Raw genomic sequence first — 55,858 nt, forward strand, 5'->3', positions numbered from 1 at the left:
CTCAAAGAATGGAACCATCACTACAACTGGCACCGGCCGCATCAGGGCATTGCTGGCAAAGCCCCAATGTCACGGCTCAGATCCGGCCAGAATAACCTCTTGCAACTTCACACCTAGCGCGGCAGCTGCAGTCCCACCAGCTTGTGCACGAGTTCGGACGACGTCGAGGCGGCGAATTTTCGCATCAGCTTGGCGCGGTGCATTTCCACCGTGCGGGGGCTGAGGTCGATCTGGCGGGCGATCAGCTTGCTGGTCTTGCCTTCCACCAGCAGCGCGGCGATCTCGCGCTCGCGCGGCGTCAGTTCCGCCGTCACGGGACGCTTCTCGCTGACATCCTCGAACGTCCAGATGCCCGCGCCCAGCGGCTGTGCCGACAGCATGGCATGGCCCGTGACGTGGCACCAGAACAGTTCCCCATTACCGCGGCGCATGATGCGTTCGTCCGAATAGCGCCCCTTGGCGTTCATGATGGGGATGATGCGTTCACCGGTGCGCAGGAATTCATCGTGCGTGGGGTAGAGTACTTCGAACGACTGGCCGTCGAGTTCGCTGCGCGCGTAACCGAACATGCCGGCCAGCGCTTCATTGCAGCTGCGCATGATGCGGTTTTCCGACATGCACATGCCCACGGGCGCGTGCAGGAAGATGCTTTCATAATCGATGGCTGACGCGGCGTTCATCTGATGCGTATCACTCTCACAGGGGGATTGCCGGCACGGCGCCGGTAGTTCTACGGTATTGTACTTTCCACTCGCGTATTTTATGCTGAGTCGCTGCCTGAGTCATGGACTCAAGACCAAAGCTTAACAAAAGATAGAGGGACACCCATGAATAAAGTTTATCCTGACGCCGCTTCGGCGCTGGCCGGTATCGTCCAAGATGGCCAGACCATCGCCGTCGGCGGCTTCGGCCTGTGCGGCATTCCCGAAGCCCTGATCGCTGCCTTGCGCGATTCCGGCGTGACGGGCCTGACGGCCATTTCAAATAATGCCGGCGTGGACGGCTTCGGCCTGGGCCAGCTCTTGACCACGCGCCAGATCAAGAAAATGATCGCCTCCTACGTGGGTGAAAACAAGGAATTCGCGCGCCAGTACCTGGCTGGCGAACTGGAACTGGAATTCACGCCGCAAGGCACCCTGGCCGAAAAACTGCGCGCCGGTGGCGCCGGCATTCCCGCCTTCTTCACCAAGACGGGCGTGGGCACCATCGTTGCCGACGGCAAGGAACTGCGCGAATTCGACGGCGAACAATATGTGATGGAACGCAGCCTGGTGGCCGATGTGTCCCTGGTGAAAGCCTACATGGCTGACCGCGCTGGCAACTTGGTCTACCGCAAGACGGCGCGCAATTTCAACCCGAACGTGGCCATGGCCGGCAAGATCACCATCGTCGAAGTGGAAAAACTGGTCGAAGTGGGCGAAATCGACCCGGACCAGGTCCACACGCCGAGCATTTTCGTGCACCGCATCGTGGTCAACGCGAACCCGGAAAAACGCATCGAGCAGCGCACCGTGCGCACCGACTAATAAATAGAAGATTACGCATGGCAAAACCGTAGCGAGCGGCAGTGATTTGTGGCTAAGAAGCGCAACCGTACTTTAGTACGGTGAGCATCGCAGGCCGCAAAGCGCGCCGCGCAGTAGGTTTGGACAGGCGTTCCACGAAAATTGAAGGAGATGATAATGGCTTGGACGAGAGATGAGATGGCCGCCCGTGCGGCGAAAGAGCTGCAGGATGGCTTTTATGTGAACCTGGGCATCGGCTTGCCGACCCTGGTCGCCAACTATGTGCCGGACAATATCGAGGTATTCCTGCAGTCGGAAAACGGTTTGCTGGGCATCGGCCCGTTCCCGACCGATGACGAAGTCGATGCCGACCTGATCAATGCGGGCAAGCAGACCGTGACGGCCTTGCCCGGTGCTGCGTACTTCAGCTCGGCGGACTCGTTTGGCATGATTCGTGGCGGCAAGATCAACCTGGCCATCCTGGGCGCCATGCAAGTGTCGGAAAAGGGCGACCTGGCGAACTGGATGATTCCAGGCAAGATGGTCAAGGGCATGGGCGGCGCGATGGACCTGGTCGCCGGCGTCAAGCGTGTCGTCGTGCTGATGGAACACGTGGCCACGGCCAAGGATGGCACGACGTCGCACAAGCTGCTCAAGCAGTGCGATCTGCCGTTGACGGGCGTGGGCGTGGTCGATGTCATCATCAGCGACCTGGGCGTGATCGACGTGACGGAAAACGGCCTGAAGCTGGTGGAACTGGCGCCGGGCGTGACCAAGGAGCAGGTGCAGGCGGCCACGGGCGCTGAACTGGATGTTTCCGCCGTGTAAGCACGCGCAGTGTCGTATGCGAGCAGGGCGGACAGCGATGTCCGCCCTTTTTTTATGCGCCGGACTTGCCGCGCAAGCCGTCCAGGCTGTAGGCGCCGGCGCCTGCCGCCGCGAAGTACAGGAAGGTGAAGCAGTACATCACGGCCATTTCGCCGCCGTTCAGGATCGGCAGGAAGCCGGCAGGCGCATGCGCGATGAAGTAGGCGGCCGCCATCTGGCCCGAGAGGATGAAGGCGACGGGGCGGGTGAACAGTCCGAGCAGCAGCAGGGTGCCGCCCACCAGTTCGATGACGCCGGCCGCGCCCATCAGGGAAAACAGTTGCAGGCCGTCAAACATGGCCACGTGCGGCGCGCCGAACAGCTTGGCCGTGCCGTGTTGCAGGAAGAGGAAGCCGAGGATGATGCGCAGCACGCCCAGCAGGCGTGGGCTCCAGGTGGCGTAGACGGCGGGCGAGAGGGACATGACGTACTCCATTCAAAAAGTGGATGGTTCGGTGTCAGGCTTGCATTAACGCAATGTCATTATGCGGGAGCCTGGCGGTGAACAGTAGGGCGTACTGTAATGGTTTTCGATTAATTGATCATCGTGCTAAATATTGATGGATGATTTACTGTTTGTTGATGATGTCAACAGCAGTCTGCGCGCATGAAAAAAGCCCCGCAGAGTGATCTGCGGGGCTTTCAGGAGGATGCCAGCTGTAAGGTATCGCTTACTTGACGATATTTACGGCTGGTGCAACAAACGCGTCATCGGCGGGATGGGTAGGATTGGCCAGCTCGCTGTGCAGCTTGTCCATGTCCAGTTCTTTTTCCCATTTCGACACGACGATGGTGGCCACGCCGTTGCCGACAAAATTGGTCAGCGCGCGGCATTCGCTCATGAAGCGGTCAATACCCAGGATCAGCGCCATGCCGGCCACGGGGATCGTCGGTACCACGGCCAGGGTGGCGGCCAGGGTGATGAAGCCGGCGCCGGTGATGCCGGAGGCGCCTTTCGAGGTCAGCATCGCCACGCCCAGAATGGTCAGTTCCTGCCAGATCGTCAGTTCCGTGTTGGTGGCCTGTGCCACGAACAGGGCGGCCATGGTCATGTAGATGTTGGTGCCGTCCAGGTTGAACGAGTAGCCGGTAGGCACGACCAGGCCGACGACCGGCTTGGAGCAGCCCAGGCGCTCGAGTTTTTTCATCAGGGCCGGCAGGGCCGATTCCGACGAGCTCGTGCCCAGCACGATCAGCAGTTCTTCCTTGATGTACAGCAGGAAGCGGCCAATGGAAAAGCCCGTGTACTTGGCGATCAGGCCCAGCACGACGAAGACGAACAGGAAGCAGGTCAGGTAGAACGAGCCCATCAGTTTGGCCAGCGGGATCAGCGATGCCAGGCCGTATTTGCCGATGGTGAAGGCCATGGCGCCGAACGCGCCGATCGGGGCGACTTTCATGATGATGTTGACCATGCCGAAGATGGCATGCGACAGCTCGTCGATCAGCTTGGTGACGGGACGGCCGCGCTCACCCAGCAGGGACAGCGAGAAGCCGAACAGGATGGCGATCAGGAGCACTTGCAGGATGTCGCCCTTGGCGAACGCATCGACGAAGGTCTTCGGGATGATGTTCATCACGAAGTCCACCGTCGACATGCCTTCGGCGTGCGTGTATTGCGCGATCGACTTGGCATCCAGGTGGGCCGGATCGGCGTTGAAGCCGGCGCCCGGTTTCAGGATGTTGGCAACCAGCAAACCGATGGCCAGCGCGAAGGTGGAGACCACTTCAAAGTACAGCAGCGCCTTGCCGCCCACGCGGCCGATTTTCTTCACGTCCTGCATGCCGGCGATGCCGGAGACCACGGTACAGAAGATGACCGGGGCGATGATCATCTTGATGAGTTTGATAAAGCCGTCGCCCAGCGGTTTCATGTCGACGGCGTTCGAAGGGTAGAACACCCCCAGCAGCACGCCAGCCACGATGGCGAACAGCACCTGCACGTACAGGATTTTATAGAATGGTTTTTTCACGAGTGGTCTCCTCTTGCGGGTTGATGCTGCGATCATCCGCCCATCGGCAGGCCGGCTCAATTGTGGATAACCGCAGATATGCATTTTCGCTATATCGGGTATTGCGCCATGCGCGACGTGGCACTGGCGTGCTGCGGCGCAGCATTTCAGCCGCGCGCTTGGAGCATTGCCCGCGCTGCGCTACACTGCCGAAGAGTCACGCGCGGGGCATCCGGCAAATTGCCGGTTTCTTTGTTTTTTACTACCAAATACAAGGCCTGACAAAACCGGCGCGCAGCAGGTTTTGTCAGGCGTGCTAAGGAATCGCATGATCGAAGCCAGCATCAAGTCAGTGCAATGCATCTCGCCGGCGGGCCTGCACCGCATGTCGTACAAGGAGTGGGGCGCAGCCGATAATCCGAACGTGCTGGTCTGCGCCCATGGCGTGACGCGCGTGGCCGACGACTTCGACAACCTGGCGCGCGCCATGGCCAGCGATTACCGCGTCATCTGCCCGGATGTGGTGGGGCGCGGGCGCTCGGGCTGGCTGGCCAATCCGCAGTTTTACCGCGTGCCGCAATACGTGAGCGACATGGTGACCCTGCTGGCCCGCGTGCTGGCCAATGGCGAACGCCAGACGGTGGACTGGTTCGGCACCTCGATGGGCGGCTTGATCGGCCTGGGCCTGGCATCCTTGCCGGACAGCCCGATCAGCAAGCTGGTCTTGAACGACATCGGCCCGACCCTGGCGCCGGAAGCCTTGCAGCGCATCGGCGACTACATCGGCCAGGACCTGCGTTTCGAGACGTTCGAGCAGGGTGCCAGGTTTGTGCGCGACGTGTCCGCCAGCTTCGGCCCGCACACGGACGCCGAATGGCATAAACTGGCGGTGGATGTGCTGCGCCAGGATAAGGATGGCCACTGGCGCCGCCACTATGATATGGGACTGGCCATGCCATTCCGCTCGGCCACGCCGGAATCGGCGGCCAGCGACGAAGCCATGCTGTGGGCCGCGTATGATGCCGTGCGCTGCCCCACCTTGCTGGTGCGCGGGTCGGAATCCGATCTGCTGTCGCACGAGACGGCCACGCTGATGCTGGGCCGTGGGCCGAAGGCGCAGCTGGTGGAAATCGAAGGCGTGGGCCACGCGCCCACCTTCGTCCACGACGACCAGATCGCCATCGCGCGCAAGTTTTTGCTGGGCAAGTAATCAGAAATACCGCTGTACAGATTTTGAAACAACCGAAAGTAAAAGCATGGAAATTACACGACTGCACGTAGGCAAACGCCTCTCCGAAGTAGCCATCCACAACAACACCATCTACCTGGCTGGCCAGATCGCGGAAGACACCACGCAGGGCATCGTCGGCCAGACGCGCGAAGTGCTGGGCCACGTCGACCGTTTGCTGATGGAAGCGGGCAGCGACAAGACTTGCATCCTGTCCTGCCAGATCTACATCGCCGACATGAAGGATTTTGCCGGCATGAATGAAGTGTGGGATGACTGGGTCGCCTCCGGCCATACGCCGCCGCGCGCCACGGTGGAAGCCAAGCTGGCCAATCCGGCTTGCCTGGTTGAAATCGTCATCATCGCTGCAGAGCGTTAAGCAGTTAAGTTTTCTAGTTGATAAGGTAATACATGGTTTCCATCTCGGCCCCGAACAGCGCCACCTCGGAACAACTGGTAGAGGGGCTGAGTGCGCCGGACAGCGCGCGCGTGCTGGACGCGCTTGCGTATGCCACCGAAGCCTATGGCGACAAGCTGACCTTTGCCGGACGCTCCGCGCTGGACTTCGCCATCGGCGTGGCCACCACCCTGGCATTCCTGCGCAGCGATGCGGAAACGCGCATCGCCGGCCTGATGTTCGAGCTGACCCTGCTCGAGCCGGACACCGCGGCCGATATCGAGCCGCGCTTCGGCAAGCAGGTGTGCGACCTGGCCACCGGCGTGCGCCAGCTGATCCGTTTGCGCGCGCTGACCCAGGCGCAGCACGGCAGCGCTGGCGGACGCGGCAAGAATGCGGCGCAGCAAGCCGTGGCCCAGGTGGAAACCTTGCGCAAGATGCTGCTGGCGATGGCATCCGACATGCGTGTCGTGCTGGTGCGCCTGGCAGCCTGCGTGACGACCTTGCGTTATTTCGCTGAATTAAAACTTTTCAATGAAATGACGCGTGAATATGGCAAGGAAACGCTCGACCTGTACGCGCCGCTGGCCAACCGCCTCGGCATCTGGCAGCTGAAATGGGAACTGGAGGATTTGTCGTTCCGCTTCATCGAGCCGGAAGCGTATAAACGCATCGCCAAGATGCTGGAAGAAAAGCGCATGATGCGCGAGGGCTTCGTGTCCTCGGCGATTTTGCGCCTGCAGACGGAACTGGCTTCGGCCGGTATCCAGGCGGAAGTGTTTGGCCGCCCGAAACACATTTACAGCATCTGGAACAAGATGCGCGGTAAGGAGCTGGACTTTACTGCCCTGTACGACGTGCGCGCCTTCCGCGTCATCGTTGCCGATGTGAAAACCTGCTACACGGTGCTGGGCGTGGTCCACAATATCTGGACCCCCATCCCGAAAGAATTCGACGATTACATTTCGCGGCCGAAACCCAACGGTTATCAGTCGCTGCACACGGTGGTGACGGCCGAGGATGGTCGGCCGCTGGAAGTGCAAATCCGCACGAATGAAATGCACAGCTTTGCCGAATACGGCGTGGCCGCGCACTGGCGCTACAAGGAAGAGGGCGGCTCGAACTTTGCCGGCCAGAAGTACGACGAAAAGATCGCCTGGCTGCGCCAGTTGCTGGCCTGGAAAACCGAGGTGGCCGACGCCGTCGTGGGCCAGGAAGAAATCCAGCGCGAATGGGTGGAAAAGCTCAAATCCGCCACCCTGGACGACCGCATCTTCGTCATGACGCCGCAAGCGCGCGTGCTGGAGTTGCCCGTCGGCGCCACACCCGTCGATTTTGCCTACCACCTGCATACGGACGTGGGCCACCGCTGCCGCGGCGCCAAGGTCGACGGCATCATGGTGCCCCTGAATACGCAACTGAAGAACGGCCAGACCTGCGAAATCATCACGGCCAAGGGCGCGCCTGGCACGGCCGGGCCGTCGCGCGACTGGCTCAGCGCCGGTTACGCCGTCAGCACGCGCACGCGCTCGAAGATCCGCGCCTGGTTCCACGCCATCGACATGCAGGAAACCCTGGCCCACGGCCGCGCGCTGGTGGAGAAATCCCTGCAGCGCGAAGGCAAGACGGCCGTCAACCTCGAAGCGCTGGCGCAAAAGCTGGGCTTTGCCAAAGTAGACGAGCTGTTCCTGTCGGTGGGCAAGGATGAATTCAGCCTGCGCCACGTGGAGCAGGCGCTGCATGACAATGGCGAAGTGGTGGTGCCGGAAGACGCCGTGCTGGTGGGCAAGAGCCGCGCCTCCAGCGTGGAGCAGGGCGCCAAGTCCGGCGTGCTGGTGGTGGGGACCGAAGGCCTGATGACGGTGCTGGCCAAGTGCTGCAAGCCGGCGCCGCCGGACAGCATCGTCGGCTTCGTCACGCGCGGCAAGGGCGTCTCCATTCACCGCGCCACCTGCAAGAACTTCGAGGAAATGCGCGCCAAGGCGCCCGAACGCGTGATCTTCACGGAGTGGGGCAGCACGGGCGGCCACGACACGGTGTATCCGGTCGACATCTTCATTCTCGCCGGCGACCGCCAGGGCTTGCTGCGTGACATCTCCGAAATCTTTTCGCGCGAGAAAATCAACGTTATCGGCGTCAACACCCAAAGCGCCAAGGGCCAGGCCCGCATGACGTTTACGGCCGAGATCAGCTCGACGGCGCAGCTGTTGAAGGCGCTGAATGTAATTAAAGACGTGAGCGGGGTGCTTGAGGCCCGTCGCAGCTAGCGCTTTTGGGGTTGTCCAGAGTAACAACACCTGATAAAACCGTAGCGAGCGTCAGTGATTTGTGGCCGAGAAGCGCAACCGTGCTGAAGCACGGTGAGCATCGCCGGCCGCAAAGCGCGACGCGCAGTAGGTTTGATCAGGTGTTTTCGTGCAAGCCCGCCATCGTGGCCGTCTCCGGCTGCAAGGTAATGTGGTCGATGCCATGCTTGCTCAGTAACATCTTCTTGATCGCCCGCAAGACCTTCGGCCAATGGTCGAGGTGTTCGATTTCCACGTGGCCGATCAGGGCCGGCTGGCCTGGCGACATGTCCCACACATGCAGGTCGTGCACGGCAATCACGCCGTCCACTTGCTCCACGTCCGCGCCCACCTGGAGGTAGTCGATGTGCATCGGCACGCCTTCCATCAGGAAGTGGTACGACTCTTTCAATACCCCGAAGGTGGATTTCAGGATCAGCAGGGACACCAGCACCGACAACAGCGGGTCGATCTGCATCCAGCCCGTGAAGTAAATCACGGCGCCGGCGACAATGGCGGCGACGGAACCGAGCAAGTCGCCCATCACGTGGACGAGGGCGGCGCGCGTGTTGACGCTCTGCTTGTCCTTCGACAGGACCCACGCCACCACCAGGTTGATGGCCAGGCCGATGAAGGCGACGACGAAGACTATGCCGCCTTGCACGGTTTGCGGCGTGGAAAAACGCTGCACGGCTTCATAGCAGATCCAGCCCACCACGCACAGCATGGCCAGGCCGTTGACAAAGGCGGCCAGCGCTTCGGCGCGGCCAAAGCCGAACGAGTGGCGCGGCGAGGGCGGGCGGCGCGCGATGAGCTGCGCCAGCAGGGCCAGGCCCAGGGCGGCCGCGTCCGTGACCATGTGGCCCGCGTCGGAAATCAGCGCCAGCGAATTGGACATGAAGCCGGCGATGACTTCGATGCCGGCGAATGACAGGGTCAGGCCCAGCGCCCACGCGAGGATGCTCTGGCTGCGCCCCTCGAACGAGTGGGTATGCTTGGCGTCGCCTTTCAAATGCGCGTGCAAATGGGCGGCGTCGTGTTCGGTACTGTCGTGCGTCGGCTGCATGGCATGCTTCGTGAAATGAACTTGCCGTCAGTGTAATTGAAAAGCAACAAAACAGCCTGCGCATAAAAAAACCTGCAGGCCTTGCGGCGCTGCAGGTTTTTCTTGAAGCACATGGTGTTACTGTGCGGCCGTTTCACCAAACTTGCCTTCACGGAAGTCCTGCACGGCCTGGAACACTTCCGCCTGGGTATTCATGACAAACGGACCGTACTGCGCGATCGGCTCGTTCAGCGGCTTGCCGGCGATGAGTATCACGCGGCCGCCTGCGGGCGCTTCGATGCGCACGCCGTCGGCCCCTGGCGTATTGCTGAAAATGACCATGCGCAGGGCGGGCACGGCCTTGCCGTCGACCTGCACTTCGCCACGGAAGGTGTAGATGAAAGCGTTATGCCCTTCCGGCAGCGGCTGCTCGAAGCTGGTGCCTGGCGGCAGGTCGATATCCAGGTACAGCGGTTCCGTCAGCTCGCGCTGCACGGCGCCCGTCACACCATGGCTCTCGCCGGCGATCACTTGCACGGCCACACCCGCGTCCGTCGTGTAGCGGGGAATCTCGCTGCTCGTGAAATCGCGGTACCACGGCGTGCGCATCTTGTCGCGCGCGGGCAGGTTCAGCCACAGCTGGAATCCTTCCATCACGCCTTCTTCCTGTTCCGGCATTTCCGAGTGGATCACGCCGCTGCCGGCCGTCATCCATTGCACGCCGCCCGAAGTCAGCAAGCCTTCGTTGCCCGCGCTGTCCTTGTGGCGCATGCGCCCCGTGATCATGTACGAGACCGTTTCGAAGCCACGGTGCGGATGCTCTGGGAAGCCGGCGATATAGTCGTTCGGCTTGTCGCTGGCGAAATTGTCAAGCATCAGGAACGGGTCGAGCCGGCGCTGCAGCTGCTGCGTCAGCACGCGGTTGATCTTCACGCCGGCGCCATCCATGACGGCTTGGCCGGCGATCACGCGCTCGACGGCGCGTGCCTTGTTGACGGTGATGATATCGCTCATTGTTCTCTCCTGTTTTGGGTCAGACCCGCCGGAACTCGGCGTCTCCGTCTGACCGCAGCTTGGTACGTGCATTACACCAGGATGGCGTTGATCTCGGCGTCCGCCTGTGCTTGCGCCTTGGCCACGGCTTCCGGACCCATGCCCATGCCTTCCGAATACACATATTGCACGTCGGTCATGCCCAGGAAGCCGAACATGGTGTTCAGGTAAGGCACCTGGCTGTCGTTGGCGCTGTCGCGGTGCAAGCCGCCGCGGGACAGGCCCACATAGACTTTCTTGCCGCTCAGCAGGCCAACTGGGCCGTTTTCCGTGTACTTGAAGGTGACGTTGGCGCGGGCGATCGCGTCGAACCAGCTTTTCAGTTGCACGGTGATGCCGAAGTTGTACATCGGCGCGCCGATGACGATCACGTCAGCTGCTTGTACCTGGGCAATCAGGGCGTCGTCCAGGGCGATGCGGGCAGCTTGCTCCGGCGTGCGGTTATCGGCAGGGGTAAACAGCGCTTGCAGGGTCGGCTCGTCGAGCACGGGGTGCGGTGCGGCGGCCAGGTCGCGGCGCACGAGGGCGGCGCCAGGGTTGGCTGCTTGTACGCGGGAGACGATGGCGTCAGCCAGGCGGGTCGAGGCGGAACCGGTGCTGCGGGCGCTGGAATTGATTTGCAGGATGTTCATCTTGTTTTCTCCGTTGTGAGGTGTCTTGCGATGGATGAACTATAGCAATTCCAAAATTGATGCGGAAGCCGTTAAAATGGATAACATTAATCCACTCATGGAACAATCAAAAGTATGGATATCGATCCCGGAGATTTGTTGCTGTTTGCCCGCGTCGTCGAATGCGGCAGTTTCAGTCGCGCCGCCGTGCGCGTGGACTTTCCCAAGTCGACCCTGTCGCGGCGCATTTCGCAGCTGGAAGCCAGATTGGGCGAGCGCCTGCTGCTGCGCACGACGCGCAAGCTGGCGCTGACGGAGTTTGGCGCCAGCCTGCTCGAGCATGCGCGCAAGGTGGTGGAAGAAACGGAGGCGGCCGGCGCACTGGCGCAGCACCGCCAGGCCGGCCCCAGCGGCTTGCTGCGCATTTCCATGCCGGCCGACTTCGGCGACGCGCTGATGCGCCAGGTGCTGGCCGAGTTCGTGCGCCGCTATCCGGCCATTTCGCTGGAACTGGACTTGTCGGCGCGCCGGGTGGATTTGCTGGAAGAGAACTTCGACCTGGCCATCCGCATGGGCAACCTGCCCGACGATGCCAGCCTGTCGGCGCGCCGCGTGGCCTTCAGCACCTTGGCCCTGTACGCCTCGCCGCAATACACGAGCGTGCACGGCTTGCCCGAGCATCCCGATGATCTGTATGGCCACGATCTGCTGAGTTTGCCAAGGGCCGTGCATGGCCTCGTGCACTGGACTTTGATACGTGGCAAGACGACGTGGGAGCGCGACTTGCCTGTGCGCCTGCTGGCCAACTCGCCGGAATTGCTGGTGCGCATGGCGTGCACGGGTGTGGGCATCGCGGCCAGCACGGACCGCTTTGCCAAGGCGTATGTGGCGACGGGGGAATTGGTGCGCGTGTTGCCGGAATGGAGTTTCCCGCTGGTCACGGGCTGGGCCGTGTTTCCCGGCCGGCGCTTGATGCCGGCCAAGACGCGCGCGTTCCTGGACTTGATGGAGGAGATGTACAAAACGGACGCGCCCGTGTAGGCGCGTCGCGTTGGCTTACTTGGGCAGGTTGCCCATGACTTCGCCCAGCTGCACGGGGCCGGCTGGTTGCCAACTGGCGTTGAATTGCACGGTGTCTTTCGGGAACAGCATGACGACGGTGGAACCGAGCAGGAAGCGGCCCAGTTCTTCGCCCTGTTTCAGCACGACATTGTCGTTCGCATAGCTCCAGTCGCGGATCTCACCGGTGCGGGGCGGATTGACGACGCCGTGCCAGACGGTGGCCATGCTGCCGACGATGGTAGCGCCGACCAGGGTCATGACGAATGGGCCGTTGGCCGTGTCGAACACGCAGACGACGCGCTCGTTGCGGGCGAACAGGCCGGGAATGCCGCGCGCCGTCGTCGGGTTGACGGAAAACAGTTCACCGGGCACATAAATCATGCGCGTCAAACGGCCGTCGCACGGCATGTGGATGCGGTGGTAGTCGCGCGGGCTCAGGTACAGGTTGGCGAAGCTGCCGTGCTCGAACTGGGCCGCCAGGGCCGCATCGCCGCCGACCAGGGCCGTGGTGCTGAAGTTGTGGCCCTTGGCCTGGAAGATCTGGTCCTTGTCGATCGTGCCGAACTGGCTGATGCGGCCGTCGACGGGGCAGACGTAGTCGGCCTTGGCCAGCGGACGGGCATCGGGGCGCAGCGCGCGCGTGAAAAAGTCGTTGAAGCTGGTGTAGTGCGTGATGTCCGGGTCCAGCGCCTCATCCATGTTGACGTTGTAGCGGCCGACGAACCAGCGGATCAGCCGCGTGGTCATGGCACCGCCCTTGGCGCCGGCGATGCGGCCGGCGAAGTTGGTCAACGCTCCTTTTGGAAGCAGATATTGGGGCAGGACGGCAAGACGGTCAGACACGATGGGAAGCCTTTGACGGGATGATCGGAATAATGGCGAAAACGCATTATAGCGGCGATGTGGCGCGCAATGATACGAACCGCATGAGACACAGCTTTCCTGTGCTCTTGCCAAATTTAATTTTCCATAAGAAATATTTTCGGGAAGCCATGCCATACGGGCAAAATTGCCGCAAAATACAGCTGCCAGTTTTTTGCTTTTTAGCTATTTTTATTCAGTTCACTTTTCAGCCCAGCCATGATGCCACGCCGTTCGTTCCGTCTCACCGTTGTTGCCTCCGCCGTCCTGTTTGCCTGCCATGTCCATGCCCAGCAGTCCGAAACCTCCGCCGCCGATGGCCTGAGCGCCGCACCAGCCAAGGCCGATAAGGCAGCCGCGCCTGCCATGCAGACGGTGGAAGTGAAGGGCGGCTATGACCCGCGACGTGACGACACGGCCAGCAAGATGATCGTCAGCAGCGAGGAAATCCTCAAGTATGGCGATACGAATGTCACCGACGTGCTCAAGCGCCTGCCCGGCATTACCGTCACGGGCGCGGCGGGGCGCCCGGGCGGGGAAATCCGCATGCGCGGCCTGGGCAGCGGCTACACGCAAATCCTGCTCAATGGCGAACGGGCACCGGCCGGTTTTTCGCTCGACACCCTGTCGCCCGACGTCATCGAGCGCATCGAAATCCTGCATGCTGCCAGCGCCGAGTACAGCACGCAGTCGATCGCCGGCACGATCAATGTGGTGCTGAAGAAAGCCGTGAAGACGGCGCAGCGCGACGTGAAACTGGGCGCGGGCGGCGGCCGCGATGCGTTTTCCAGCAATGGCAATCTGCAATGGTCGGACAAGGACGGCATTTTTTCGTATTCGCTGGCCGCCTCGTTCTACCGCTACGATTATCAGTACGATAATCCCGTCGACAAGCCGGCGCTGGACCTCGGCTATTTGCCCGATGGCCGGCAAAACCTGCTGCGCCGCATTACCGGCACGGGCCATGGCCGTTCCGACGGCATCAATCTGTCGCCCCGCTTGAACTGGGCCTACGCGGACGGCGACAGCCTGACGGCGCAGTTTTTCCTGAATGCCGGACGCAGCGAGAACCGCAGCCATAACCTGACCGAGACGCTGCTGGGCGCGCGGCCCGAATACGACACCAATGATGGCACGTCGGGCAATGACTTTGTTTTTGGCCGGACGGACCTGAGCTGGGTGCACAAGCTTGAAGGCGGCGCCAGGCTGGAACTGGGCGTACGGGCCAGCGCCACCAGCAACACGGCCGACAGCCATCCGCTCGGCTATATCGATGGCATGGGGCTGGCGCTGGACCGCAAGGTGCGCGTCAAGGCGAGCTACAGCAGCCTGTCGTCCACCGGCAAGTATTCCACGCCGTGGATGCCGGGCCACGCGCTGTCCATGGGCTGGGATGGCACCGTCAGCCAGCGCGAGGAAGCGCGCCGCCAGCGCGAGCAAGCGTTGCCGGGCGGCCAGCCACCCGTGAACAGCGATGAGCATTTCGATGCCGATATCAAGCTCCTGGCCGTGTATGCGCAGGATGAATGGGATATCACGCCGCGCTGGTCCATGTATGCGGGCCTGCGCTGGGAAGGCATCGACACGCGCAGCGCGGGCGACACCTTTGACGCCGTGCAGCAGCGCAGCAGCGTCTGGAGTCCGCTGCTGCAAACCCTGTGGAAGCTGCCCGATACCAAGGGCGACCAGGTACGCCTGGCCCTGACGCGCACTTACAAGTCGCCGTCCACGTCCAACCTGATCCCGCGCCGTAGTATTGCCACGAACAATAGCCAGACGGATCCTGACCGGGTCGGCAATCCAAACTTGAAACCGGAGCTGGCGCTGGGCCTCGATGCCTCGTACGAACATTACTGGGCCGAAGGCGCCTTGCTCAGCGCGCGCGCCTCGGCCCGCCGCATTGACGGCTACACGCGCCAAGGCTTGCTGTTCATCGATGAACGCTGGGTCTCCACGCCCATCAACGATGGCCGCGCAAATACTCAGACACTGGAACTGGAGGCGAAGTTCCCCCTGCGCGCCGTGCTGGCCGCACCCGTGCCGGCGCTCGACCTACGGGCCAGCATCAGCCGCAACTGGTCGCAGGTGGAGCATGTGCCGGGGCCGAACAACCGGCTCGACCAGCAGACGCCCCTTAGCGGCAATGTCGGGCTCGACTACAAGACACCCGATGGCGTCCTGAGCACGGGAGGCAGCTTCAACTTCCGTACAGGCGGCCCCGTGCGCATCACGGAGCGCCAAAGCGCCTATACGTCGCCGCGCCGCGACCTCGACCTGTATGCCGTGTGGAAATTCGATGCGAAGAACCAGTTGCGCGTGGCCGTGTCGAATTTGCTGGCGCAAGATTTTGAAAGCAATACCTACTACACGGATGCCAGCGGCACGATTGCCCGCACGGGCGTGTCGCCCACTTCGCCGCAGGCGCGCGCGACCATGGAAATGAAGTTCTGAGCGCCGTGCCTTGCCGATGAAAATCCCGGCCGGCACCCCCGCTGGCCTATAATCTCGGCAATCGCGCGCACGGCCTGTCCGTGCGCGCCGCCTTTTACTTTGCCAAGATTGCTTTCCCCATGACGTTTTCCTCCCTCGGCCTGATCGATCCCCTGGTCCGCAAACTCGATGAGCTTGGCTATGCCAAGCCCACGCCCGTGCAGGCGCAGGCGATTCCCGCCGTGCTGGCCGGGCGCGACCTGATGGCCGCTGCCCAGACGGGCACGGGCAAGACGGCAGGCTTTGCCGTTCCCCTGTTGCAGCGCCTGACCCTGGAAGGCGTGGTGGCGCCCCAGTGCGTGCGCGTGCTGGTGCTCGTGCCCACGCGCGAACTGGCCGAGCAAGTGTATGCCAGCTTCCGCAGCTATGGCGGCAACTTGCCGCTGCGCAGTTTTGTCGCCTACGGCGGCGTGCCCATCGAGCCGCAGATCAGCAAACTGCGCAAGGGCCTCGACGTGCTGGTGGCCACGCCGGGCCGCTTGCTGGACTTGCAGACGCAGGGCGCCGTGAAATTCGAGCAGGTGCAGACCCTGGTGCTGGACGAAGCCGACCGCATGCTCGACCTGGGCTTCGAGCGCGAACTCGATTTGCTGCTGATGACCATGCCCAAGCAGCGCCAGACCCTGCTGTTCTCGGCCACCTTCTCGGACGCCATCCGCGCCATGGCGAAAACCATGCTCAAGGACCCCGTTTCGGTGGAGGTGAGCGCGCGCAACAGCACGGTGAAAGCCGTGAAGCAGTCGGTGATCGTGTGCGACAAGAAACGCAAGCCGGAACTGTTCCTGCACCTGCTGAAGAAGAAGCGCTGGGGCCAGGTACTGGTCTTCGTCAAGACGCGCAAGGGCGTCGAGCAACTGGTGGCGACCTTGCTGGAGCAGGGTCTGCGCGCCGATTCGATCCACGGCGACAAGACCCAGCCCAACCGCCTTCGTGCGCTGGCCCGTTTCAAGGCGGCCGAGGTGCAAGTGCTGGTGGCCACCGACGTGGCCGCCCGCGGCCTGGATATCGACCAGTTGCCGATCGTCGTCAATTTCGACTTGCCCACGGTGGCCGAAGACTATATCCACCGCATCGGCCGCACGGGCCGCGCGGGCGCCTCGGGCGAAGCGGTATCGCTGGTCTGCGCCGACGAGGTGGAATTGCTGTCGGCCGTGGAAGCGCTGACGCGGCAAACCCTCAAGCGCCATGAGGAGCCGGGTTACGAGGCGGAACACCGCGTGCCAGGCACGTCGGCCGGCGGCACCATCCAGAAGAAGGCCGTGAAAGTGCTGGCACCGAAGGCGGCAGAGAGAGCGAAAAAGCGCCGCTTCTACAAATAATCGGCAGGTGCAAGGCGCGCAGCACGGATATGCCATTCGTGCCATCATGCGCCTATGACCTCGATACCTTTGTTCCCGCTCAATACGGTGCTGTATCCCGATGGCTATCTGCCCCTGCAGATCTTCGAGGTGCGCTACCTGGACATGATACGCAAGTGCATCATGGGCGAGCAGCCGTTCGGCGTGGTCCAGCTGCTGGACGGCACGGAAGTGCGCAAGCCGGGCCAGCTGGAAACGCTGGCACCCGTGGGCACCCTGGCGCGCGTCATCGACTGGGCCGCGCCGCTGTCGGGCTTGCTGCAAATCAAATGCATGGGCATGCAGCGCTTCCACATCGTCTCCAGCGCACAGCTGAAGCACGGCCTGTGGACGGCGCAGATTGAAACCTTGGCGCCCGACAAGGCCATTCCCATTCCCCAGGAGCAGCAGAACGTGGCCGATGCGCTCGGCGCGCTGATACGCACCTTGCAGGAGCAAAAGATTCCACCCGAGCAAATGCCGCTGCAGCCGCCGTACCGGCTCGACGAGTGCGGCTGGGTGGCGAACCGCTGGTGCGAACTGCTGTCGCTGAACGCCATGCAAAAGCAGCTTTTGCTGAGCCAGGACAATCCCGTGCTGCGCCTGGAACTGGTGCAGGACATGCTGACGGAAAACGGCTTGCTGGAAGACTGACGCAGCGCATGCCGCATGTTTGCACAATGTCACGTTGTGCAATTGCAATTTCTATTGAGAAATACTTTACGCTTTGCCGCCGCTGGCATAAGATGATGCCCCTGAGCAAGATGGCCCCCGGCAACATTCAAGAGTAGACAACATGGCAAAAGTAAGCGCGGAACAGATCAATGCGGCAATGGAAGCGATGGCGGCCGAAGGCCTGGCCATCACGGTGCGCGCGCTGCGCGAGCGGCTGGGCAATGGCGCCTGCCTGGGCACCATCAGCAAGCTCCTGCAACGCCGCAAGGCCGGTGCGCAGCGCCAGATCGCGGCTGCGGCCCAACTGTCGCCCGTGCTGCAGCAAGCCATCCTCGATTATGTAGGACAGGAATTGAGCGCCAGCCACAGCGCGCATGAAGCCGAGATGAATGACAATCAACAGGAATTGATGGACCTGGCCAGCGAGAACGAGCGCCAGCAAGAGCTGCTCGACCTGCAGGCAGGCGAGCTGGAAACCCTGCGCGAGGAACTCGAGCGCGAGCGTCAAGTGGCAAACCAGGCCCGCACGGACCTGGCCAAGGCGCAGCTGCGCCTGGAAGGCTTGCCACGCCTGGAAGAGGCGGCCGAGCAGGCGCGCATGGACCTGGCCAAGGCGCAATTCAAACTCGAAGGCATTCCTCGCCTGGAAGAAGCTGCCGAAGCGGCGCGTGCCGAATTGATCCAGGCCCAGCTGAAGCTGGAAAGCCTGACGCGCGTGGAAACGGAACTGGCCGCCGCGCGCCTGGAACTGGAAGCGGAGCGCGAAGAGCTGGGCGAAACGCGCGCCGAGCTGGACGAGGAGCGCACCTTGCGCATCAAGGCGCAGCAGTTCATCGTCGATCCCATCTTCAAAACCCCTGTCTGAGGACGCATGGCCTAAGCTGCTGCGCGTCGGTATAGGCGGCCTGCGATGCGCACCGGCGCGGCGCCTCCGTACCAAGTACGGTTGCGCTTCTCGGCCAACTCTGCTTTCCGCTCGCTACGGTGTTGTCAGGTGTCGATACGTTGCCTGTCTGATGCGGCAACATGGTCTCGATAACCGTATGGAACCGGCCGCAACAAGATAAGTGTCGATACGGCGCATGTTTGACGCGGCGCCATAGTGATGCCGTATGTTAAGCGGCGCACGGAAGCGTGCAGCACTGCACCGCAGAATGGTTGCGGGACTTTGCGCGACGGGGGCGGGGATGCAGGCGTTGATAGTGATTGGTGCTTCGGCGGGCGGCATGGATGTTTTGTCCGCCATCTTTGCCAGTCTGCCCGCCAGCTTGCCGGCGCCCGTGCTGGTGGTGACGCATCTGGGGGCGCGCAAGAGCCTGCTGCCCGAGATCCTCGGCAAGACGTCCGCCTTGCCCGTGCGCTTCGCCGAGGAGCGCGAACCCGTGCGTCCCGGGCGCATCCTGCTGGCACCGCCGGACCGGCATATGCTGGTGGCCAACACGGCTGGCCAGCCCAGCATCGAACTGACGCGGGGGCCGAAGGAAAACCATACGCGTCCCGCCATCGATCCCCTGTTTCGCAGTGCCGCCGCCGCTTTCGGCCCGAAGGTGGTGGGCGTGATCCTCAGCGGCTATCTCGACGATGGCACGGCCGGCTTGCAGGCCATCAAGGCCTGCGGCGGCAAGGCACTGGTGCAGGAGCCGCAGGAGGCGCACGCGCCCTCGATGCCGCAAAGTGCGATCGACCATGTGGAGGTGGACTGGCGTTTGCCGGTGGCGGAAATCGCCCCGGCCCTGCTGGCGCTGGCCAGCGGCAAGCCTTTGGCCCTTCAGCAGGCACAGCCGGTACAGCCTGTCCCCCATTGGATCGCCGTGGAAAACCGTTTTGCCAGGGGAGTGGGAAACATGGAACAACTGGAAAAGATCGCCACGCCATCGACCTTCACCTGTCCCGAATGCCAGGGTACCCTGTGGGAGTTGAACGGCCAGCAGCCGCAGCGCTTTCGCTGCCATACGGGCCACAGTTTCACGGCAAAAATTCTTGGGGAACTCCAGCATGACAAGGCGGAAGAGGCCATCTGGGCCGCCGTGCGGGCGCTGCAGGAAAAGGAAAAGCTGTACCTGAGCCTGGCCGCCAAGGCCCAGGCCTGGCTGCATCCGGGCACGGCCAGCGAGTATGGCCTCAAGGCGCGCGAGGCCGCTGACCAGGCCGAGCTGCTCAAGCGGGCCTTGCTGGCTTAAAATAGCGCACTGGCGCGCCATGCCGCGCGACATCTTGTTAGCAAAGAAGGTTTATGCCCGTAGAAAAAAATCTGCCGCCCCAGCTGGCGGCGGCCCCCATGCCGACGCGCGCCTTGCCGCCCCGGCCGCCCGCCGAATTCAGCTCTCCCGAAGCGGCCCTTGCCCGCAAGCAGGCGCGCGAGCACAAGGATGCGCAGGTGCGTGGCGTCACGTCCATCCACGCCATGCGCGAGGCCATCCGCCACGCGGCGCGCGCCTTGCCCGCCATCACCGAAGTGCCGCGCCTGGCCATGCTGGATGCGGCCGCCTTCCGCGCGCGCGCGGCGCTGGGCTTGCCGTTCCTGATGCGCGGCCTGGTGCAGCGCTGGCCTTTGTCAGGCATGGCGCCGGCCGTCTTGCGCGAACGTTACAGCCACGTGCCCGTGCGCGCCAGGGTGGGCGACTACATCAACACGGCGTTCGCGGCTGACCGTGCCATGCAGGACATGTCGATGGGGGCATATCTGGACCTGGTGGAAGAGGGCGCGAGCGCGCTGCCGCCTTATTTGGGCAACCTGGAATTGCGCGAATTGAACAGGCTGTGCCATTGGCCCACGTATTTCGACAAGATGGGGCCTCCGCGCTTCTGGGTGGGGCCGGCCGGCACGGTGACGCCGCTGCATTGCGATTACGACGACAATATCTTCGCGCAAGTATGGGGCCGCAAGCGCATCATGCTGTCACCGCCGCACCATGACGCCTTCCTGTACCCGAGCGAAGCGAACGCCATCCTGTTCGGTTCGCCCTTCGACCCGGAAGCGCCCGATTTCGCGCGTTTTCCCCTGGCGCGCCAGGCCAGCATCATCGAATGCCTGGTCGAACCGGGCGACATGCTGTACGTGCCCGCCGGCTGGTACCACCAGGTGCGCGCGCTGACGTTTTCGCTGTCTTCGAACCGCTGGGCCAGGGCCGTGCCGTTCGCCCTGCATGGCGACGCGGCGCTGCGGCGCGCGGGCGACTGATACATCATTCTGAACCACGACTGGAGCAACTGTCGATACCCTGGCCCGCGCCCTGATACTCGCCACTACCTACATCGAAGGCCGCGACGTAAACGACCCTGATGCCGACATTGCCGCCCTGGAGTCGATCGCGGCCGAGTTGCGGCATGCCAGCGGGGAAGAACAGGCCAGTCTGGCACGGGCCGCCCATGCGCTGGGCGTGCCTGGCTGGCCGGAAGAGATGGGTCTGGCCTGATTGCCCGCCGTGCACGTGTAACTGTGCTCGCGGCCGGCTGTCCATGCTGCCTTACTGCTGCACGGCCTTGGCGGCGCCGCCCCTGCGTTTCGGCCGCCACTCGCTGAGAATGCCCGCAGCGATGATCAGGATCGCGCCGACGATGGCCAGCGCCGGCAGGCGTTCGCCGGCGATGCGTCCGATCACGCCGGCCCAGACAGGCTCGCCCGCATAGATCAGGGTGGCCTTGGTGGCCGAGATGCGCTTTTGCGCCCAGTTCATCACATATTGAATCAGTGCGCTGGCGCAGCCCAGCGCCAGCACGCTGAGGATGAAAGTCTGGCTCAGGGCGGGCGGCGCTTCGCCCATGACGGGCATCAGCAGCAGGGCGATCAGCGACGCCGTGGCCAGTTGCACGATGGTCACGCGCAAGATGTTCAGCTGCGGCGAAACGCGGCTGATGAGGATGATTTCCAGCGCGATGGCGATGGCGCCCACGGCCGTGATCAGCTCGCCAGTGCCAAATGCCATGCTCAAGCCATCCGTGCCCGTCAGCAGCAATAGCCCAACGAAGGCCAGCGCCACGGCGACCCACACGGCAGGATGGGGCCGCTGCTTGAAGACCAGCCATTGCACCAGCGGTACGATAGGCACGTAGAAGGCCGTGATGAAAGCCGATTTGCTGCTGGAAATATGCATCAAGCCATAGGTTTGCAGCGCGTAGCCGCCAAAGATGCTGACACCGATGGCCATGCCCGTGAACAGTTCGGCCCGGCTCAGCTGCCGCAGCTGGCCCCGGCAAATCAGGGCGCCGATGGCGGCGGCCACGGCAAAGCGGGCGGCCACGAAGGCCAGCGGGCCGCTGACCGTGACGGCATGTTGCACCACCAGAAAAGTGCCGCCCCAGATGAAGGTGATGGCGATCAGGGCAAGTTCGGGCAGGCCGAGGGCGGGCGGGGGACTTGCGTGTGTTTTCATGGGAGGCTATGCTATGAGCAAAATATTTCCCATCATGATAGGAGCAATATATTGCGCAGTCAAGCCGAAGCCGGTGGCGTGCTGGCACACCTGGCCACCAATCTGCGTCGCTTGCGCCTGGCCGCCGGCCTCAGCCAGGAAGAGCTGGCGCGCCTGTCTGGCCTGAGCCGGCGCATGGTCAATGGCGTGGAGGCGGGCGGCACCAACATCAGCCTGGCCAATCTCGACCATGTGGCCGCCGCCTTGAACGTGGCCTTTGTCGACCTGGTCCAGCCGCCGCAGCAAGCGCAGGCCAGCCTGCGCGTGCTGATGTGGCAAAGCGCCACGCAGGCCAGCCAGGCCGTACTGCTGGGCGCGGCGCCCGCCAGCCGCCAGGTGGAGCTGTGGTCGTGGACCCTGGCGCCGGGCGAACGCTACGATGCGCAAGCCGACCCGGCCGGTTTCAGCGAAATGCTCTACGTGCTGGAAGGCGAGCTGCAGCTGGTGCTGGCGGACGGGACGAGAACGCTGGCCACGGGTGATTTCCTCGTCTTCAGCAGCGCGCAGGCGTACAGCTATGTCAACGCTGGCGCATCGACCTTGCGCTTTACGCGCAATGTGGCCAGCTGACGGCGCAGTGACGGCAGGCTGCAGCCGATGAGCAGCAGCATCGGCCGTTCCCGCTCTTCCGCCAGGGCCGGCTGCTGCGCCACCTGTGCATCCGTCGGTCCCCATTCTTCCACGTGATCGATCCGCAAGCCGGCTTGTATCAAGGCATTCAGGGTCGTGCCCAGGGTGCGGTGCTGCTTGATCACGCCGGGCGCCAGCCAGTCGGAGATGCGCGGGCCTTGCCGCTGGTAGCTGTCGACGGGCCAGGTCTTGCGTCCTTGCGCATCCGTCAGCCAGCCCGGCTGGCGCGGCGCCATGAAGACCGGGTGCTCGATGGAAAACACCAGCTTGCCACCGGGTTTCAAGCCATGCCGGATGGCGGCCAGCAGGGTGGCAAAATCCTCGATGTAGTGGAAGGCCAGCGAACTGTAGACCAGGTCGTAGGTCGCCGGCGGCAAGGCCAGTTGTCCGAGATCAATCCGCGCATAGCTGAGCGCGCCGTGCTGACCCATGGCGCTCGCCTGCGCCAGCATCTTTTCCGACACGTCCACGCCCAGCACCTGGGATGCGCCCGCATCCGCCGCCCAGCGGCAGAACCAGCCATAGCCGCAGCCCAGGTCCAGCACCCGCTTTCCCTGCAGCGTGGGCAGCATGGCGCGCAAGGCTGGCCATTCGGGGGCGGCATCCAGGCCGCCGATCGAGCGGGGCAGCTGGCTGTAGGCCGTGAAGAAGGCCTCGTTGTCGTAGATATTCTGTGTCATGTATCGAGGTCCTTGCGGGGCGTGCGCTTGGCGTGGCCGCCGCGTTGCGCCCGGTAAATGCCGGCGTGGCCGGAAAACAGGTAGGCCACGACGCAGGCGATGGCCGCGTACACGCCGAGCTCCGCGCCAAACAGTTCCATGGCCATCAGGGTCGAGGCGATCGGCGTGTTGGCCGCGCCCGCGAAGACGGCGACGAAACCGATGGCCGCCAGCAAGGTGGCGGGCTGGTGCAGCAGCGGCCCCAGCGCATTACCCAGGGTCGCGCCGATGAAGAACAGGGGCGTCACTTCGCCGCCCTTGAAACCGCTGCCCAGCGAGACGATGGTAAACGCCATCTTGCCGAGGAAATCATACGCCGGCAGTGGCTCTTTCAGCGCATCGGCGATGGTGGGAATGCCCAGGCCGATGTAGCGGTCCGTGCCCAGCAGCCACACGGCAAGCGCGATGAGCACGCCGCCGGCCAGCGGGCGCAGCGGCGCGTAGGCGATCCAGCGTTTCATCAGGGCGCTCAAGCCATGCGTGGCTTGCGCGAATACTTTACCTGCCACGCCGAACAGCATGCCCGCAAGCACCATGGCGGACAAGGTCCAGGCGGAGAGGGCGGGGATCAGTGGCACGGCATAGTGGGTATGCTGGACGCCCCACAGCAGACCCACCTGGTCGGCGATGACGGCAGCGGCCAGGCAGGGCAGCATGGCTTCGTAGCGCAGGCGGCCGATGGCCAGCACTTCCAGGCCAAAGATGGCGCCTGCCAGCGGCGTGCCGAAGACGGAGGCAAAGCCGGCGCTGATGCCGGCCATGAGGATGATGCGGCGGTCTTCATTGTTCAGGCGAAACAGGCGCGTGAGCTGGTCGGCCAGCGCGCCACCCATCTGCACGGCCGTGCCTTCGCGCCCGACGGAGGCGCCGAACAAATGCGAGACGACGGTGCCGCCCAGGACCAGTGGCGCCATGCGCAGGGGAATGATTTTCTTCGGATCGTGGATTTCATCGATGAGCAGGTTGGCGCCGCCTTCCACCGCGCTGCCGTAGCGCAGGTACAGCCAGCCGACGGCAAAGCCTGCCACGGGCAGCAGCCACACCAGCCACGCGTGCGCCTGCCGCGTTTGCGTGGCCCATTCAAGGGCGAACAGGAAGCCGGCCGACGCGGTGCCGGCCAGCACGGCCACGGCGGCAGCGATCAGCAGCCATTTCAGCAGATGCAAGAGCAGGTCAGTGAAAGCGGTGAGGCGTGTCATCGTGCGTGTCCAGTCTGGTATGGGTAGAACCTGGACAGGCGGCCGAAGATGCAAGGGCGCGGGGTGCGCGCCTGCATCTTTCCGACGGTCCAGGAAAGTCTGCAGGCATCATCAGCCCGAAGGCGGTTCACGAAGAAATACGTGGGAGGAATGCCATCTCCGCTGGAAATTCTAGCACTGCCGGCCGATGGAGACTATTGAATTTTGACAATGGCCGTGATAAATCCTACAGGCCCAGCTCCGCCACCAGCGCCTGCCCGATGGCGCGCTGTTCGGTCAGGATGGCGCGCAAGTGGTGAGGACGCGTCTTGACGTTGGTCATGACCACGCGCAGCACATTGGTCGGGCCAGGATAGCGCGTCGATTCAAGCACCGTGCGCGAGACAAAGCTGTGGCCTTCCGCCTTTTGCCGGTTCTGCAGTTTGGCATTGAGCGTGTTGAGCTGGGTGTTCAGTGCTGCCGCCGCGTCCAGCTGGCCGCCGGCCAGCAAGCTGTCCATGCGCTGGCGCAAGTGCACGGGCACGTAGCGGTAGGTGAGAATGAAGGTGTCGGAGCGCGTGACCAGTTCGAAATCCTGCTGGTCGGCCAGCAAATCCTGCAACTGGCCGGACAAGGTGGCGGCCTGCTGCAGCAACGTGGTGTAGCCGGATACGCCCAGCACCTTGAACGAAGTCCACAGTTTCAAGGCATCGAAGCGGCGCGAGCCTTCCAGCGAAGTCTGGCCCAGGTCGCCCGAGTTGTCGCGCAGGATGTAGTTGGCGTTGTGTTTCAGCAGGTTCAGGCTGGCGCTGTCCTTGAACAGCACCATGCTTTGCGCCATCGGCACCCACAGCAATTTATGCCCGTCGATGACGACGGAGTCGGCTAGGGCAATGCCCTCGTACAGCGCACGGTACTGTTCCGCGATCAAGAGGGCGCCGCCCCAGGCCGCATCCACGTGGAACCAGATGCTTTCTCGCGCGGCAATGGCCGCCATGGCGGCCAGCGGGTCGATGGCGCCCGTTTCCGTCGTGCCGGCGATGCCGATCATGGCCACCACCTTGATCTTGCGCAGTTTTAAATCGGCAATCGTGTCTTCCAGCGCCGCGATATCGATGCGGTTGTCGCGGTCAACGGCCACCAGGTGCAGGGCGTTTTCACCGAGGCCCAGGGTCGCCAACGCTTTCTTGACGGAATAATGGCTGCGGGCCGAGCCGATCACGGCCAGTCCCGCGTAAGCGGCATCCTGCATGGCGGCAAACAGGCCCCGCTTGCGCGTGCCTGGCAACTGTTTTTCCAGCGCCACGGCCAGCGCCGTCAAATTGCCCATGGTGCCGCCATTGACGACATTGCCCAGCGCGCCGCTGGTGGCGGCCATGGCCTGCGCGTAGACGGCGTCCGGCTGCTGGTACACCTGGCGGTGCAGCCAGCCGAGGATCTGCTTTTCGATCAGGGTCGAGACATACGCCGTTTCGATCTTCACCTGGTTCTGGTTCAGGGTGGCCGTAAATGCTTCGGCCAGCACGCTGATCCATGGCAAGGCCTGGGTCATGTGACCGATGTACTGGGGATGGTTCAGCTGGGCCGTATTGGCCAGCACGGTGCTGTCGAGTTCTTGCAGGAAATCCGCCACCGGCATGCCATGCGCGGGCGGGCTGGTGTCGGACAATTGCGTCAGCAGTTCCGCATACGGCGTGTGCGGATAAGGTTCGCCGCGTTCGGCGGCCAGCCAGCCGCCCAGCATGCGCAGCGCCTGCTGCAGGGGCGCGGGTGCCTGCTGCAGCGCATCGATGGAAAAATGCTGCTGCAAAAGCTGTTCGATGGCGGAGTCGGTCATTGGCTATGTTTCAATTATGGTGCCCCTAAGACAAGTACCGGGGTCGGACCCTGAGAGTCCGACCCCGGACTTTGCTGTTGGGTTAGGCAAAAAAATGGCCCGGCGGAGACGGGATTCTACCCGACTCCGCCAGGGCGCATCAGTTTGCTGTTGGCGGTGGGAGTTAGAAGTAATTCAGACCCAGCGCCGACTTGACTTCATCGGCCGTGCGGGCCGCCACTTCGCGCGCCTTGAAGGTGCCTTCCTTCAGCATCTGGATGACTTGTCCCTTGTCCTTGGCGAACTCTTCGCGGCGGGCGCGGATCGGTGCCAGCAATTCCTGCAAGACCACGTCCAGGCGCTTCTTGACGATGCTGTCGCCCAGGCCGCCGCGCACGTAATGGGCTTTCATTTCTGCCAGCGCGGTTTTTTCCGGATCAAACGCGTCCAGGTACGTAAAGGCGATGTTGCCTTCCAGGTGGCCCGGGTCTTCCACGCGCAGGTGCAGCGGGTCGGTGTAGACTTTTTTCACGGCGGCCGTGATCTCGGCCGAGCTCGCGCCCAGGTTGATGGTGTTGCCCAGCGACTTGCTCATCTTGGCCTTGCCGTCGATGCCGGGCAGGCGGCCGATGTCCGGCACCAGCGCCTTGCATTCCATCAGCACTTCGCGGTTGTACATGCGGTTGAAGCGGCGCACGATTTCATTCGTTTGCTCGATCATCGGGATCTGGTCTTCGCCCACTGGCACGACGCCCGCCTTGAAGGCCGTGATGTCGGCCGCCTGGCTGGCAGGGTAGGTCAAAAAGCCGGCCGGGATGTCGCGCTCGAAACCGCGCAAACGGATTTCTTCCTTGACGGTGGGGTTGCGCTCGAGGCGCGCCACGGTGACGATGTTCAGGTAGTAAAAGGTCAGCTCGGCCAGTTCCGGGATCTGCGACTGGATGAAGACCGTGGTCTTGCTCGGGTCGATGCCGACGGCCAGGTAGTCGAGCGCCACTTCGACCACGTTGCGGTGCACCTTGTCGATGTCTTCCATATTGTCCGTCAGCGCCTGCGCGTCGGCCAGCATGATGAATTGCTTGTAGCTGTTCTGGTAGCTGACGCGGTCGCGCAGGCTGCCGACGAAGTGACCCAGGTGCAAGGGACCGGTCGGGCGGTCGCCCGTCAGGATCACGGATTGCGAAGCGATGGCGGCCGCGGACAGCGGTGCTGCCGGTGCGTCATGCTGGTCTTGGGTATCTGGGGTATTAGGCAAGCTCATCAAGTTTCCTTTTGAGCCGCCTGCATCGGGGATGATCCAGGCTGAGCCTGTTACGCCACCGATCGAGGCGGCGTGGATCAAATTCACATCACTATACAGTGGCCGCGCGAAAGTGAGCGGGACCACCAATTCAGGCAGGCGTGTTGTGAAGGGATAAATTTCATGGCGTTATGGTTGCAGTTCGCACGCATTCTGTCAAGTTGCAGCCCGATTTATCTGCCGCGCAGGCGGCTGCCGGATTTCTGTCAAACTTGCTTTGCGGGTACTATTGTCAGCATGAATCTTTTGGAGAAGTGTATGCCTGTTGTATCCCCCGTCCGCCTGAGCGGCCTGGCCCTGCTTGTCAGCACCGTGTTCATCGCTCCCGTGCTGGCGCAAACGCCGCGACTGCTGCAAACGCCGCAAACGCCGCAAACGCCGCCCATGACGCCCGATATCGGCGCCAGGCTGGTGATGCCGGACCTGAACGACTACGTCAAGCGCGTGGCCATGATCCCCATGCGCGACGGTGTCAAGCTGTACACGGTGATCGTTGTGCCGAAGGGCGCCAGCCGCGCGCCGATCATGCTCACGCGCACGCCCTACAATGCTGCCCGCCGCGCCCAGCGCACGGCCAGCCCCAGCATGCTGGCCACCTTGCCGCAGGGTGACGATACCCTGGTGGAAAACGGCTACATCCGCGTGTTCCAGGATGTGCGCGGCAAGTATGGCTCCGAAGGCGATTATGTGATGACGCGCCCGGTGCGCGGTCCGCTCAACAATACCAAGGTCGACAACGTCACGGATGCGTGGGACACCATCGACTGGCTGGTGAAGAACGTGCCTGAAAGCAATGGCAAGGTGGGCATGCTGGGTTCCTCGTATGAAGGCCATACGGTGCTGATGGCGCTGGTTGATCCGCATCCTGCCCTGAAGGTGGCCGTGCCCATGAGCGCCATGGTCGACGGCTGGCGCGGCGACGACTGGTTTCACAATGGCGCCTTCCGCATGCCCAGCCTGTCGTATATCGCCGGCCAGACCAGCGTGCGCGGCGGCGGCGAATCGCCGGCCCTGGGCGTCTACGACGATTACGAGGCGTATCTGCGCATCGGCTCGGCGCGCGACTTTGCGAGGAAATTCGGCATCGACAAGCTGACCTATACGAAAAAACTGTTCGAACATCCGGCCTACGACAGTTACTGGCAGGAACAGGCGTTGGATAAAATCCTCGCGAAACGCCCGCTGATCGTGCCCACCATGCACGTGGTGGGGCAATGGGACCAGGAAGATATCTATGGCCCGTACGCCAGCTACTGGGCGATGGAAGCACGCGACCACCGCAACAACCTCAATTACCTGGCCATCGGCCCTTGGCGCCACAGCGGCGTCAACTATGACGGCTCCAGCCTGGGCGCCTTGAAGTTTGACGGCGATACGGCGCGCCAGTTCCGTGAAAAAGTCATGCAGCCATTCCTCAATCAATACCTGAAGGATGGCGCGCCGGAAGCGAACACGCCGCCCGTGGCGTCGTACCAGACGGGCACCAACCAGTGGCAGCGCCTGCAGCAGTGGCCGCTGGCCTGCGAGACGTGCGACACCAAGCTGACGCCGATCTACCTGCAGCACGGCTTCCAGCTGGGCTTTGCGGCGCCATCGGGCGCTGCGGATGCGGCGGAAGGCGCCTTCGACGAATACGTGTCCGACCCGGCCAAGCCCGTGCCGTTCGTGCCCCGTCCCGTGCGCCTGAACGATGGCGACGTGTGGAAGCCATGGCTGGTCAGCGACCAGCGCGGCTATGCGGACCGCACGGACGTGCTCAGCTATGTTTCCGAACCGTTGAAGACGGCCGTGCGCATTGCCGGCGCGCCGATGGTCAACCTGTTCGCCGCCACCAGCGGCACGGATGCGGACTGGGTGGTAAAACTGATCGATGTGTATCCGGACGAAGTGCCGTCGCAGCCGGCCATGGGCGGGTACCAGCTGGGCGTGGCAATGGATATCTTCCGCGGGCGCTACCGCGACAGCTTCGAGCACCCGGCGATGATAACGCCGGGCAAGGTCGAACGCTACCGCTTCGCCTTGCCGAACGCGAACCACGTCTTCCTGCCCGGCCACCGCATCGCCGTGCAAGTGCAGTCGAGCTGGTTCCCCCTGTACGACCGCAACCCGCAAAACTACGTGCCGAACATCTTCCTGGCCGACCCAGGCCACTATATAAAAGCCACGCAGCGGGTGTATCACGCGGCAGGGGCGGCCAGCGCGATCGAGTTGCCGATGGTGCCGGTCGACCTTCGCTAGACAGGCGCCGCCCGCATTCTAATGGCTAGGGAATCAGCAGTTCCGCCTCGATGGGCCGCGTCAGCAGGGCGGTCGTGTTGACGGCAGGCACACGCAAGGCCAGTCCCTTCAGCGTGCACACTTCGCCAGCGGTTAGCGCGGTGATGACGGCGGGCCTGAGCGTGAGACGGATGCGCGCGCCCGAGTCGACGCTGATGGTTTCCACCAGCGCATGGCTCTTGTCCTTGCATGCCAGCACGGGCTGGCCGCTGCTGGCCACCTGCTGCAGGCGATTGCTGTCGATGGCGCGTTCCGTATCGAAAAAATCGAGCTGGTAAGACCAGTTGACGGCGCCGGAGCCGTATTTGGCGCCTTCGACGGGCGCGGCGGGCGGACGATAGGCCGGGTGATCCGAAGCCTGCACGCGCAGGCGTCCCGGCAGTACCAGCTGCACGCTGCCTTTTTTCTCCTGCAGGCTTTTTCTGCTGGCGATCTGGTAGTCGAGCACGATGCTGTCCGGGGCCTTGGTGCCTGATGGCGCGTCGCCGGTGATGGTGAAGCGGCAAACACCACTCTCTGTCTGGCCGACCCTGTAATTGCTGTTTGCGAGGGTTGTGGCACCGCTGGGCGAGAGCACGTCCCAGGAACTTACGTTGCACATGTCCTTGGGGATGGCATCGATATCGGCCCAGAACTCGAAAGGTTTGTCGGTGAACAGGTAAGAGCCATTGGCGCCGCCGGTTTGGATACTTGCCAGAGCAAAGGCCGCTTTCACCTGGCTGGGGGCCGGAGCCGGTGCAAACAGGCTGGCCGTTGGCACGTTGGCATAGACGTAGGTCAGATATTGGCTGACCAGCAGGTTGTTGCTGCTCGCAATTTCGGCCGACGATGACAGCGATGCGCTCAGCATGGGCAGATCGACATTGCTTTTCGCGCCGACATTGAAACGCATGCTGCGGTCGGTTGACTTGACCCGCATGCTCAGCACGCCTGAAAATCCTTTGATGATGCGCAAGTTGTCCGAGTAGCCGTTACCTTGTGCGTAGGCCTTCCAGAAGCGCAGCAAGGTAGGTAAATCTTGGGCGCTGGTGCGCAGATACAGCGGATTTTCGAAGGTACCCTTGATCAGGACCAGGTTGGCTGTTTCTTTGGACTCCGTTTTCAGGGCAGCGCTGACGCTGGCCATCGGAATCGACGAACCGGCATCGAGCGCCGCCGCGAGGTAGGAACTGCATGTGTGCCTGTAGCCGAGGGTGTCGGAGCCGACGCGCGGCGCGGCCAGGGCGCTTAAATCGATATTTTCGGTGAACACATAATTATTGTTGTCGATACGCCGGCTCTGGTCGCCGTTGAGATTGTCGCTGGCGAATAGAAAGCTCATCAGACGGTTGGCCGAGTCGAAGGGTACCGCATGCACCTGTTCGCTTAAGCCCAGCAAATTGGCTTCTTTTTTGATCGGCGCGGGAATTTGCGAGATATTGTTCTTGAGCTTGCCTTTCGGCCAGATCGCGCAGTCGGTGGACAGTTGGCCGAACACCGTTTCCAGTTGTTCTTCCAGCGAACCTTTGGAGGCTGTGATCTTGGGCCAGCCGCTGTCCCACCATGCCCACTCTGCTGCGGTGCTGACTGGTGGGGCTGCGCAGGCGCCAAACAGAAACAAGGTGCTGAGTGCGCCGGCGCCGCGCATGCCTGAACTGAATACTCGCATACTACCTCCTGGTTGGCTGTCGAAACCAGATGGTAAAATGAAATTATCAAAAGATAAATATATTTCCGCAAGTAATTGAATGTGTGGCTTTATTGCAATAAAACAGACTTTGATTCCACGAGGCAGCGTCTAGCCAGCCCGCATCAGCACGGCTCCCGCCGCGATCAGCGCGATGGCCAGGTAGCGCCGGGGGCTGATGCGTTCGCGCAGGAACAGGGCGGCGATGGCGACGGCGAACAGGATCGATGTTTCGCGCAGGGCGGCGATGGCTGCCACGGGCGCCTGCGTCATGGCCCACAATGCCAGGCCATACGAGGCCAGGGTGCCGAAGCCGCCAAAGGCGGCCAGCCGCCATTGCGTGCCAGCATAGGCCAGCAAGTCGGCCGGGCGGCGTAGCGCCGTCCACAGCAGCAGCCCGGCGCCGTTCAGGACAAAAATCCACATCGTGTAGGCGGCCGGCGCGCCGGACAGGCGCACGCCGATGCCATCGATCAGGGTATAGCTGGCAATGACGCAGGCATTGCCCAGCGCAAAGGCGGTGGCGCGTCCCGCGTGTTTCGCCACGCGGGCAGCGGCAGGCTGGCGCGATGCGAAATACAGGCCGAAGATGCCGGCGCAGATGCAGGCGACGGCGCCCATCTGCATGGACGACAGGCGCTCGCCGATCAGCGGCCAGCTGGCCAGCGCCACCAGCAGGGGCGCGCTGCCGCGCATCAATGGATAGGCGTGGCTCATGTCGCCCGCCCGGTAGGCGGCCGCCAGCAGCGAGTAATAAGCGAGTTGGGCCACGGCGGACGCCGCCAGGTAGGGCCAGCTGGCCGGAGCAGGCGCTGCGACGAAGGGCAGCACGGCCAGCGAGATCAGCGCCGCGCCCACTGACACCAGCACGGTACTGAGAAAGGTATCCTTGCCCGACTTGACGATGGCGTTCCAGCTGGCATGCAGCAGGGCGGCGAACAGTACGACAGCGACGACGGTACCGGACATGCGGGCCTTAGCGCGGGCGTATGCTGAGCGTCAGCAATTCCTGGCGGTGATGGCGCTGGAAACCTTCCATCAGGGTACCGGAGCGGCCCGCTTTTTCCAGCAGTTCGCGCAGGGTGGCCTGGTCTTCCGCCGTCAGCGACTTGCGCGACAGGTAGGCGCCGCTCATGCCCCAGGGCAGTTCCGGCAGCGCTTCCAGGCGCAGTCGGTCGGCCAGGCCATACACGCGCGCGTCGTTCTGCGCCACGCCGGCCAGGATGGTCGGGCCCATGATGGTGGCGTCGATGAAGCCGCTTTGCATCAAACGCGCCACGGAGAGCGCGTCGACTTCATAGAAGAGCCGGCCCTGGCTGCCGAGTTCCTTGGCCAGCGCCTGGTAGGACGCGCCATAGTCATAGCCGCGTACCAGCGCAATGCGCAATTCGCGCCGGTCGATCAGTTCCTGCATGGTGTTGATGGGTGCGCGCGCGCTTTGCAGCGATACCAGCAGGGGCCGGTTGCCCATCAGGGGAATGAACAGGCCGTGCTGGTCGCGGCGGGGCGTGCTGCTGGCCGGTATCAGCATGTCGGCCTTGCCCGCCTCGAACATGGCTTCCAGGCGCGCACGGGGCACGGGCGTGAAGATGAAATTGCAGCCGGCCTTGGCGCCCAGGCTGCGCAGCAAGTCCGGGTAGATGCCGCTGATGGCGGCGCCATTGATCACCACGCTGGCCCCGATCGCCGAGACGGGCACCTGGATATCGCGCGAACATTGCGCGCTGGCCAGGGACGGCAGCGCCAGCGCCAGCATGGCCATGGTTCGGCGCCAGGCGCTGGAATAAAAGTCAGTCATACCCATCCTTGCTCACCATCGAATGCCGGACGTCGGCAACGCACGGCTGATCGCACATTCTCGCCTATTTATTTCTCAAATGCAATATTACGCCGCCGACTACTTTGTGGTGGAAACCACAAGTCCTTCCTGGCCATGCGCCTTGAAGTATCTCCAGGCCACGGCGATGCCCAGTACCTGCATGACGGCGCACAGATAGAAGGTGCTGCCGATGCGCCAGTCCTGCGGCGGCAAGTGGCTTACTTCACCGAGGATCATGCTGCCCAGCAAAGGCATGATGATGATGCCCAGGCTGCTGATGGACTGCAATGAACCCATCAGTTCACCCTGCTCGCTGGCATTTGACGACTTCGAGATGATGCCTTGCAGGGCAGGGCCGGCGGCAAAGGCCAGCAGGTTGCACAGGATGAGGGCGTACATCATCCAGCCCTGCGTGGCCATGCCATACAGCAGATAGGTGATGGCGCCCGAGGCCATGCCCAGCAGGGACAGGCGCACTTCGCCAAAGCGCTTGATCAGGATGCCCAGCAAGCCCGCCTGCACCACGGCCGCGCACAGCCCCACGCAGAACAGGGCAATGCCGTTCTGGCGCGGCGTCCAGTCGAAGCGGAAGTGCGTGTACAGCACCCATGTGGTGTTGAGCATCATCTGCGCAAACGTCATCAGGCCAAAGGCCAGCACCAGGCCGCGGATCTCCACGCGGCGCGCCAGCTTCAGCAGGGCGGCGAAGGGATTGATGCGCGCCAGGGTGAACGGCGCGCGCGGACCCGGTTGCAGCGATTCGGGAACGAAGCAATAGCCGTAGATAAAATTGGCGGCCGATAATCCCGCCGCGACAAAGAAGGGCAGGTGCAGGTTGATGTCGCCCAGCAAGCCGCCCAGCATGGGGCCGCAGATGAAGCCCAGGCCGAAGGCGGCGCCGATCTTGCCGAAACTCTTGGCGCGGTTGTCCGGCGTGGAGACATCGGAGGCATACGCGGATGCCACCGACATGCTGGCCGACGACACGCCGCCAATCACGCGGCCGATGAACAGGCAGGCCAGGTTGGGCGCCAGCGCGGTGGCAAGGAAATTGACGGCCATGCCGGCCATCGAATACAGCAGCACGGGACGGCGTCCCACGCGGTCGCTGACGGCGCCCAGCATGGGCATGAAGATGAATTGCAGCAAGCCGAAGAGGGCTGCCATGATGCCGTACCAGAAGGCCTGGGCATCCTTTCCGTCGACAAAGTCGCCGATCAGGATGGGCAGCACGGGCACCACCAGGCCGATGCCCAGCATGTCGATGAAGACGCAGACGAGGATGAAGTTGAGGTTGCCGGCGCGCGCGGGCGCGGCCGGTGAAGAGAGGGTAGTGCTGTCGGGTGTCGTGTTGTCGGACATGCATGCTTTCGGCGCACACCGCGCGCCGCCATGCGGCCCGCAGGGTTCAGTTGTTGGCGTTGCGCCCGCGCGTCCATGCTGCTGCTGACGCCGCGGCGCGATAGCTGAGCCTTGTATTATAGACAGCATGGGCCATGCTGGCTATCGCCACCACATGCTATATGGCAACGCCCCATTCGTCGGCGAAGGCGGCGCGGAATTCCGTCAGCACGGCCAGCCGCCGTTCGGCCAGGGCGCGACCCGCCCGCGTCTGCATCTTGCCCGGCAGCTTGTCGAGTTTGGTAACGATATGGTCGAGCGCGAAGGCCTTGTCGTCCAGCGGGCGCTGCGCGGCCAGCGGGTCGGTGCCATGCGCCAGCGCGCTCTCCATGCGTGCCGCCGTGTAGAACAGGCGCGCCAGCCCGACGGCGCCCAGCGCGTCGATGCGGTCCGCATCCTGCACGATTTGCGCCTCGATGGTATGCGGCGGCAGGTTGGCGGAAAAACTGTGCGTCTCGATGGCATGGGCCACGCCCGGCAATTTGTCAGCGGGGAAATCCAGTTCCGCCAGCTGGCGGCAAGCCAGGCTGGCGGCCTGGCGCGAGGCCAGGTGGCGCTCCGGATGGTTTTTTGGCAAGTTGACCAGGTCGTGCAGGTAGCAGGCTGCCATCACGGTCAGGGCGTCGGCTTGCGCGTACTCGCGCAGCAGCACGCTGGCGTTGCGCCAGACACGCTGCAAGTGATTGATATCGTGGGCGCTGTCGTCGCCCAGGCCCGCCGTGGCCAGGGCCAGCAGGCGGGGTTGCCAAAGTTCAAGGGAAGGAGGGAGGCAGCTGGTTGTCATTCGGTACAGTCCTGATAAAGAAGCGCCCATATTGTGCCATAGGCGCGCGCCTGGTTTCTGTCTCCTGGCGCGGCATTGTCATTGTCTTGTTTTTCATGCAAACTATCTATGTGGCAAGATGTTCGTCCGGATGTGGGCGCGCCGGGACCATTACCGCACACCATGAAAGGCACCATGCGAACCATACTGATGCTGCTTGCCGTCCTGATGGCCAGCCCGCCATTGCTGGCGCATAACACTCCTGCGCTCAACTACAAGGAAGACACGCCTGCTCTTGGCACGCACATCCGCCGCGATGCCTTGCGTGACAGCTGGCTGCCGCTCAACCAGACTTACGGGGAAATGAGCGTGGAACACCGGAATAAGCTGCGCGCCGTATATTCTTCCATGGCGGCCGATGATGAGCCGCCTTTCCCCCTAAGGGGGCTGGGACCGAGCATCATGCAATTGCGCGAGGTGCACAGGCGCATAGGCGGCCCTGGCGAGCTGAAACTGATCCTGTCGGTGGATGCCGAGGGTAACGTCGGCGATGTTTCCGTGTACTCGTCCTCGAACGAGCGCATGGCGTATTACGGCGCTATCCTGCTGAGCAAGGAAAAGTTCAAGCCCGGGCTATGCCATGGCGTGCCCTGCGCCATGGATTTCATGTACCGTTTTGAATATGCGTTCTTTGATGATGTCATTGATAACACGCTCGTGAAATAAACGCCGCTGCGGAGCGCCAGGGTATCGGGATTGCCACAAAAGGTTGTTATAAATACAGTAAATTCAGGTGATGTGCACATTTTTAGTGCACGTCATATTTACATGCGTTAATATTGCCGTATTGCAATTTTAATGCGCTGTTTTTTAACGCCCGGCACCATGAATGCCCTGCGCGCTTCCGGCGTTTTTTCTAAAGGATTATCATGAGCACCATCTCCAGCGAATCGGGCGCGGCTGTCGCCAAGGCTGCCGAATACCTGGCTTTTACCCTGGGCCAGGAAGAATACGGCATCGACATCCAGAAAGTCAGCGAAATCCGCAGCTATGAAACGCCGACCCGCATCGCCAACGCCCCCGAGTTCGTCAAGGGCGTGGTCAATCTGCGCGGCATCATCGTGCCGATCGTCGACATGCGCATCAAATTCAACCTGGGCACGCCCAGCTATGACCAGTTTACCGTCGTCATCATCCTCAACATCGGCAACCGCGTGGTTGGCATGGTTGTCGATCGCGTTTCCGACGTCACCACCTTGCTGCCCGAGCAAATCAAGCCGGCACCGGACATGGGCCGCTCGATCAATACGGAATATGTGATTGGCCTCGGCACCATCGACGAGCGCATGCTGATCCTCGTCGACATCGACCAGCTGATGTCCAGTGCCGAGATGGGCCTGATCGAGAAGTTGGCGGCGTAAATTCCCAAACCATACGCTGCTGTGGGAAATTTCTAGAAACAATTGACCCCAAGCATTGCTTGCTCTTTCTGCAAGGCGCACGCTAGCGCATTTCCTGGCGCACGGTTCACGCGGACCGTGCGCCAGTTTCACTTCAGTTTCATTTTTTATGCCCGCTTCGATACTGCCGCCAGCCAGAGCGCCCCATGGGGTGCGGCAAGCTTTTGCACATCTGGCAGCAGGGCTTTTTAGGATAGTCACATGAATTTATTACGCAACGTCAGCATCGGTGTCCGCCTGGGCCTCGGTTTTGCCGTCATCTTGCTGTTTTCCATGGTCATCACGGGCATCAGCGTCTGGCGCCTGCACGACGTGGCCACGGCCACGCGCACCATGATGGAACAGCCGCTGGCCAAGGAACGCTATATTTCCGACTGGTACGGCCGCATCGACAGCGCCGTGCGCCGCACCATCGCCATTGCCCGCAGCAGCGACACCTCGCTCAGCGGCTATTTCGCCGAAGAATCGAAAGTCTCGTCGGCCAGTTCGGCCGAGCTGCAAAAGAAAATCGAGGCACTGATCGACCTGCCGGACGAAAAAGCCATGTTTGCCGGCTTGCTGGAGCAGCGCAAGGTGTACATCAGCTCGCGCGACCAGGTATACAAGCTGAAAGGCGAGTCGCAGGTCGAGGCCGCCAATGACGTGTTTGAAAAGACGTTCGTACCTGCCGCCGCCAAGTACCAGAAGATGGTGCAGGACTTGCTGGAACACCAGCGCGCCAGCATCGACACGACCGCGCGCGAGATCGACGCCGTTGCCAATACCAGCCGCAACCTGCTGGTGCTGCTGGCCGTGCTGGCGCTGGCATTCGGCGTCGTGTGCGCCTGGGTCTTGACCATGGGCATCGTGCGCCCGCTGCGCACGGCCGTGGAAATTGCCCGCAAGGTGGCCGATGGCGACCTGACGGCGCAGATCGACGCCAGCGCCAAGGATGAAACCGGGCAGCTTTTACTTGCCCTCAAAGACATGAATACCAGCCTGCTCAACATCGTCAGCGAAGTGCGCAGCGGCACGGACAGCATCGCCACCTCGTCGACGCAGATCGCCGCCGGCAACCAGGACCTGTCGAGCCGCACGGAAGAGCAGGCCGGTTCGCTGGAAGAAACAGCGTCATCCATGGAAGAACTGACCAGCACCGTGAAGCAGAATGCGGACAATGCGCGCCAGGCCAACCAGTTGGCGGCCTCGGCGGCACAAGTGGCCGTCAAGGGCGGCGACGTGGTGGCGCAGGTGGTGGGCACCATGGAGTCGATCAACGCCTCGTCGAACAAGATCGTCGACATTATTTCCGTGATCGACGGTATCGCTTTCCAGACGAATATCCTGGCCCTGAACGCGGCAGTGGAAGCGGCGCGCGCCGGCGAGCAGGGCCGTGGCTTTGCCGTCGTGGCATCGGAAGTGCGCAACCTGGCCCAGCGTTCGGCCAGTGCCGCGAAGGAAATCAAGACCCTGATCGGCGCGTCCGTGGAGCAAGTCAACGCGGGTAGCATGCTGGTGGCGCAAGCCGGCTCGACCATGAACGATATCGTTGACAGCGTGCAGCGCGTGAGCGACATCATCACGGAAATCACGGCCGCCAGCAGCGAGCAAAGCGTGGGCATCGACGAGATCAACCGCGCCATCGGCCAGATGGATGCCGTCACGCAGCAAAATGCGGCGCTGGTGGAAGAATCGGCGGCGGCCGCCGAATCGATGCAGCACCAGGCGCACAGCCTGGCGCAAGTGGTCAGCGTCTTCAAACTGAATGGCCAGCAGGCCGGCGCCACCGGCTTGAAAGGCGCGCATGCCGCCCAGCGCCAGGCTGGGCAAGCACCGGCAACGGCCTTGCGCCTGCGCGCACGCTGATGCCTCTGGCGGCTGCCGCGCGCAGCCGCCTTCCCTGTCTTTTGCTTTGTACCCTTTTGTAGTCTGGTTCCGCTTTTTTAGGATATTCACATGAATTTGTTAAGAAACGTCAGTATTGGTGTGCGTCTCGGCCTGGGTTTTGCCGTCATTTTGCTGTTTTCCATGGTCATCACGGGCATCAGCGTGTGGCGCTTGCACGATGTGGCCGTGTCCACGCGCAATATGATGGAGCTGCCGTTGGCCAAGGAACGTTTCATTTCCGACTGGTATGCGAAGATTGACAGCGGCGTGCGCCGCACCACGGCCATCGCGCGCAGCAGCGACACGACACTGGGCGCCTACTTTGCGGAAGAAGCCAAGCAATCGTCGGTGGTGTCGGGCGAGCTGCAAAAGAAAATCGAAGCGCTCATTTCCAGCCCGGAAGAAAAGGAATTGTTCCGCCTGGTGAGCGAGCAGCGCAAGGTGTATCTGGATTCGCGCGCGCAAGTGTCGAAACTGAAGGCGGACGGACACGAGGCGGAAGCGGAGCAGGCTTTCCAGAACATTTTCGTGCCAGGCTCGACGAAATACCTGAAAGTGGTCAACGACATGCTGCAGCACCAGCGCGCCAGCATCGACGCCACGGCGCGCGAGATCGATGAGGTTGCCAGCACCAGCCGCAACCTGTTGCTGACCCTGGCCGCGCTGGCGCTGGCATTCGGCGTCGTGTGCGCCTGGGTCTTGACCATGGGCATCGTGCGCCCGCTGCGCACGGCCGTGGAGATCGCCCGCAAGGTGGCCGATGGCGACCTGACGGCGCAGATCGACGCCAGTGCCAAGGATGAAACCGGGCAGCTTTTACTCGCCCTCAAAGACATGAATACCAGCCTGCTCAACATCGTCAGCGAAGTGCGCAGCGGCACGGACAGCATCGCCACCTCGTCGACGCAGATCGCCGCCGGCAACCAGGACCTGTCGAGCCGCACGGAAGAGCAGGCCGGTTCGCTGGAAGAAACAGCTTCCTCGATGGAAGAACTGACCAGCACCGTGAAGCAGAATGCGGATAACGCGCGCCAGGCCAACCAGTTGGCGGCCTCGGCGGCGCAAGTGGCCGTCAAGGGTGGCGACGTGGTGGCGCAGGTGGTGGGCACGATGGAGTCGATCAACGCCTCGTCGAACAAGATCGTCGACATTATTTCCGTGATCGACGGTATCGCTTTCCAGACGAATATCCTGGCCCTGAACGCGGCAGTGGAAGCGGCGCGCGCCGGCGAGCAGGGCCGTGGTTTCGCCGTCGTGGCATCGGAAGTGCGCAACCTGGCGCAGCGTTCGGCGTCCGCCGCGAAGGAAATCAAGACCCTGATCGGCGCGTCCGTGGAGCAAGTCAACGCGGGCAGCATGCTGGTGGCGCAAGCCGGTTCGACCATGAACGATATCGTTGACAGCGTGCAGCGCGTGAGCGACATCATCACGGAAATCACGGCCGCCAGCAGCGAGCAAAGCGTGGGCATCGACGAGATCAACCGCGCCATCGGCCAGATGGATGCCGTCACCCAGCAAAATGCGGCGCTGGTGGAAGAATCGGCGGCGGCCGCCGAATCGATGCAGCACCAGGCGCACAGCCTGGCGCAAGTGGTCAGCGTCTTCAAACTGAATGGCCAGCAGGCCAGTGTCACGGGTTTGAAGGGCAAGCAACGCCCTGTGGCGAAAGAAGCCAAGGAAGCCTTGCGGATCGGCCGTGCGGCTTAAGTTGCCTACCCCGTCAAGGCCGGGATCGTACCCTGGAGGGCACGACCCCGGTATTTAGGACTCTGGGGTAAGGTTTGCAACCGCCATCTGCGACAGTTTGTCCGCCTCGCCATTGCGGTGGCGCGGCAGCCAGTGCAAGCTTACCTCTGTGAATTGTTCCAGCAGGGCCACTACGGTGGCCCTCTGCGTTTCCAGCCCCTTGGCGCCGACCGGCGTCGTCCCCAGCACATCGTTGATGACCACCTGGCTGTCGCCGTACAGCAGCAGCTGGACCGGGGGCGGGCGCACCTTGACCGCCGCTTGCAGCAGCGCCGTCAGGGCCGCGTATTCCGCTTCGCTGCTGTTGCCATAGCCGGCCGCCTGGCTCACTTCGATGCGTTCGCCCTGTGGCCCCAGCAGCAGGGCGCCTATGCCCAGCTTGCCTGGATTCGGATGCGCGGAACCATCGAACCAGCCGCGCCAGGCCAGCGGCCTGCCGTGATCCTGGCGGCTCAGCGCCAGCTGCGCGCGGCGCGCCTGCATCTTCGCTTCCTTGCGTTTTTTGCGTTCATTACGCGCCTCCGCTTCTTCCGTCATGGCTTGATCAGGAAAATGTCGATGATGCTGGCTAGCCAGCACACCACCAGCACACAGACGGCTACCGTCATGGCCGGGCCGTCATTGGCCGACAGGGCATCGACTTTTTCCGCGATCAGCTGCACGTCGAGGGGCAGGGCGCCACTGTCGATCTGTGCCATGATCTGGTCCAATCGTGCCATGATCTGGCGCAACACGATCAGCAGCGCGACCAGCGAGGGCACGAGGAAGAGGCAGCCACGGGCTTTGCGTCCAAGCAAGAAATGCCCGCTGCCGGGAAATACCAAAGCGGACAGCAGCAAGGCCTGCGTGCGTTTGGATAGTGATGAAGCTGAGGGGGAGCCGCTCATGCGCGCCTTTTATCGGTGGAAGAGCGGTCCATCATACTATTGCCAGCCGAATTTGCGCAGGTACACGCGTTTCATGAACGTCGTCAGCACGGTGTAGCAGACGAGAATGCCCAGCAGCCATGGGAAATATCCAAGTGGCAAAGCCTGCAGCTTGAAGTAGCTCGCCAGCGGCCCCATCGGCAGGAAGACGCCCACGGCCATGATGGCGGTGGTCGCCACCAGCAGGGGTACGGACGCGATGCTGTCGATGAAGGGCAGCTTGGGCGTGCGGATCAGGTGCACGATCAGGGTTTGCGTCAAGAGTCCCACGACGAACCAGCCGGACTGGAACAGGGTCTGCTGTTCCGGGGTATTCGCGCCGAACACATGCCACATCAGGATGAACGTGCTGATGTCGAAGATCGAGCTGATGGGGCCGAAGAAGACCATGAAGCGGCCGATGTCGCGCGGGTTCCAGCTCAAGGGCTGCTGGATCAGTTCGGCATCGACATTGTCGAACGGAATGGCGATCTGCGACACGTCATACAGCAGGTTTTGCACCAGCAAGTGCAGCGGCAGCATGGGCAGGAAAGGCAAAAAGGCGCTGGCCACCAGCACGGAAAACACATTGCCGAAGTTCGAGCTGGCCGTCATGCGGATGTATTTGAGCATGTTGCTGAAGGTGCGGCGGCCTTCCAGCACGCCTTCTTCCAGCACCATCAGGCTCTTTTCCAGCAGGATGATGTCGGCCGCTTCCTTGGCGATATCGACGGCCGAATCGACGGAAATGCCGATGTCGGCCGCGCGCAGGGCGGGTGCGTCGTTGATGCCGTCGCCCATGAAGCCGACGATGTGGCCATTGCCGCGCAGGGCACGCACCAGACGTTCCTTGTGTAGCGGGCTGAGCTTGGCAAACACGGTGTTGTCTTCGGCCGCCCTGGCCAGGGTGGCGTCGTCCATGTCGTCCAGCTGCGGGCCTTGCAGCACGCCATGCACGGCCAGGCCCACTTCGCGGCAAATCTTCGCCGTCACCAGGTGGTTGTCGCCCGTTAAGACTTTGACCGTCACGCCATGCTCGGCCAGCGCGCGCAGGGCGGGCGCCGTCGATTCCTTCGGCGGATCGAGGAAGGCCACGTAGCCGATCAGGGTCAGCGCCGTTTCATCGGCCACGCCATACACGGTTTTGTGCGGCGGCACTTCCTTGACGGCCACGGCCACCACGCGCAAGCCTTCCGCATTCAGGCCGTGCGTGGTTTCCAGCACTTTCGCTAGCAGGGCATCATCGAGCGGAATGCTGACGCCGCCGAGGCGCAGATGGCTGCAGGCGGCGAGGATTTCCTCGACGGCGCCCTTGCAGATCAGCTCATGGTGGTCATTCTTTTCAGACACGACGACGGACATGCGGCGGCGCACGAAGTCGAACGGGATTTCATCTACCTTGACGTAATCGCGGGCCAGCTGCATTTCCGTCTGCAGTTCCACGTGGTCGAGCACGGCGCGGTCCAGCAGGTTTTTCAGGCCTGTCTGGTAGTGGCTGTTCAAATAGGCAAATTGCAGCACCTCATCGGAGGGCTGGCCGAACACGTCGGTATGGCGCTCCAGCACGATCTTGTCCTGCGTCAAGGTGCCCGTCTTGTCGGTGCACAGCACGTCCATGGCGCCGAAGTTCTGGATGGCATCCAGGCGTTTCACGACAACTTTCTTTTTCGACAGTTTCACGGCGCCCTTGGCCAGGGTGCTGGTGACGATCATGGGCAGCATTTCCGGCGTCAGGCCGACAGCGACGGACAGGGCGAAGAGGAAGGCTTCCATCCAGTCGCCCTTGGTCCAGCCATTGATGAGGAACACGAGCGGCGCCATCACGAGGGCGAAGCGGATCAACAGCCAGCTGACGCTGTTGACGCCCGCTTCAAACGCCGTCGGCGTGCGCTCCGTGGCCGTGACTCTCGTGGCGATGGTGCCGAAATACGTGCGGTTGCCGGTGGCCAGCACCAGCGCCGTGGCCGCTCCCGAGATCACGTTGGTGCCCATGAACAGCAGGTTGGCCAGTTCCATCGGGTCCTTGCCCTGCGCATCGGCCAGCTCGGGCATCTTTTCCACCGGCAAGGATTCGCCCGTCATGGCGGCCTGGCTGACGAACAGGTCCTTCGCGGACAGCAGACGGCAATCGGCGGGGATCATGTCGCCGGCCGACAGCACGATGATGTCGCCCTGCACCAGTTGGCGGATAGCCAGTTCCGTCTGCTGGCCATTGCGCAGTACGGTGGCGGTGTTGCTGACCATGGCTTTCAGGCGCTCGGCGGCCCTGTTCGAGCGGCCTTCCTGCACGAAGCGCAGCAGGGTCGACAAAATCACCATGGTGCCGATGACGATGGTGGCTTTCGGATCTTCCGTCAGGTAGGAAACAATCGCCAGCACGGTGAGCAGCAGGTTGAACGGGTTCTTGTAGCACAGCCACAGATGCTGGTACCAGGCCAGCGGTTTTTCATGCTCGACCTCGTTTGGTCCCGTCTGCGCGCCAATGACTTGCGCCTCGGCATCACGCAAGCCTTCGAGGCGCGTGTGCAGGCGGTTCAGGGCCGTGTCGAGGTCTTCATGGGCGGCGCCCAGCAACTGGCGCGCCAGGTGGTCGGGCACGGGCCGGGCCGTGCTGTTTTCCAGCGGCATGGCGCGCCGGCGGAAGTGGCCGGCCGTATGGCGCTTGCGCAGGAACGATTCGAATAAGCGGGTGAAGAGATTCATGGCTCTTCCTTTCACGACGATGTGTTGGCGGGCGGCGCAGCCGCAGGCAAGACTTGCGTGCCGCCAACGCGGCATGGCTAGCTTGGCTAGGCATGGCGCTGGCGTGCAATCCGGGTCAGTAGCCGGTCGCGATCGGAAAGAGGGAGGAGGCGCGCAGCCGGACTGGCCGCGCGAGACACCGCACCTTGCTCAGCAAGGCACGGAGGAAAGAGAGTTCCGCGTTGCTTGCTGTTTAGCTGCCGAGGCAATCACCGATACAAGATCGGCTACTGTCACTAGAACAAGTACCCACGTGGGACTCCGTAAATGAATAATGAGGGCATCTTATGGACGTGCTGCAAGAGTGTCAACTGAAGAAATCTTAGGTTTCCAAAGTGTAATGTGATGAGTGGACGAAGGCGAACGTCAGCTGCCCCATAGTAAAAATTTTTGTTGTGGCCAGAGGCTGCCGTCCCCGTTGCCGTGACAATGCGTGATTTTTGCCACTTGGCAATCCGTTATGCTCGGGTACGCCAATTGGCCAAGAAACAGCCACTGTCAACGCTATGCCTGTAGAGAAAACACATGCCCATGGAACTGATCGCCGTTGCCGTAATAGCCGGGCTTATTGTCATGTTTTTTGCTGGTAAGCACATTTCTAAAAAACGGCCCAAAGAAACCCATTTTGAATGTGCCCGTTGCGGCACGCTTGCACGCCACACCGACCGCACCATTGAAGCCTGGCGCAACAACAGGACGACCTACTTCTGCCAGTCCTGCCATCTTAAATGGCTGCATGGCAGGGCGCCGCGGGAGCGTGAGCGCGGCACTTCGCCTGCAGGGCGCAGCTCCCGCTCCCCATCGGGATGCCTTGGCGTTGTTGTGCTGTTTGCCGTCGTTCCGCTCGCTGGCTTTTTATTGGTGCACGCATATGCCTGAGCTATCTTTCGCATGCCGGGCCTGAGCAGAAAACGCCGGTTTCTGTCCTGTGTCTACGACGTTGCTGTTCAGTATGTCTGGAAACTGGACCTGCCGCATCAAGCTGATTGCACCGCCAGCGCCAGCGAATCGGACAATATCTGCCACAGCGCCGCGTGGCGCTGCTGCAGGGTGGCACCGCCTGCGTAGATCAGTTCCACGTGCAGGCTGTCGACGATGCCCAGGTAGGCTTGCGCGTACAGTTCGATGCGCTGCGGTGGCAGGGATGGCACCAGGCGGCGCAGGCTGGCAACGTAATGGCGCTGCAATTGCGCCAGCAGCATTTCGTAGCCGGTGCCGACTTCCACGCGCAGGCTGGCGGGCGGCAAATAGGCCGTGCGCAGCAGGAAGCGCAGATGGGCAGAATCCGCATAGCGCTGGGCCATGCGGTCGCAGTACAGGGAACCGGCCAGCTGGCCGCCGGCATTTGCCGCCAGCGATGCTTCGTCGGCGAAACAGCCATCCATGAACGCTTGCTCTTCGGCCAGGGCGTCGGCAAAGACGTCAAGGAAGAGGGCGTCCTTGCCGGCGAAATGCGAATACAGCGAAGCCTTGCGCATGCCCGCCTGCTCGGCGATGTCGCTGAGGGACGAGGCGTCGTAGCCGTGCTCCGAAAAATGGACGACGGCGACGGCGCAGATGTTATCGGCCGAGGCCGAGCGTTTTTTCATCATGGGGGTGCTATGGGGTGAGGCGTCAGTGCGCTCCCTGGCCGGTGGCATGGGCCGGATGGCCGCGCGCAGTTGCCAGGGTCAGCCATGATACCAGCAGGCCGGCCACGGTCAAGAACAGTAGCCATGGCAACGGCCCCCGTTCGGACAGGCCGGCCGCCAGGGGCGTGGCCAACGATGACAGGCTCATCTGGATGGCGCCCAGCAGGGCGGCCGTGGAGCCGAGCGCCTTGCGCTGCGAGCCCATGGCCATGGCCATCAGCGCCGCTTCCGCGATGCCCAGGCCAAACAGGGCCAGGAACATGCCGGGCACGACGGCCGTGATGCCGGCACCGGCCCACGCGCCCAGCAGGGCCAGCACGGCGCCGCACAGCATGGCGGCGCTGCCGGCAGCGCTCAGGCGCGCCACGCCGTACTTTTCCACCAGGCGCCCGCTGGCCATCGCGCCCAGCAGCACGGCCACGCCCGTGGCGCCGAAAACCAGGCCGAAGCTGCCGGTGGACAGGCCGAAATCGCGCTGGTAGACGAGCGAGGCGCCGCCGATATAGGCAAACAGGAAAAAGAAGCTGGCGGACAGGGCCAGCGCCGGCAGCAGGAAGGCGCGGTCGCGCGCGATGCGCGCATAGGTGCGGTGCATGCCCGCCGGCGAGACGCGGTTCGCCGGCGGCAGGGTTTCTGGCAAGAACAGCGCGCTGTTGAGCAAGGTCACGCCGCCCAGCACGGCCAGGGCCAGCATCACGGCGCGCCAGCCGTAATGCGCGTCGAGCAGGCCGCCGACGGCGGGCGCCAGCACGGGCGCCAGGCCAACGATGGTCATCAACAGGGCAAACAGCTGCGCCGCCCGGACGCCATCGGCCACGTCGCGCACCATGCTCATCACTACCACCAGAGTCAAGGCCGCGCCCAGGCCTTGTACCAGCCGCGCCAGCAGCAGGGTGCTCAATTGATCCGCCTGCGACGCCCACACGGCGGCCAGCATGTAGACGGCAATGCCGGCCAGCAGCGGACGGCGCCGCCCCAGCATGTCGGTCAGCGGTCCGCACAGCAGTTGTCCGGCGCCCAGCGCCAGCAGGAAAACGGTCAGGCTCAATTGCACATTCCCATACGAGGTGTGCAGTTCGCGCGCCATGGCCGGCATCGAGGCCAGGTACATGTCGATGCCGGCCGGACCGAGCACGGCCACCAGGGCCAGGGACGCCGCCAGCCCGAGACTGGCGGCGGGGAGAGTGGTTTGCTGCTGCATTGCGATTCTTTCTTGTCATCAAAAAAACGGGGCATGGACGCCGCCGTGTTTTTTATTGTACACTTACTTCCTACCGGTAGGTAGCTTGCTCAATCAATAAAAAGGATGAGAACGATGAAAAAAGAATCAATGGCGGGAGAGCTTGCATGACGGAAGTGGGAATTGCGCTCAGCGGCGTGGCCGTGGCGCTGCTGTTTGCCGCCTGGAGCTCGCACCGCACCCGCTGCGAGCGGCGCGATGTCATGTTGCTGACGATACTCGGCACGACCCTAGGGCTGCCGGGCGCCGTCCTGCTGGCGTTGCCGCTTGCGTAGGTCGGATTAGCGGAGCGTAATCCGACAACATTGTTGGCGAGGCCGGTGGTGGTGTCGGATTACGCGCTCACGCGCTAATCCGACCTACGATGAAAAAAGGCAGGCCGCGTGGCCTGCCTTTGTCGCTGGCACGCCCGCGGAAGCGGGCGCCTGGCAATTACTCTTCTTCGTATGAGCTGATTGGTGCGCAGCCGCAGAACAGGTTGCGGTCGCCGTACACGTTGTCGGCGCGGCCGACCGGTGGCCAGTATTTGCGCTGGCGCAGCGAGGCGACCGGGTAGGCGGCGATTTCGCGGCTGTACTTGCGTTCCCAGTTGTCCGACATCAACACCTGTGCCGTGTGCGGCGCGTTCCTCAGCGGGTTGTCGTCGTGGTCGAATTCACCGCTGGCGACCTTGGCGATTTCCGCGCGGATGGCGATCATGGCGTCGATGAAGCGGTCGATCTCCACTTTCGATTCGCTTTCCGTCGGCTCGATCATCAGGGTGCCCGGCACGGGGAAGCTCATGGTCGGCGCATGGAAGCCGAAGTCCATCAAGCGCTTGGCCACGTCTTCGTTGCTGATGCCGGTGGCGTCCGTGATCGGGCGCAGGTCCAGGATGCATTCGTGCGCGACCAGGCCGTCGTGGCCCGAGTACAGCACGGGATAGTGCGGCGCCAGGCGGCGGGCGATGTAGTTCGCCGCCAGGATCGCCGTCTCGGTCGCTGCGGTTAATCCCTCTGCGCCCATCATGGCGATGTACATCCACGAAATCGGCAGGATGCTGGCCGAGCCGAATGGCGCGGCGCTGACGGCGCCAATGCCGGCAACGTCACGCTGGTAGCCCGAGGAACGCTGGTTCGGCAGGAATTTCGCCAGGTGGGCACCCACGCCGATCGGGCCGACGCCTGGTCCGCCACCACCGTGCGGAATGCAGAAGGTCTTGTGCAGGTTCAGGTGCGAGACGTCGCCGCCAAACGAGCCGGGAGCTGCCACGCCGACCAGCGCGTTCATGTTGGCGCCGTCGATGTAGACCTGACCGCCGTGCGAATGAATGATCTCGCACAGTTCCTGGATGCCTTCTTCAAACACGCCATGCGTGGACGGGTAGGTGACCATCACGCAGGCCAGGTTGGCGCTGTGCTTTTCCGCCTTCGCCTTCAGGTCGGCCAGGTCCACGTTGCCGTTGGCGTCGCAGCTGGTGACGACCACCTGCATGCCGACCATGTTGGCCGATGCGGGGTTGGTGCCGTGCGCCGACGAGGGAATCAGGCAGATGTTGCGGTGGCCTTCGCCGCGCGATTCGTGATACGCCTTGATCACCAGCAGGCCAGCGTATTCGCCTTGCGAGCCGGCGTTCGGCTGCAGCGAGACGGCGGCGTAGCCCGTCAGCGCGCACAGCATTTCTTCCAGCTGCGCGATCATTTCGCGGTAGCCGACCGTTTGCGCATCCGGCGCGAACGGGTGGATGTTCGAGAACTCGGGCCAGGTCACGGGGATCATTTCCGACGTGGCGTTCAGCTTCATGGTGCACGAGCCGAGCGGGATCATGGTGCGGTCCAGCGCCAGGTCCTTGTCGGCCAGGCTGCGCAGGTAGCGCAGCATTTCGTGTTCCGAGTGGTAGCTGTTGAAGACCGGGTGCGTCAGATACGCGCTTTCACGCGCCAGATTCGCCGGCAGCGCGCTGGTCACGGCCGCTTCAACGGCGTCCAGCTCCGGGAAGGCAGGCGCGTTGGCCACGCCTTCGGCGAACACGGTCCACAGCAGCGCGATATCGTCGCGCGTGGTGGTTTCGTCGAGCGACAGGCCGACATGGGTGGCATCGACCTTGCGCAGGTTGACGCCGTGCTTGATGGCCGTCGCGTGCAGTTTGTCCGCATCGGCGACGTTGACGGTCAGGGTGTCGAAATAGCTGGCGTTGGCGATGCCGTAGCCCAGGGTCTTCAGGTTGGCCGCCAGCACACCCGTAAAGCGGTGCACGCGCCGGGCGATCTGCAGCAGGCCTGCAGGGCCGTGGTAGACGGCGTACATCGACGCCATCACGGCCAGCAGCACTTGCGCCGTGCAGATGTTCGAGGTGGCTTTTTCGCGGCGGATATGCTGCTCGCGCGTTTGCAGGGCCAGGCGGTACGCCTTGTTGCCTTGCGCATCGACGGTCACGCCGACCAGGCGGCCCGACATATTGCGCTTGAACTCATCGCGCGTGGACAAATAGCCCGCGTGCGGGCCGCCGAAACCGAGCGGCACGCCGAAGCGCTGGCTGTTGCCGACGACGACGTCGGCGCCCCATTCGCCCGGTGGCGTGAGCATGGTCAGGGCCAGCAGGTCGGCCGCGACGATGACCATGGCGCCATTCGCATGCAGTTTTTCCACGCCGGCGCGGTAGTCGCGCACGACGCCGTTGACGCCAGGGTATTGCAGCAGCACGCCGAAGCAGGCGTCCAGCGACTCAATCTCCGCCGGGTCGAAGGTACGCACGTCGATGCCGATCGGCTGGGCGCGCGTCTGCACCACTTCCAGGGTTTGCGGCAGCACGTCGCTGGCCACATACAGCACGTTCGACTTCGACTTGCCCACGCGCTGGATCAGGGTCATCGCTTCGGCGGCGGCCGTGCCTTCATCCAGCATCGAGGCATTCGAGATGCCCATGCCGGTCAGGTCGGTGATGACTTGCTGGAAGTTCAGAATCGCTTCCAGGCGACCTTGCGAAATCTCTGGCTGGTAAGGCGTGTACGCCGTGTACCAGGCCGGGTTTTCAAAGATGTTGCGCAACACGACGCCAGGGGTGAAGGTGTTGTAGTAGCCCTGACCGATCAGGGATTTGAGCACCTGGTTCTTGCCGGCGATGGCTTTCAGGCGCGACAGCGCTTCCTGTTCCGGCATCGGCTGCGAGTACGCGCCCAATGGCAGGGCGCCCTTGTTGCGGATGTTGGCCGGCACCAAGGCATCGATCAGCGCGGCGCGCGATGGATAGCCGAGGGTCGCGAGCATGGCTTGCTGTTCGGTGTGGGAAGGGCCGATGTGGCGGGCGATGAAGGCATCGCGTGCTTCGAGTTGGGTCAGGCTGGTGCGGGTCATGATATAGAGGCCAAAAAAGACTGAAAAACCGGGATGCGGCGCGCGGGCGCGGCGCCGGGGCATAGCTACAAAATTAAATGCAAACGGGCCGCAATGGCGGCCCGTGAGTCAAACGCGATTACGCGCCGGTGGTGGCGCCATAGGCGGCGGCGTCGAGCAAGCCGTCCAGGGCCGACACGTCGGCTGGCTTGATCTTGAACAGCCAGTTGGCGTAGGCGTCGGCGTTGATCGACTCTGGCGAGTTGACCACGGCGTCGTTGACGGCCACGACTTCGCCGGCGACCGGTGCGTAGATGTCGCTCGCTGCCTTGACCGATTCCACCACGGCGGCGTCGTCGCCGGCGCCGTAGGTGTTGCCCACGGTTGGCAGTTCGACGAAGACGATATCGCCCAGCGCGTCCTGTGCGTATTCGGTGATGCCGACGGTGACGGTGCCGTCGCCTTCAAGGCGTACCCATTCGTGAGAAGCGGTGTACTTCAGGTCTGCAGGAATGTTCATGTGTGGCTCCAGATGGTAAGTGTTCGTTATTGGTTATGTTTATGCAGTCTTGCGGGCGGCTCTAATACGCTTACGCAGCCAGGATTTTACCGTTACGCACGAAAGGCAGCTTGACTACCGAGGCGGCCAGCTGCTTGCCGCGGATTTCCACGTGCACGGTGTCGCCTACAGCGACGCCGTTCGGCACGCGCGCCAGGGCGATCGCTTCCTGCATGGTCGGGCTGAAGGTACCGCTGGTGATCTCGCCAGCCTGGTCGCTGCCGGCGACGATGACTTTCTGGTGCGCGCGCAGCACGCCGCCTTTTTCGCGCAGGATCAGGCCGACGAATTGCGCGTTCTGGCCCTTGGCCAGCAGGGCGGCCTTGCCGGTGAAGTCGCGTTCGCTTACCAGGTCGATGGTCCAGGCCAGGCCCGCGTCGAGCGGGTTGACGCTTTCATCCATATCCTGGCCGTACAGATTCATGCCCGCTTCCAGGCGCAGGGTGTCGCGTGCGCCCAGGCCGGCCGGCTTGACGCCCGCAGCTACCAGGGCATTCCACAGCGCTTCCACCTGCGTGGCGGCCACGCCGATTTCAAAGCCGTCTTCGCCCGTGTAGCCGGTGCGCGCCAGCATGACTTCGCCGAAAGCCGTGTCCTTGACGATGACGACATTGAATGGCTTGATGGCTTCGGACGCGGCTTGCGTTTCCGGTAGCACCTGCCATACCTTGGCGCGCGCGTTCGGGCCTTGCACGGCCACCAGGGCCATGGCGTCATTGCCGTCGCGGCGCTGCGTGATCGTCAGGCCGCTGTTGCTGGCGGTATTTTGCTGCTGCATCCAGGCCACGTCTTTTTCCGCCGTGCCCGCGTTGACGACCAGGCGGAACCAGTTTTCGTTGAAGAAGTAGACGATCAGGTCATCGATGACGGTACCTTCGGCATTCAACATGCACGAGTACAGCGCCTTGCCCGACACTTGCAGCTTGTCGACGTTGTTGGCCAGCAGGCCGCGCAGGAAAGCGCGCACGTTCGGACCTTCGATATCGACCACGCACATATGCGACACGTCGAACATGCCGGCGTCGCCGCGCACGGCGTTGTGTTCTTCGATTTGCGAGCCGTAGTTGACGGGCATGTCCCAGCCGCCGAAATCAACCATGCGGGCGCCGAGGGCACGGTGGGCGTTATTGAGTGGGGTCGCTTTGAGCGTCATGGATTCCTCGGGACGAAGGTAAAAGGGGAGTTAACAAAACATAGAATAGCCAAACACGGCTTTCCAGCGTGATCACTGACCCCCCTGTCCTTTGTACCTGAGAGATTACGGGGGCTTGCCCCGTGCGCCCCTTCGGTGGGCCGCCGGCAATAGCCGCGGCCGCTCTCCAGAGTTGAGCTAAAACGTGTCGCCAAAGCAACAGCTTCAGTCCGCCTGATCGGTCCTTTTGCCTGAGAGTTTTTGGGTAGTGCCCCTTCGGCGGCAACGCTGGCGTTGCCCTCTCCCGATCAAGTGGGAGGAATATATGCCAGCAGGGTGCTTCTGTCAATCTGTAAAGGCGTGTCCCGGGCGCCCGAAAGCGCCTGTTTGCGGGGCTGGCAGGGGTGCGCGAACGCTGCAAAAGGGCGCCCGGCCGCGCAGGAATGCGCTATCATGAAATCCTGGCTTTCTTGCGGGTGCCTGCCATGAATACTACACAAAGCGAGACGCAAAACAACACTGAACAGCACGGTTACTTCACGCTCTCGGGCGACGTCAACAGCGATATGGTGCGGCGCGTGTTCAACGCCGTGGCCGACATCACGGAAGACAAGCTCACGACCGCGCATATCCTGATCCAGTCGAACGGGGGCTATGTCAGCGATGGCATCTGCCTGTACAACCTCCTGAGTAAATTGCCGCTCGACATCATCACCTATAACGCCGGCGCCGTGGCGTCCATCGCCGTGACCCTGTTCCTGGCGGGACGGCAGCGCCATGCCAGCGATACGGCGCGCTTCATGGTGCACAAGTCGCATGCGACGGCGTCGCCCGGTTCGCGCCCGGATGCGCTCAGCATCATCGTCGAAGGCTTGCGCGCCGACGACATGCGCACCGAGCGCATCCTGCGCAACCACGTCCGGCTGACGGAAGAGCAGTGGCAGGTGCACGCGTATTCCGACCTGCACCTGACGGCCGAGCAGGCGCTGGCGGTGGGCATGATCGATGCAGTCCGCGACTTCGCGCCGCCCAAGGGCAAGCGGCTGACGAATATCTGAGGCCGGTGCAAGGTGGCGGCGGCGGTGGCGGCGGCATGTTTCCATGCATTTAATTTCCGCATGGAAATTTTGTAATGGAATGTAATTCTTTGCTGCTCTGCATCAAAAGGCGCGCGAAACGGGGCCATGTCATGGCATAGTGCAGTCTGATCATGAAATAAGCGCTGGTACGATGACTTGGTGGAACGGGATTTCTTTTGCGGCCGATATGTCCATGATGGGCCCGGCGGGAGTGGCGATTGCCCTGTGGCTGCTGGTGTCGCGCCAGTGGAAGCTGGTGCTCAGCTGGAGTCTGTGGTATGGCGCCGGCCTGGCGCTGGTGGTGCTGTCGAAGCTGGCCTTCATGACCTGGGGCATGGGCAGCAGCAGCCTGGACTTTACCGGTTTCAGCGGCCATGCCATGCGCGCCGGCGCCGTCTTTCCCGTCCTGATGTATGTCTTGCTGCAGCGCGCCGCGCCGCGCTGGCGCCACGCGGGCGTGCTGGCGGGCGTGGCCTTTGCCATACTGGTGGCCATTTCGCGCGTGGTCGTGCATGCGCACAGCGTGTCGGAAGCCGTCAGCGGCTGCGTGCTGGGCCTGGCGGTGGCACTGGGCTTCATGTGGAATGCCCGCGGCGCCGTGAATATTGCCGTCAGCCATGCTCTGGCCCTGGCCAGCCTGCTGCTGATGGTGATGCTCAGCTTCAAGGCGGAGCCGCTGCCGACCGAGCAGTGGCTGCAAAAACTGGCCATGAGCCTGTCCGGCCACGAGCGCGTTTTTTCCCGTGCGGACTGGAAACTGGCGCAGGATGGCCGTCCCGCCCGCTGACACAGGGGCGGGGGCTGTCTGGCGCTGCTGTTTTTTGGCCAGAAAAGCATCAGGAAATGGTATGATAAAGCACTCCCTGCGCACCCCGCGGTGAGTGGCCAGACTGCCGCCGCAAGGGCGGCATGGTGGCCATGCGCTGCATATGAACCGGGTTCACCCATAAATTAACCGCCAGCATAGGCCAGGAACTCTAAAACACGTGCGTCTCTCTTCCATCAAGTTGTCGGGATTTAAGTCTTTCGTCGATCCCACCAATTTCCAGGTGCCAGGCCAGCTCGTGGGCGTGGTTGGCCCGAATGGCTGCGGCAAATCGAACATCATCGACGCCGTGCGCTGGGTGCTGGGCGAATCGAAAGCGTCGGAACTGCGCGGCGAATCGATGCAGGACGTCATTTTCAACGGCTCCACGCACCGCAAGCCGGCCGGCCGCGCTTCCGTGGAACTGGTGTTCGACAACAACGATGGCAAGGCCTCCGGCCAGTGGGGCCAGTACGCCGAGATCGCCGTCAAGCGCACCCTGACGCGCGACGGCACCTCCACCTATTACATCAATGGCCAGCCGGTGCGCCGGCGCGACATCCAGGATATTTTCCTCGGCACCGGCCTCGGCCCGCGCGCCTACGCCATCATCGGCCAGGGCATGATTTCGCGCATCATCGAATCGCGCCCGGAAGAATTGCGCGTGTTCCTGGAAGAAGCGGCGGGCGTATCGAAATACAAGGAACGCCGCCGCGAGACGGAAAACCGTTTGCAGGACACGCGCGAGAATTTGCTGCGCGTGGAAGACATCTTGCGCGAACTCAATGCCAACCTGGAAAAACTCGAAGCGCAGGCGGCCGTGGCCACGCGCTTCCACGCCTTGCAGGCGGACCAGGAAGAAAAGCAGAAGCTGCTGTGGCTGCTGCGCAAGAACGAGGCGCAAAACGAGCAGACGCGCTATTTCCGCGAAGTGGAACAGGCGCAGACGGACCTGGAAGAGCAGACGGCCAAGCTGCGCAATGTCGAGCTGACCCTCGAGCAGATGCGCCAGGCGCACTTTGCCGTGGGCGACCGCCTGCATACGGCGCAAGGCCATTTGTACCAGACGAATGCGGAAATCGGCAGCCTGGAAGCGCAAATCAAGTTCGTCATCGAATCGCGTGCCCGCCTGCAGGCGCAGCTGGCGACCCTGACGGCCCAGCGCGACCAGTGGACGCAGCAGGGTAGCGACTACCAGGAGCAGATCGAAGAGGCGGAATTCCACCTCGAGGAGCTGGCCGCCAAGGTGGAGCAGTCGCAGATGATGGCCGAGCAGAAGGGCGAGCAGTTGCCCGAGCTGGACGCCGCCTGGCGCGCCGCGCAAAACAAGAGCACGGAATCGCGCGCGCGGATCATGCAGGCGCAGCAGCAGCTGGAGCTGGAATCGGCGCACCAGCGCAATGCCTCGAACATTCTGTCCAGCCTGTTGACGCGCCGCGAGCGCCTGCAGCAGGAAAAGAACAGCCTGAGTTTGCCCGACAGCAGCCACTTGGAAAACCTGAAACTGCAGCTGGAAGAAAAGCAGCAGGCGCTGGAAGAGCAGGGCTTTTACCTGGAAGAAGCGCTGGAGCAGCAGCCCAAGCTGGAGCAGGAGCGGGCCGAAGCACAGACGCAAGTCAACGCCGAAACGGCCGCCAACGCCCAGCTGGAAGCGCGTCTTTCCGCTTTGAAACAGTTGCAGGAGCGCGTGCAGACCCAGGGCAAGGTTCAGCCATGGCTGAAAAAGCACGAGCTCGACACCTTGCCGCGATTGTGGCAAAAGCTGCAGATCGAGGCGGGCTGGGAAGCGGCCATGGAGTCGATCCTGCGCGAGCGCACGTCGGCCCTGCAATTGTCGAATATCGACTGGGCCAAGGCCTTCTTTGCCGATGCGCCACCGGCCAAGCTGGCCCTGTACGCGCCATCGACCGTGGCGCCGCTGCCCGTGCCGGAAGTGCCTGGCCTGAAACCGTTTTTGAATTTGCTGAAACTCAACGACCCGGGCTTGCGCGGCTTGCTGCAGGACTGGCTGCACAATGCGTACGCCGTGGAA

Annotated in this window: 48 protein-coding genes, 1 pseudogene and 3 riboswitches (1 of these 52 cut by a window edge); of the genes and pseudogenes, 24 read left to right on the forward strand and 25 right to left on the reverse strand. The window is 62.8% G+C overall.

Going from position 1 to position 55,858, the window contains the following annotated elements:
- Positions 1-117 (forward strand): annotated as a pseudogene (locus ACQ4WR_RS26380) (IS481 family transposase); the annotation flags it as partial.
- On the opposite strand, the gene ACQ4WR_RS26385 reads toward ACQ4WR_RS26380, so the two are convergent.
- Entirely contained in the window at positions 114-680 is a 567-nt protein-coding gene (locus tag ACQ4WR_RS26385) for a PAS and helix-turn-helix domain-containing protein (RefSeq protein ID WP_102294728.1), read from the reverse strand. The pseudogene ACQ4WR_RS26380 and the gene ACQ4WR_RS26385 sit on opposite strands and share 4 nt — an antisense overlap.
- A 147-nt stretch (positions 681-827) precedes the next feature.
- Between ACQ4WR_RS26385 and ACQ4WR_RS26390 the strand changes: the two genes are divergently transcribed.
- Positions 828-1,526 (forward strand): CoA transferase subunit A, encoded by a 699-nt coding sequence (locus ACQ4WR_RS26390; protein ID WP_436490932.1) that lies wholly within the window; start codon positions 828-830, stop codon positions 1,524-1,526.
- Positions 1,527-1,682: 156 nt separating this feature from the next.
- A complete protein-coding gene (locus ACQ4WR_RS26395) occupies positions 1,683-2,333 on the forward strand; it encodes a CoA transferase subunit B (RefSeq protein WP_102294725.1) in 651 nt (216 codons plus the stop codon).
- A gap of 52 nt (positions 2,334-2,385) precedes the next feature.
- Here ACQ4WR_RS26395 and ACQ4WR_RS26400 read toward each other — a convergent pair whose 3' ends face one another.
- Complete coding sequence (locus ACQ4WR_RS26400) at positions 2,386-2,796, reverse strand: DoxX family protein (RefSeq protein ID WP_436490934.1); 411 nt, start codon at positions 2,794-2,796, stop codon at positions 2,386-2,388.
- Between the two features lie 247 nt (positions 2,797-3,043).
- Positions 3,044-4,381, reverse strand: a complete 1,338-nt coding sequence (locus tag ACQ4WR_RS26405) for a dicarboxylate/amino acid:cation symporter (RefSeq protein ID WP_258002983.1) — start codon at positions 4,379-4,381, stop codon at positions 3,044-3,046.
- 271 nt (positions 4,382-4,652) lie between these two features.
- On the opposite strand from ACQ4WR_RS26405, the gene ACQ4WR_RS26410 reads away from it, so the two are divergent.
- The 3 genes from ACQ4WR_RS26410 to ACQ4WR_RS26420 are packed head-to-tail and all read left to right on the forward strand — an operon-like array spanning position 4,653 to position 8,216.
- Positions 4,653-5,534, forward strand: coding sequence for an alpha/beta fold hydrolase (locus tag ACQ4WR_RS26410; RefSeq protein ID WP_102294721.1), 882 nt, complete (start codon positions 4,653-4,655; stop codon positions 5,532-5,534).
- Positions 5,535-5,580: 46 nt separating this feature from the next.
- Entirely contained in the window at positions 5,581-5,931 is a 351-nt protein-coding gene (locus ACQ4WR_RS26415) for a RidA family protein (protein ID WP_102294719.1), read from the forward strand.
- 32 nt (positions 5,932-5,963) lie between these two features.
- Positions 5,964-8,216 carry a RelA/SpoT family protein gene (locus tag ACQ4WR_RS26420; protein ID WP_102294718.1) on the forward strand — a complete coding sequence of 751 codons (2,253 nt, stop codon included), beginning with the start codon at positions 5,964-5,966 and terminating at the stop codon, positions 8,214-8,216.
- Positions 8,217-8,352: 136 nt separating this feature from the next.
- Here ACQ4WR_RS26420 and ACQ4WR_RS26425 read toward each other — a convergent pair whose 3' ends face one another.
- The 3 genes from ACQ4WR_RS26425 to ACQ4WR_RS26435 all read right to left on the reverse strand — a co-directional run bounded on the left by ACQ4WR_RS26425 (position 8,353) and on the right by ACQ4WR_RS26435 (position 10,964).
- The gene (locus ACQ4WR_RS26425; protein ID WP_436490937.1) at positions 8,353-9,300 is read right to left on the reverse strand and encodes a cation diffusion facilitator family transporter; all 948 of its coding nucleotides are present in this window, start codon (positions 9,298-9,300) and stop codon (positions 8,353-8,355) included.
- A gap of 117 nt (positions 9,301-9,417) precedes the next feature.
- Entirely contained in the window at positions 9,418-10,293 is an 876-nt protein-coding gene (locus ACQ4WR_RS26430) for a pirin family protein (protein ID WP_436490939.1), read from the reverse strand.
- Between the two features lie 71 nt (positions 10,294-10,364).
- Entirely contained in the window at positions 10,365-10,964 is a 600-nt protein-coding gene (locus ACQ4WR_RS26435; protein ID WP_436490941.1) for an FMN-dependent NADH-azoreductase, read from the reverse strand.
- A gap of 114 nt (positions 10,965-11,078) precedes the next feature.
- Between ACQ4WR_RS26435 and ACQ4WR_RS26440 the strand changes: the two genes are divergently transcribed.
- Positions 11,079-11,984 (forward strand): LysR family transcriptional regulator, encoded by a 906-nt coding sequence (locus ACQ4WR_RS26440; RefSeq protein WP_436490942.1) that lies wholly within the window; start codon positions 11,079-11,081, stop codon positions 11,982-11,984.
- A 15-nt stretch (positions 11,985-11,999) separates the two neighbouring features.
- Here the strand turns inward: ACQ4WR_RS26440 and asd are convergent, their stop codons facing one another.
- Positions 12,000-12,848, reverse strand: a complete 849-nt coding sequence (gene asd / locus ACQ4WR_RS26445; protein WP_436490944.1) for an archaetidylserine decarboxylase — start codon at positions 12,846-12,848, stop codon at positions 12,000-12,002.
- A gap of 237 nt (positions 12,849-13,085) precedes the next feature.
- Between asd and ACQ4WR_RS26450 the strand changes: the two genes are divergently transcribed.
- The 6 genes from ACQ4WR_RS26450 to ACQ4WR_RS26475 all read left to right on the forward strand — a co-directional run bounded on the left by ACQ4WR_RS26450 (position 13,086) and on the right by ACQ4WR_RS26475 (position 20,549).
- The gene (locus tag ACQ4WR_RS26450; protein WP_436490946.1) at positions 13,086-15,317 is read left to right on the forward strand and encodes a TonB-dependent receptor plug domain-containing protein; all 2,232 of its coding nucleotides are present in this window, start codon (positions 13,086-13,088) and stop codon (positions 15,315-15,317) included.
- A gap of 119 nt (positions 15,318-15,436) precedes the next feature.
- Positions 15,437-16,675: a DEAD/DEAH box helicase gene (locus ACQ4WR_RS26455; RefSeq protein WP_436490948.1), complete on the forward strand. Its 1,239-nt coding sequence runs from the start codon at positions 15,437-15,439 to the stop codon at positions 16,673-16,675.
- 54 nt (positions 16,676-16,729) lie between these two features.
- Positions 16,730-17,347: an LON peptidase substrate-binding domain-containing protein gene (locus ACQ4WR_RS26460; RefSeq protein WP_436490949.1), complete on the forward strand. Its 618-nt coding sequence runs from the start codon at positions 16,730-16,732 to the stop codon at positions 17,345-17,347.
- A gap of 142 nt (positions 17,348-17,489) precedes the next feature.
- Entirely contained in the window at positions 17,490-18,233 is a 744-nt protein-coding gene (locus ACQ4WR_RS26465) for a DNA-binding protein (RefSeq protein ID WP_436490951.1), read from the forward strand.
- Positions 18,234-18,555: 322 nt separating this feature from the next.
- Entirely contained in the window at positions 18,556-19,548 is a 993-nt protein-coding gene (locus ACQ4WR_RS26470; protein WP_436490953.1) for a chemotaxis protein CheB, read from the forward strand.
- Between the two features lie 53 nt (positions 19,549-19,601).
- Positions 19,602-20,549 (forward strand): cupin-like domain-containing protein, encoded by a 948-nt coding sequence (locus ACQ4WR_RS26475; RefSeq protein WP_436490955.1) that lies wholly within the window; start codon positions 19,602-19,604, stop codon positions 20,547-20,549.
- A 286-nt stretch (positions 20,550-20,835) separates the two neighbouring features.
- Here the strand turns inward: ACQ4WR_RS26475 and ACQ4WR_RS26480 are convergent, their stop codons facing one another.
- Positions 20,836-21,741 carry a DMT family transporter gene (locus ACQ4WR_RS26480; protein WP_436490957.1) on the reverse strand — a complete coding sequence of 302 codons (906 nt, stop codon included), beginning with the start codon at positions 21,739-21,741 and terminating at the stop codon, positions 20,836-20,838.
- A gap of 51 nt (positions 21,742-21,792) precedes the next feature.
- On the opposite strand from ACQ4WR_RS26480, the gene ACQ4WR_RS26485 reads away from it, so the two are divergent.
- On the forward strand, positions 21,793-22,350 hold the full coding sequence (locus ACQ4WR_RS26485; RefSeq protein WP_436490959.1) for a helix-turn-helix domain-containing protein: 558 nt from the start codon (positions 21,793-21,795) through the stop codon (positions 22,348-22,350).
- Here ACQ4WR_RS26485 and ACQ4WR_RS26490 read toward each other — a convergent pair.
- The 4 genes from ACQ4WR_RS26490 to trpS all read right to left on the reverse strand — a co-directional run bounded on the left by ACQ4WR_RS26490 (position 22,296) and on the right by trpS (position 27,384).
- Positions 22,296-23,090 (reverse strand): class I SAM-dependent methyltransferase, encoded by a 795-nt coding sequence (locus tag ACQ4WR_RS26490; RefSeq protein ID WP_102293881.1) that lies wholly within the window; start codon positions 23,088-23,090, stop codon positions 22,296-22,298. The two genes, ACQ4WR_RS26485 and ACQ4WR_RS26490, sit on opposite strands and share 55 nt — an antisense overlap.
- Positions 23,087-24,328, reverse strand: coding sequence for a voltage-gated chloride channel family protein (locus ACQ4WR_RS26495; protein ID WP_102293880.1), 1,242 nt, complete (start codon positions 24,326-24,328; stop codon positions 23,087-23,089). The genes ACQ4WR_RS26490 and ACQ4WR_RS26495 overlap by 4 nt, the downstream gene beginning before the upstream one ends.
- A 95-nt stretch (positions 24,329-24,423) precedes the next feature.
- A riboswitch (Fluoride riboswitch) is annotated at positions 24,424-24,498 on the reverse strand.
- Positions 24,499-24,554: 56 nt separating this feature from the next.
- Complete coding sequence (locus ACQ4WR_RS26500; protein WP_102293879.1) at positions 24,555-26,144, reverse strand: pyridoxal-dependent decarboxylase; 1,590 nt, start codon at positions 26,142-26,144, stop codon at positions 24,555-24,557.
- Between the two features lie 163 nt (positions 26,145-26,307).
- The gene (gene trpS, locus ACQ4WR_RS26505) at positions 26,308-27,384 is read right to left on the reverse strand and encodes a tryptophan--tRNA ligase (protein ID WP_258002888.1); all 1,077 of its coding nucleotides are present in this window, start codon (positions 27,382-27,384) and stop codon (positions 26,308-26,310) included.
- A gap of 297 nt (positions 27,385-27,681) precedes the next feature.
- On the opposite strand from trpS, the gene ACQ4WR_RS26510 reads away from it, so the two are divergent.
- A complete protein-coding gene (locus ACQ4WR_RS26510) occupies positions 27,682-29,661 on the forward strand; it encodes a CocE/NonD family hydrolase (RefSeq protein ID WP_436490963.1) in 1,980 nt (659 codons plus the stop codon).
- A 25-nt stretch (positions 29,662-29,686) separates the two neighbouring features.
- Here ACQ4WR_RS26510 and ACQ4WR_RS26515 read toward each other — a convergent pair whose 3' ends face one another.
- The 5 genes from ACQ4WR_RS26515 to ACQ4WR_RS26535 all read right to left on the reverse strand — a co-directional run bounded on the left by ACQ4WR_RS26515 (position 29,687) and on the right by ACQ4WR_RS26535 (position 35,370).
- Positions 29,687-31,327 carry a hypothetical protein gene (locus ACQ4WR_RS26515; RefSeq protein ID WP_436490965.1) on the reverse strand — a complete coding sequence of 547 codons (1,641 nt, stop codon included), beginning with the start codon at positions 31,325-31,327 and terminating at the stop codon, positions 29,687-29,689.
- A gap of 150 nt (positions 31,328-31,477) precedes the next feature.
- Positions 31,478-32,335 (reverse strand): EamA family transporter, encoded by an 858-nt coding sequence (locus ACQ4WR_RS26520; RefSeq protein ID WP_436490967.1) that lies wholly within the window; start codon positions 32,333-32,335, stop codon positions 31,478-31,480.
- A gap of 7 nt (positions 32,336-32,342) precedes the next feature.
- Entirely contained in the window at positions 32,343-33,164 is an 822-nt protein-coding gene (locus tag ACQ4WR_RS26525) for a substrate-binding periplasmic protein (RefSeq protein ID WP_102293875.1), read from the reverse strand.
- A 99-nt stretch (positions 33,165-33,263) separates the two neighbouring features.
- On the reverse strand, positions 33,264-34,547 hold the full coding sequence (locus ACQ4WR_RS26530) for a TCR/Tet family MFS transporter (RefSeq protein ID WP_436490969.1): 1,284 nt from the start codon (positions 34,545-34,547) through the stop codon (positions 33,264-33,266).
- A 157-nt stretch (positions 34,548-34,704) separates the two neighbouring features.
- Entirely contained in the window at positions 34,705-35,370 is a 666-nt protein-coding gene (locus tag ACQ4WR_RS26535) for an HD domain-containing protein (protein ID WP_436490970.1), read from the reverse strand.
- A gap of 162 nt (positions 35,371-35,532) precedes the next feature.
- On the opposite strand from ACQ4WR_RS26535, the gene ACQ4WR_RS26540 reads away from it, so the two are divergent.
- The 4 genes from ACQ4WR_RS26540 (at position 35,533) to ACQ4WR_RS26555 (ending at position 40,382) form a co-directional block, all read left to right on the forward strand.
- Positions 35,533-36,075, forward strand: a complete 543-nt coding sequence (locus ACQ4WR_RS26540) for an energy transducer TonB (RefSeq protein ID WP_436490972.1) — start codon at positions 35,533-35,535, stop codon at positions 36,073-36,075.
- Positions 36,076-36,278: 203 nt separating this feature from the next.
- Positions 36,279-36,770 carry a chemotaxis protein CheW gene (locus tag ACQ4WR_RS26545; RefSeq protein ID WP_092802530.1) on the forward strand — a complete coding sequence of 164 codons (492 nt, stop codon included), beginning with the start codon at positions 36,279-36,281 and terminating at the stop codon, positions 36,768-36,770.
- A gap of 240 nt (positions 36,771-37,010) precedes the next feature.
- A complete protein-coding gene (locus ACQ4WR_RS26550) occupies positions 37,011-38,654 on the forward strand; it encodes a methyl-accepting chemotaxis protein (RefSeq protein WP_436490974.1) in 1,644 nt (547 codons plus the stop codon).
- A 90-nt stretch (positions 38,655-38,744) separates the two neighbouring features.
- Positions 38,745-40,382, forward strand: a complete 1,638-nt coding sequence (locus tag ACQ4WR_RS26555; RefSeq protein ID WP_436490976.1) for a methyl-accepting chemotaxis protein — start codon at positions 38,745-38,747, stop codon at positions 40,380-40,382.
- A 54-nt stretch (positions 40,383-40,436) separates the two neighbouring features.
- Here the strand turns inward: ACQ4WR_RS26555 and ACQ4WR_RS26560 are convergent, their stop codons facing one another.
- The 3 genes from ACQ4WR_RS26560 to mgtA are packed head-to-tail and all read right to left on the reverse strand — an operon-like array spanning position 40,437 to position 44,029.
- Positions 40,437-40,958 carry a ribonuclease HI family protein gene (locus ACQ4WR_RS26560; RefSeq protein ID WP_436490978.1) on the reverse strand — a complete coding sequence of 174 codons (522 nt, stop codon included), beginning with the start codon at positions 40,956-40,958 and terminating at the stop codon, positions 40,437-40,439.
- Positions 40,955-41,308, reverse strand: a complete 354-nt coding sequence (locus tag ACQ4WR_RS26565; RefSeq protein ID WP_436490979.1) for a hypothetical protein — start codon at positions 41,306-41,308, stop codon at positions 40,955-40,957. The genes ACQ4WR_RS26560 and ACQ4WR_RS26565 overlap by 4 nt, the downstream gene beginning before the upstream one ends.
- A 36-nt stretch (positions 41,309-41,344) precedes the next feature.
- Positions 41,345-44,029 (reverse strand): magnesium-translocating P-type ATPase, encoded by a 2,685-nt coding sequence (mgtA, locus tag ACQ4WR_RS26570; RefSeq protein ID WP_436490981.1) that lies wholly within the window; start codon positions 44,027-44,029, stop codon positions 41,345-41,347.
- A 570-nt stretch (positions 44,030-44,599) separates the two neighbouring features.
- On the opposite strand from mgtA, the gene ACQ4WR_RS26575 reads away from it, so the two are divergent.
- The gene (locus ACQ4WR_RS26575; RefSeq protein WP_436490983.1) at positions 44,600-44,947 is read left to right on the forward strand and encodes a hypothetical protein; all 348 of its coding nucleotides are present in this window, start codon (positions 44,600-44,602) and stop codon (positions 44,945-44,947) included.
- 98 nt (positions 44,948-45,045) lie between these two features.
- Here the strand turns inward: ACQ4WR_RS26575 and ACQ4WR_RS26580 are convergent, their stop codons facing one another.
- Positions 45,046-45,660, reverse strand: a complete 615-nt coding sequence (locus tag ACQ4WR_RS26580; protein WP_436490984.1) for a TetR/AcrR family transcriptional regulator — start codon at positions 45,658-45,660, stop codon at positions 45,046-45,048.
- Between the two features lie 22 nt (positions 45,661-45,682).
- The gene (locus ACQ4WR_RS26585) at positions 45,683-46,900 is read right to left on the reverse strand and encodes a multidrug effflux MFS transporter (RefSeq protein ID WP_436490986.1); all 1,218 of its coding nucleotides are present in this window, start codon (positions 46,898-46,900) and stop codon (positions 45,683-45,685) included.
- Between the two features lie 146 nt (positions 46,901-47,046).
- On the opposite strand from ACQ4WR_RS26585, the gene ACQ4WR_RS26590 reads away from it, so the two are divergent.
- Entirely contained in the window at positions 47,047-47,214 is a 168-nt protein-coding gene (locus ACQ4WR_RS26590; RefSeq protein WP_157814537.1) for a hypothetical protein, read from the forward strand.
- Positions 47,215-47,371: 157 nt separating this feature from the next.
- Here ACQ4WR_RS26590 and gcvP read toward each other — a convergent pair whose 3' ends face one another.
- The 3 genes from gcvP to gcvT all read right to left on the reverse strand — a co-directional run bounded on the left by gcvP (position 47,372) and on the right by gcvT (position 51,963).
- On the reverse strand, positions 47,372-50,272 hold the full coding sequence (gene gcvP / locus ACQ4WR_RS26595) for an aminomethyl-transferring glycine dehydrogenase (RefSeq protein WP_436490988.1): 2,901 nt from the start codon (positions 50,270-50,272) through the stop codon (positions 47,372-47,374).
- A 118-nt stretch (positions 50,273-50,390) separates the two neighbouring features.
- Complete coding sequence (gcvH, locus tag ACQ4WR_RS26600) at positions 50,391-50,771, reverse strand: glycine cleavage system protein GcvH (protein WP_436490990.1); 381 nt, start codon at positions 50,769-50,771, stop codon at positions 50,391-50,393.
- 70 nt (positions 50,772-50,841) lie between these two features.
- Positions 50,842-51,963: a glycine cleavage system aminomethyltransferase GcvT gene (gcvT, locus tag ACQ4WR_RS26605; protein WP_436490992.1), complete on the reverse strand. Its 1,122-nt coding sequence runs from the start codon at positions 51,961-51,963 to the stop codon at positions 50,842-50,844.
- 74 nt (positions 51,964-52,037) lie between these two features.
- Positions 52,038-52,143: riboswitch (glycine riboswitch) on the reverse strand.
- 28 nt (positions 52,144-52,171) lie between these two features.
- A riboswitch (glycine riboswitch) is annotated at positions 52,172-52,259 on the reverse strand.
- A 168-nt stretch (positions 52,260-52,427) separates the two neighbouring features.
- On the opposite strand from gcvT, the gene ACQ4WR_RS26610 reads away from it, so the two are divergent.
- From ACQ4WR_RS26610 to smc, 3 genes are all read left to right on the forward strand, one after another.
- Positions 52,428-53,000 (forward strand): ATP-dependent Clp protease proteolytic subunit, encoded by a 573-nt coding sequence (locus ACQ4WR_RS26610; protein ID WP_258002887.1) that lies wholly within the window; start codon positions 52,428-52,430, stop codon positions 52,998-53,000.
- A 208-nt stretch (positions 53,001-53,208) separates the two neighbouring features.
- Positions 53,209-53,808 (forward strand): phosphatase PAP2 family protein, encoded by a 600-nt coding sequence (locus ACQ4WR_RS26615; protein WP_436490993.1) that lies wholly within the window; start codon positions 53,209-53,211, stop codon positions 53,806-53,808.
- 199 nt (positions 53,809-54,007) lie between these two features.
- On the forward strand, positions 54,008-55,858 hold the 5' portion of the coding sequence (gene smc, locus ACQ4WR_RS26620) for a chromosome segregation protein SMC (RefSeq protein ID WP_436490995.1). Its footprint extends 1,677 nt past the window's final position; 1,851 of the gene's 3,528 nt are visible here — the first part of the coding sequence; its start codon is at positions 54,008-54,010; its stop codon lies off the right edge, out of view.

It is taken from the genome of Janthinobacterium amylolyticum (genome assembly GCF_051380655.1).
Taxonomy (GTDB): domain Bacteria; phylum Pseudomonadota; class Gammaproteobacteria; order Burkholderiales; family Burkholderiaceae_D; genus Janthinobacterium.

Excerpts from the sequence above, each read along its gene's own strand:
- ACQ4WR_RS26615 (WP_436490993.1), top strand. The coding sequence starts at position 53,209 with ATGTCCATGATGGGCCCGGCGGGAGTGGCGATTGCCCTGTGGCTGCTG.
- ACQ4WR_RS26425 (WP_436490937.1), bottom strand. The coding sequence starts at position 9,300 with ATGCAGCCGACGCACGACAGTACCGAACACGACGCCGCCCATTTGCAC.
- ACQ4WR_RS26450 (WP_436490946.1), top strand. The coding sequence starts at position 13,086 with ATGATGCCACGCCGTTCGTTCCGTCTCACCGTTGTTGCCTCCGCCGTC.
- gcvH (WP_436490990.1), bottom strand. The coding sequence starts at position 50,771 with ATGAACATTCCTGCAGACCTGAAGTACACCGCTTCTCACGAATGGGTA.
- ACQ4WR_RS26495 (WP_102293880.1), bottom strand. The coding sequence starts at position 24,328 with ATGACACGCCTCACCGCTTTCACTGACCTGCTCTTGCATCTGCTGAAA.
- trpS (WP_258002888.1), bottom strand. The coding sequence starts at position 27,384 with ATGAGCTTGCCTAATACCCCAGATACCCAAGACCAGCATGACGCACCG.
- ACQ4WR_RS26490 (WP_102293881.1), bottom strand. The coding sequence starts at position 23,090 with ATGACACAGAATATCTACGACAACGAGGCCTTCTTCACGGCCTACAGC.
- ACQ4WR_RS26390 (WP_436490932.1), top strand. The coding sequence starts at position 828 with ATGAATAAAGTTTATCCTGACGCCGCTTCGGCGCTGGCCGGTATCGTC.
- ACQ4WR_RS26520 (WP_436490967.1), bottom strand. The coding sequence starts at position 32,335 with ATGTCCGGTACCGTCGTCGCTGTCGTACTGTTCGCCGCCCTGCTGCAT.
- ACQ4WR_RS26410 (WP_102294721.1), top strand. The coding sequence starts at position 4,653 with ATGATCGAAGCCAGCATCAAGTCAGTGCAATGCATCTCGCCGGCGGGC.
- ACQ4WR_RS26440 (WP_436490942.1), top strand. The coding sequence starts at position 11,079 with ATGGATATCGATCCCGGAGATTTGTTGCTGTTTGCCCGCGTCGTCGAA.
- ACQ4WR_RS26530 (WP_436490969.1), bottom strand. The coding sequence starts at position 34,547 with ATGTCCGACAACACGACACCCGACAGCACTACCCTCTCTTCACCGGCC.
- ACQ4WR_RS26575 (WP_436490983.1), top strand. The coding sequence starts at position 44,600 with ATGGAACTGATCGCCGTTGCCGTAATAGCCGGGCTTATTGTCATGTTT.
- ACQ4WR_RS26460 (WP_436490949.1), top strand. The coding sequence starts at position 16,730 with ATGACCTCGATACCTTTGTTCCCGCTCAATACGGTGCTGTATCCCGAT.
- ACQ4WR_RS26580 (WP_436490984.1), bottom strand. The coding sequence starts at position 45,660 with ATGATGAAAAAACGCTCGGCCTCGGCCGATAACATCTGCGCCGTCGCC.
- ACQ4WR_RS26405 (WP_258002983.1), bottom strand. The coding sequence starts at position 4,381 with ATGATCGCAGCATCAACCCGCAAGAGGAGACCACTCGTGAAAAAACCA.
- ACQ4WR_RS26610 (WP_258002887.1), top strand. The coding sequence starts at position 52,428 with ATGAATACTACACAAAGCGAGACGCAAAACAACACTGAACAGCACGGT.
- ACQ4WR_RS26455 (WP_436490948.1), top strand. The coding sequence starts at position 15,437 with ATGACGTTTTCCTCCCTCGGCCTGATCGATCCCCTGGTCCGCAAACTC.
- ACQ4WR_RS26465 (WP_436490951.1), top strand. The coding sequence starts at position 17,490 with ATGGCAAAAGTAAGCGCGGAACAGATCAATGCGGCAATGGAAGCGATG.
- ACQ4WR_RS26525 (WP_102293875.1), bottom strand. The coding sequence starts at position 33,164 with ATGACTGACTTTTATTCCAGCGCCTGGCGCCGAACCATGGCCATGCTG.
- ACQ4WR_RS26480 (WP_436490957.1), bottom strand. The coding sequence starts at position 21,741 with ATGAAAACACACGCAAGTCCCCCGCCCGCCCTCGGCCTGCCCGAACTT.
- ACQ4WR_RS26515 (WP_436490965.1), bottom strand. The coding sequence starts at position 31,327 with ATGCGCGGCGCCGGCGCACTCAGCACCTTGTTTCTGTTTGGCGCCTGC.
- ACQ4WR_RS26545 (WP_092802530.1), top strand. The coding sequence starts at position 36,279 with ATGAGCACCATCTCCAGCGAATCGGGCGCGGCTGTCGCCAAGGCTGCC.
- gcvT (WP_436490992.1), bottom strand. The coding sequence starts at position 51,963 with ATGACGCTCAAAGCGACCCCACTCAATAACGCCCACCGTGCCCTCGGC.
- gcvP (WP_436490988.1), bottom strand. The coding sequence starts at position 50,272 with ATGACCCGCACCAGCCTGACCCAACTCGAAGCACGCGATGCCTTCATC.
- ACQ4WR_RS26565 (WP_436490979.1), bottom strand. The coding sequence starts at position 41,308 with ATGAGCGGCTCCCCCTCAGCTTCATCACTATCCAAACGCACGCAGGCC.
- ACQ4WR_RS26470 (WP_436490953.1), top strand. The coding sequence starts at position 18,556 with ATGCAGGCGTTGATAGTGATTGGTGCTTCGGCGGGCGGCATGGATGTT.
- mgtA (WP_436490981.1), bottom strand. The coding sequence starts at position 44,029 with ATGAATCTCTTCACCCGCTTATTCGAATCGTTCCTGCGCAAGCGCCAT.
- ACQ4WR_RS26540 (WP_436490972.1), top strand. The coding sequence starts at position 35,533 with ATGAAAGGCACCATGCGAACCATACTGATGCTGCTTGCCGTCCTGATG.
- ACQ4WR_RS26500 (WP_102293879.1), bottom strand. The coding sequence starts at position 26,144 with ATGACCGACTCCGCCATCGAACAGCTTTTGCAGCAGCATTTTTCCATC.
- ACQ4WR_RS26555 (WP_436490976.1), top strand. The coding sequence starts at position 38,745 with ATGAATTTGTTAAGAAACGTCAGTATTGGTGTGCGTCTCGGCCTGGGT.
- ACQ4WR_RS26535 (WP_436490970.1), bottom strand. The coding sequence starts at position 35,370 with ATGACAACCAGCTGCCTCCCTCCTTCCCTTGAACTTTGGCAACCCCGC.
- ACQ4WR_RS26395 (WP_102294725.1), top strand. The coding sequence starts at position 1,683 with ATGGCTTGGACGAGAGATGAGATGGCCGCCCGTGCGGCGAAAGAGCTG.
- ACQ4WR_RS26430 (WP_436490939.1), bottom strand. The coding sequence starts at position 10,293 with ATGAGCGATATCATCACCGTCAACAAGGCACGCGCCGTCGAGCGCGTG.
- ACQ4WR_RS26585 (WP_436490986.1), bottom strand. The coding sequence starts at position 46,900 with ATGCAGCAGCAAACCACTCTCCCCGCCGCCAGTCTCGGGCTGGCGGCG.
- ACQ4WR_RS26560 (WP_436490978.1), bottom strand. The coding sequence starts at position 40,958 with ATGACGGAAGAAGCGGAGGCGCGTAATGAACGCAAAAAACGCAAGGAA.
- ACQ4WR_RS26510 (WP_436490963.1), top strand. The coding sequence starts at position 27,682 with ATGCCTGTTGTATCCCCCGTCCGCCTGAGCGGCCTGGCCCTGCTTGTC.
- ACQ4WR_RS26550 (WP_436490974.1), top strand. The coding sequence starts at position 37,011 with ATGAATTTATTACGCAACGTCAGCATCGGTGTCCGCCTGGGCCTCGGT.
- ACQ4WR_RS26590 (WP_157814537.1), top strand. The coding sequence starts at position 47,047 with ATGACGGAAGTGGGAATTGCGCTCAGCGGCGTGGCCGTGGCGCTGCTG.
- ACQ4WR_RS26385 (WP_102294728.1), bottom strand. The coding sequence starts at position 680 with ATGAACGCCGCGTCAGCCATCGATTATGAAAGCATCTTCCTGCACGCG.
- ACQ4WR_RS26420 (WP_102294718.1), top strand. The coding sequence starts at position 5,964 with ATGGTTTCCATCTCGGCCCCGAACAGCGCCACCTCGGAACAACTGGTA.
- ACQ4WR_RS26435 (WP_436490941.1), bottom strand. The coding sequence starts at position 10,964 with ATGAACATCCTGCAAATCAATTCCAGCGCCCGCAGCACCGGTTCCGCC.
- ACQ4WR_RS26475 (WP_436490955.1), top strand. The coding sequence starts at position 19,602 with ATGCCCGTAGAAAAAAATCTGCCGCCCCAGCTGGCGGCGGCCCCCATG.
- ACQ4WR_RS26415 (WP_102294719.1), top strand. The coding sequence starts at position 5,581 with ATGGAAATTACACGACTGCACGTAGGCAAACGCCTCTCCGAAGTAGCC.
- ACQ4WR_RS26400 (WP_436490934.1), bottom strand. The coding sequence starts at position 2,796 with ATGTCCCTCTCGCCCGCCGTCTACGCCACCTGGAGCCCACGCCTGCTG.